General features: G+C 64.1%; 54 protein-coding genes, 1 tRNA gene, 1 other RNA gene and 1 pseudogene. 29 read left to right on the forward strand and 28 right to left on the reverse strand.

Annotated elements, in window-relative coordinates; translation table 11 throughout:
- Positions 1–219: 219 nt before the first annotated feature.
- A complete protein-coding gene (locus FGW20_RS11470) occupies positions 220–405 on the reverse strand; it encodes a hypothetical protein (RefSeq protein WP_301678228.1) in 186 nt (61 codons plus the stop codon).
- A 109-nt stretch (positions 406–514) separates the two neighbouring features.
- Between FGW20_RS11470 and FGW20_RS11475 the strand changes: the two genes are divergently transcribed.
- The 8 genes from FGW20_RS11475 (at position 515) to FGW20_RS11510 (ending at position 7,943) form a co-directional block, all read left to right on the forward strand.
- Positions 515–1,681: a Fic family protein gene (locus FGW20_RS11475; RefSeq protein ID WP_301678229.1), complete on the forward strand. Its 1,167-nt coding sequence runs from the start codon at positions 515–517 to the stop codon at positions 1,679–1,681.
- Between the two features lie 360 nt (positions 1,682–2,041).
- Positions 2,042–2,308, forward strand: a complete 267-nt coding sequence (locus FGW20_RS11480) for a DUF8044 family membrane protein (protein ID WP_301678230.1) — start codon at positions 2,042–2,044, stop codon at positions 2,306–2,308.
- Positions 2,305–3,885 carry a hypothetical protein gene (locus tag FGW20_RS11485; protein ID WP_301678231.1) on the forward strand — a complete coding sequence of 527 codons (1,581 nt, stop codon included), beginning with the start codon at positions 2,305–2,307 and terminating at the stop codon, positions 3,883–3,885. The genes FGW20_RS11480 and FGW20_RS11485 overlap by 4 nt, the downstream gene beginning before the upstream one ends.
- A complete protein-coding gene (locus FGW20_RS11490) occupies positions 3,866–4,687 on the forward strand; it encodes a DUF4350 domain-containing protein (RefSeq protein WP_301678232.1) in 822 nt (273 codons plus the stop codon). Before FGW20_RS11485 ends, FGW20_RS11490 begins: the two co-directional genes overlap by 20 nt.
- Entirely contained in the window at positions 4,680–5,651 is a 972-nt protein-coding gene (locus FGW20_RS11495; RefSeq protein ID WP_301678233.1) for an AAA family ATPase, read from the forward strand. The genes FGW20_RS11490 and FGW20_RS11495 overlap by 8 nt, the downstream gene beginning before the upstream one ends.
- Before the next feature lie 2 nt (positions 5,652–5,653).
- A complete protein-coding gene (locus FGW20_RS11500) occupies positions 5,654–6,871 on the forward strand; it encodes a DUF58 domain-containing protein (protein WP_301678234.1) in 1,218 nt (405 codons plus the stop codon).
- On the forward strand, positions 6,871–7,158 hold the full coding sequence (locus FGW20_RS11505; protein WP_301678235.1) for a hypothetical protein: 288 nt from the start codon (positions 6,871–6,873) through the stop codon (positions 7,156–7,158). The genes FGW20_RS11500 and FGW20_RS11505 overlap by 1 nt, the downstream gene beginning before the upstream one ends.
- On the forward strand, positions 7,155–7,943 hold the full coding sequence (locus FGW20_RS11510; RefSeq protein WP_301678236.1) for a DUF7982 domain-containing protein: 789 nt from the start codon (positions 7,155–7,157) through the stop codon (positions 7,941–7,943). Before FGW20_RS11505 ends, FGW20_RS11510 begins: the two co-directional genes overlap by 4 nt.
- Here FGW20_RS11510 and FGW20_RS11515 read toward each other — a convergent pair.
- Positions 7,891–8,865: a DUF1616 domain-containing protein gene (locus FGW20_RS11515; RefSeq protein ID WP_301678237.1), complete on the reverse strand. Its 975-nt coding sequence runs from the start codon at positions 8,863–8,865 to the stop codon at positions 7,891–7,893. The two genes, FGW20_RS11510 and FGW20_RS11515, sit on opposite strands and share 53 nt — an antisense overlap.
- Positions 8,866–8,876: 11 nt before the next feature.
- Positions 8,877–10,046, reverse strand: a complete 1,170-nt coding sequence (locus FGW20_RS11520; RefSeq protein ID WP_301678238.1) for a hypothetical protein — start codon at positions 10,044–10,046, stop codon at positions 8,877–8,879.
- Positions 10,047–10,132: 86 nt separating this feature from the next.
- Here FGW20_RS11520 and FGW20_RS11525 point away from each other — a divergent pair, with 86 nt between their 5' ends.
- Positions 10,133–12,073 (forward strand): hypothetical protein, encoded by a 1,941-nt coding sequence (locus tag FGW20_RS11525; RefSeq protein WP_301678239.1) that lies wholly within the window; start codon positions 10,133–10,135, stop codon positions 12,071–12,073.
- Positions 12,074–12,095: 22 nt separating this feature from the next.
- Here FGW20_RS11525 and FGW20_RS11530 read toward each other — a convergent pair whose 3' ends face one another.
- The 4 genes from FGW20_RS11530 to FGW20_RS11545 form a co-directional block, all read right to left on the reverse strand.
- On the reverse strand, positions 12,096–13,019 hold the full coding sequence (locus FGW20_RS11530; protein WP_301678240.1) for a prenyltransferase: 924 nt from the start codon (positions 13,017–13,019) through the stop codon (positions 12,096–12,098).
- 61 nt (positions 13,020–13,080) lie between these two features.
- Positions 13,081–13,740, reverse strand: coding sequence for a hypothetical protein (locus FGW20_RS11535; RefSeq protein WP_301678241.1), 660 nt, complete (start codon positions 13,738–13,740; stop codon positions 13,081–13,083).
- Between the two features lie 69 nt (positions 13,741–13,809).
- Entirely contained in the window at positions 13,810–14,088 is a 279-nt protein-coding gene (locus FGW20_RS11540) for a DUF1294 domain-containing protein (RefSeq protein ID WP_301678242.1), read from the reverse strand.
- Between the two features lie 116 nt (positions 14,089–14,204).
- A complete protein-coding gene (locus FGW20_RS11545; RefSeq protein ID WP_301678243.1) occupies positions 14,205–14,384 on the reverse strand; it encodes a rubredoxin in 180 nt (59 codons plus the stop codon).
- A gap of 90 nt (positions 14,385–14,474) precedes the next feature.
- On the opposite strand from FGW20_RS11545, the gene FGW20_RS11550 reads away from it, so the two are divergent.
- Complete coding sequence (locus tag FGW20_RS11550) at positions 14,475–15,416, forward strand: UbiA family prenyltransferase (protein WP_301678244.1); 942 nt, start codon at positions 14,475–14,477, stop codon at positions 15,414–15,416.
- Between the two features lie 37 nt (positions 15,417–15,453).
- On the opposite strand, the gene FGW20_RS11555 is transcribed toward FGW20_RS11550, so the two are convergent.
- The 4 genes from FGW20_RS11555 to FGW20_RS11570 form a co-directional block, all read right to left on the reverse strand.
- Positions 15,454–15,771 carry a cupredoxin domain-containing protein gene (locus FGW20_RS11555; protein ID WP_301678245.1) on the reverse strand — a complete coding sequence of 106 codons (318 nt, stop codon included), beginning with the start codon at positions 15,769–15,771 and terminating at the stop codon, positions 15,454–15,456.
- A gap of 114 nt (positions 15,772–15,885) precedes the next feature.
- Positions 15,886–17,388: a PQQ-dependent sugar dehydrogenase gene (locus FGW20_RS11560; RefSeq protein WP_301678246.1), complete on the reverse strand. Its 1,503-nt coding sequence runs from the start codon at positions 17,386–17,388 to the stop codon at positions 15,886–15,888.
- Between the two features lie 61 nt (positions 17,389–17,449).
- Complete coding sequence (locus FGW20_RS11565; protein WP_301678247.1) at positions 17,450–19,600, reverse strand: PQQ-dependent sugar dehydrogenase; 2,151 nt, start codon at positions 19,598–19,600, stop codon at positions 17,450–17,452.
- A gap of 33 nt (positions 19,601–19,633) precedes the next feature.
- Entirely contained in the window at positions 19,634–21,640 is a 2,007-nt protein-coding gene (locus tag FGW20_RS11570) for a DUF2298 domain-containing protein (protein WP_301678248.1), read from the reverse strand.
- 90 nt (positions 21,641–21,730) lie between these two features.
- On the opposite strand from FGW20_RS11570, the gene FGW20_RS11575 reads away from it, so the two are divergent.
- Positions 21,731–22,582 (forward strand): ferredoxin-like domain-containing protein, encoded by an 852-nt coding sequence (locus FGW20_RS11575; protein ID WP_301678249.1) that lies wholly within the window; start codon positions 21,731–21,733, stop codon positions 22,580–22,582.
- A 12-nt stretch (positions 22,583–22,594) separates the two neighbouring features.
- On the opposite strand, the gene FGW20_RS11580 is transcribed toward FGW20_RS11575, so the two are convergent.
- Entirely contained in the window at positions 22,595–22,846 is a 252-nt protein-coding gene (locus FGW20_RS11580; protein WP_301678250.1) for a hypothetical protein, read from the reverse strand.
- 591 nt (positions 22,847–23,437) lie between these two features.
- On the opposite strand from FGW20_RS11580, the gene FGW20_RS13385 reads away from it, so the two are divergent.
- Both FGW20_RS13385 and FGW20_RS11585 read left to right on the forward strand, forming a co-directional pair.
- Positions 23,438–23,815, forward strand: coding sequence for a HepT-like ribonuclease domain-containing protein (locus FGW20_RS13385; protein ID WP_367617950.1), 378 nt, complete (start codon positions 23,438–23,440; stop codon positions 23,813–23,815).
- Positions 23,793–23,987, forward strand: a complete 195-nt coding sequence (locus tag FGW20_RS11585; RefSeq protein ID WP_011845255.1) for a CxxC-x17-CxxC domain-containing protein — start codon at positions 23,793–23,795, stop codon at positions 23,985–23,987. The genes FGW20_RS13385 and FGW20_RS11585 overlap by 23 nt, the downstream gene beginning before the upstream one ends.
- 151 nt (positions 23,988–24,138) lie before the next feature.
- On the opposite strand, the gene FGW20_RS11590 is transcribed toward FGW20_RS11585, so the two are convergent.
- The 4 genes from FGW20_RS11590 to FGW20_RS11605 form a co-directional block, all read right to left on the reverse strand.
- Entirely contained in the window at positions 24,139–25,008 is an 870-nt protein-coding gene (locus FGW20_RS11590) for an ATP-binding protein (RefSeq protein ID WP_301678251.1), read from the reverse strand.
- Positions 25,005–25,856, reverse strand: a complete 852-nt coding sequence (locus FGW20_RS11595) for an ATP-binding protein (protein ID WP_301678252.1) — start codon at positions 25,854–25,856, stop codon at positions 25,005–25,007. The genes FGW20_RS11590 and FGW20_RS11595 overlap by 4 nt, the downstream gene beginning before the upstream one ends.
- Positions 25,857–25,869: 13 nt before the next feature.
- Positions 25,870–26,211: a NifB/NifX family molybdenum-iron cluster-binding protein gene (locus FGW20_RS11600; protein ID WP_301678253.1), complete on the reverse strand. Its 342-nt coding sequence runs from the start codon at positions 26,209–26,211 to the stop codon at positions 25,870–25,872.
- A gap of 63 nt (positions 26,212–26,274) precedes the next feature.
- Complete coding sequence (locus FGW20_RS11605; RefSeq protein WP_048112923.1) at positions 26,275–26,634, reverse strand: NifB/NifX family molybdenum-iron cluster-binding protein; 360 nt, start codon at positions 26,632–26,634, stop codon at positions 26,275–26,277.
- A 175-nt stretch (positions 26,635–26,809) separates the two neighbouring features.
- Between FGW20_RS11605 and FGW20_RS11610 the strand changes: the two genes are divergently transcribed.
- The 6 genes and pseudogenes from FGW20_RS11610 to FGW20_RS11635 form a co-directional block, all read left to right on the forward strand.
- A complete protein-coding gene (locus tag FGW20_RS11610; RefSeq protein WP_301678254.1) occupies positions 26,810–29,206 on the forward strand; it encodes a Lon protease family protein in 2,397 nt (798 codons plus the stop codon).
- A gap of 5 nt (positions 29,207–29,211) precedes the next feature.
- Positions 29,212–30,378, forward strand: coding sequence for a cysteine desulfurase NifS (gene nifS, locus FGW20_RS11615; RefSeq protein WP_301678255.1), 1,167 nt, complete (start codon positions 29,212–29,214; stop codon positions 30,376–30,378).
- Positions 30,379–31,713 carry a phosphomannomutase/phosphoglucomutase gene (locus FGW20_RS11620; RefSeq protein ID WP_301678256.1) on the forward strand — a complete coding sequence of 445 codons (1,335 nt, stop codon included), beginning with the start codon at positions 30,379–30,381 and terminating at the stop codon, positions 31,711–31,713.
- A 549-nt stretch (positions 31,714–32,262) separates the two neighbouring features.
- The gene (locus tag FGW20_RS11625) at positions 32,263–32,550 is read left to right on the forward strand and encodes an ATP cone domain-containing protein (protein ID WP_301678257.1); all 288 of its coding nucleotides are present in this window, start codon (positions 32,263–32,265) and stop codon (positions 32,548–32,550) included.
- 238 nt (positions 32,551–32,788) lie between these two features.
- A tRNA-Ile gene (locus tag FGW20_RS11630) sits at positions 32,789–32,863 on the forward strand.
- Between the two features lie 50 nt (positions 32,864–32,913).
- A pseudogene (locus FGW20_RS11635) lies at positions 32,914–33,141 on the forward strand (Holliday junction resolvase-like protein); the annotation flags it as partial.
- 84 nt (positions 33,142–33,225) lie between these two features.
- Here FGW20_RS11635 and FGW20_RS11640 read toward each other — a convergent pair.
- The 6 genes from FGW20_RS11640 to FGW20_RS11665 all read right to left on the reverse strand — a co-directional run bounded on the left by FGW20_RS11640 (position 33,226) and on the right by FGW20_RS11665 (position 41,138).
- The gene (locus tag FGW20_RS11640; protein ID WP_301678258.1) at positions 33,226–33,603 is read right to left on the reverse strand and encodes a DUF134 domain-containing protein; all 378 of its coding nucleotides are present in this window, start codon (positions 33,601–33,603) and stop codon (positions 33,226–33,228) included.
- A gap of 69 nt (positions 33,604–33,672) precedes the next feature.
- Positions 33,673–33,858: a DUF5320 domain-containing protein gene (locus FGW20_RS11645; protein WP_143706417.1), complete on the reverse strand. Its 186-nt coding sequence runs from the start codon at positions 33,856–33,858 to the stop codon at positions 33,673–33,675.
- Between the two features lie 136 nt (positions 33,859–33,994).
- The gene (locus FGW20_RS11650; protein ID WP_301678259.1) at positions 33,995–35,074 is read right to left on the reverse strand and encodes a hypothetical protein; all 1,080 of its coding nucleotides are present in this window, start codon (positions 35,072–35,074) and stop codon (positions 33,995–33,997) included.
- A complete protein-coding gene (locus FGW20_RS11655; RefSeq protein WP_301678260.1) occupies positions 35,074–38,511 on the reverse strand; it encodes an NHL repeat-containing protein in 3,438 nt (1,145 codons plus the stop codon). Before FGW20_RS11655 ends, FGW20_RS11650 begins: the two co-directional genes overlap by 1 nt.
- A 340-nt stretch (positions 38,512–38,851) precedes the next feature.
- Positions 38,852–40,660 carry a peroxide stress protein YaaA gene (locus tag FGW20_RS11660; protein WP_301678261.1) on the reverse strand — a complete coding sequence of 603 codons (1,809 nt, stop codon included), beginning with the start codon at positions 40,658–40,660 and terminating at the stop codon, positions 38,852–38,854.
- A 268-nt stretch (positions 40,661–40,928) separates the two neighbouring features.
- Positions 40,929–41,138, reverse strand: a complete 210-nt coding sequence (locus FGW20_RS11665; protein ID WP_301678262.1) for a hypothetical protein — start codon at positions 41,136–41,138, stop codon at positions 40,929–40,931.
- Positions 41,139–41,630: 492 nt separating this feature from the next.
- On the opposite strand from FGW20_RS11665, the gene FGW20_RS11670 reads away from it, so the two are divergent.
- The 5 genes from FGW20_RS11670 (at position 41,631) to FGW20_RS11690 (ending at position 46,397) form a co-directional block, all read left to right on the forward strand.
- Positions 41,631–43,280: a SulP family inorganic anion transporter gene (locus tag FGW20_RS11670; protein WP_301678263.1), complete on the forward strand. Its 1,650-nt coding sequence runs from the start codon at positions 41,631–41,633 to the stop codon at positions 43,278–43,280.
- Between the two features lie 48 nt (positions 43,281–43,328).
- The gene (locus FGW20_RS11675) at positions 43,329–44,342 is read left to right on the forward strand and encodes an AI-2E family transporter (protein WP_301678264.1); all 1,014 of its coding nucleotides are present in this window, start codon (positions 43,329–43,331) and stop codon (positions 44,340–44,342) included.
- Positions 44,343–44,400: 58 nt separating this feature from the next.
- Positions 44,401–45,015, forward strand: a complete 615-nt coding sequence (locus tag FGW20_RS11680; RefSeq protein WP_301678265.1) for a DUF2238 domain-containing protein — start codon at positions 44,401–44,403, stop codon at positions 45,013–45,015.
- Between the two features lie 42 nt (positions 45,016–45,057).
- Positions 45,058–45,450, forward strand: a complete 393-nt coding sequence (locus FGW20_RS11685; RefSeq protein ID WP_301678266.1) for a SpoIIAA family protein — start codon at positions 45,058–45,060, stop codon at positions 45,448–45,450.
- An 80-nt stretch (positions 45,451–45,530) separates the two neighbouring features.
- Positions 45,531–46,397 (forward strand): PHP domain-containing protein, encoded by an 867-nt coding sequence (locus FGW20_RS11690; RefSeq protein WP_301678267.1) that lies wholly within the window; start codon positions 45,531–45,533, stop codon positions 46,395–46,397.
- A gap of 191 nt (positions 46,398–46,588) precedes the next feature.
- Here FGW20_RS11690 and cls read toward each other — a convergent pair whose 3' ends face one another.
- The gene (gene cls / locus FGW20_RS11695; protein WP_301678268.1) at positions 46,589–48,022 is read right to left on the reverse strand and encodes a cardiolipin synthase; all 1,434 of its coding nucleotides are present in this window, start codon (positions 48,020–48,022) and stop codon (positions 46,589–46,591) included.
- A 128-nt stretch (positions 48,023–48,150) separates the two neighbouring features.
- Here cls and FGW20_RS11700 point away from each other — a divergent pair, with 128 nt between their 5' ends.
- The 4 genes from FGW20_RS11700 to FGW20_RS11715 all read left to right on the forward strand — a co-directional run bounded on the left by FGW20_RS11700 (position 48,151) and on the right by FGW20_RS11715 (position 50,893).
- Entirely contained in the window at positions 48,151–48,546 is a 396-nt protein-coding gene (locus FGW20_RS11700) for a SpoIIAA family protein (protein WP_301678269.1), read from the forward strand.
- 34 nt (positions 48,547–48,580) lie between these two features.
- A complete protein-coding gene (locus FGW20_RS11705) occupies positions 48,581–49,606 on the forward strand; it encodes a hypothetical protein (protein ID WP_301678270.1) in 1,026 nt (341 codons plus the stop codon).
- A 12-nt stretch (positions 49,607–49,618) separates the two neighbouring features.
- Positions 49,619–49,928: signal recognition particle sRNA (ffs, locus tag FGW20_RS11710), an RNA gene on the forward strand.
- Positions 49,929–49,939: 11 nt separating this feature from the next.
- Entirely contained in the window at positions 49,940–50,893 is a 954-nt protein-coding gene (locus FGW20_RS11715) for a malate dehydrogenase (protein WP_301678271.1), read from the forward strand.
- 25 nt (positions 50,894–50,918) lie between these two features.
- Here the strand turns inward: FGW20_RS11715 and FGW20_RS11720 are convergent, their stop codons facing one another.
- The 3 genes from FGW20_RS11720 to FGW20_RS11730 are packed head-to-tail and all read right to left on the reverse strand — an operon-like array spanning position 50,919 to position 51,988.
- Positions 50,919–51,173, reverse strand: a complete 255-nt coding sequence (locus tag FGW20_RS11720; protein ID WP_301678272.1) for an elongation factor 1-beta — start codon at positions 51,171–51,173, stop codon at positions 50,919–50,921.
- A gap of 2 nt (positions 51,174–51,175) precedes the next feature.
- Positions 51,176–51,340, reverse strand: a complete 165-nt coding sequence (locus FGW20_RS11725) for a zinc finger domain-containing protein (RefSeq protein WP_437178578.1) — start codon at positions 51,338–51,340, stop codon at positions 51,176–51,178.
- A 45-nt stretch (positions 51,341–51,385) separates the two neighbouring features.
- Positions 51,386–51,988 (reverse strand): amino acid kinase family protein, encoded by a 603-nt coding sequence (locus FGW20_RS11730; protein WP_301678273.1) that lies wholly within the window; start codon positions 51,986–51,988, stop codon positions 51,386–51,388.
- Between the two features lie 40 nt (positions 51,989–52,028).
- Between FGW20_RS11730 and FGW20_RS11735 the strand changes: the two genes are divergently transcribed.
- Positions 52,029–53,705, forward strand: a complete 1,677-nt coding sequence (locus tag FGW20_RS11735; protein WP_301678274.1) for a phospholipase D-like domain-containing protein — start codon at positions 52,029–52,031, stop codon at positions 53,703–53,705.
- A gap of 4 nt (positions 53,706–53,709) precedes the next feature.
- On the opposite strand, the gene FGW20_RS11740 is transcribed toward FGW20_RS11735, so the two are convergent.
- Together FGW20_RS11740 and FGW20_RS11745 are read right to left on the reverse strand one after the other, a co-directional pair.
- Positions 53,710–54,027: a transcriptional regulator gene (locus FGW20_RS11740; RefSeq protein WP_301678275.1), complete on the reverse strand. Its 318-nt coding sequence runs from the start codon at positions 54,025–54,027 to the stop codon at positions 53,710–53,712.
- Complete coding sequence (locus FGW20_RS11745) at positions 54,024–54,257, reverse strand: winged helix-turn-helix transcriptional regulator (protein ID WP_301678276.1); 234 nt, start codon at positions 54,255–54,257, stop codon at positions 54,024–54,026. The genes FGW20_RS11740 and FGW20_RS11745 overlap by 4 nt, the downstream gene beginning before the upstream one ends.
- Between the last annotated feature and the right edge of the window lie 141 nt (positions 54,258–54,398).

The following is a 54,398-nucleotide window of genomic DNA, read 5'->3' on the forward strand; positions in this document are numbered from 1 at the left end:
CGAAGGTGCGAGTCGCGACGGGCCGAAGGGCCGGAGCGTGAGCACCGAAGGTGCGAGTCGCGACGGGCCGAAGGGCCGGAGCGTGAGCACCGAAGGTGCGAGTCGCGACGGGCCGAAGGGCCGGAGCGTGAGCACCGAAGGTGCGAGTCGCGACGGGCCGAAGGGCCGGAGCATGAGAAGCCGTCAGGCTTCGAGTGACGTAGTTCTTCCGTGAGCCCATCAGGACTCACCAGAAAAGAGCGAAAGAAGCCTTCTCCGGAACGGGAGGGCGCCGCCGGTAAGGCCGTTCTCATCCCGCTCCACGAAGTCATTCCAGTTCGCCTCAAACTCGGCGGCGATCTCCATAAGGCCTTCATGCAGATCCGGGGCAACTGCAAGCAGGCGGTGTGAGTGGAGTCCGGTCACCCTGCGCGCCACAACCCCCGCTAAGTAAAGAAAACTTAACGTAGATGACGATCCACCTCTCTAAGTAAACAAAAGTCAACTTAGAAAACACTCATCTCACAGGTGCACCATGCAAGAGAGTCGATCCGGGAATTTCGTCCACCAAAAAGGCGGCTACAACGCATTTATACCAAAGAGCCTCCCACCCGACCCACCGATCGTGTACGATGAAACACTACAATACCTCCTCTCAGAAGCCGACCGGGCGCTTGCAAGGCTCGACGGCATAGCGGTGACGCTCCCCAACCCCGACCTGTTCATCGCCATGTACATGAAGAAAGAGGCGCTGCTGAGCTCACAGATTGAGGGGACGGAGGCCTCGCTCAAAGGGGTCCTGGAGTTCGAGGCGAACCTGAAGCCGACGGAGAACATCAACGATCTCCGGGAGGTCGTCAACTACCTGCGGGCCATGGACAGCGGGCTGGAACAACTCAAAAATGCTCCGATATCCCTGGACCTCATCAGGGACATCCACTGCATCCTGATCAGGGGGACGCGGGGTTCGGATCGGGAGCCGGGCAACTTCCGGACCGTCCAGAATTACATAGCCCGATCAGGGGCAACCTCGATCCGGGATGCCGTCTTCGTGCCGCCACCCCCAGAACGCATTGAAGCCCTGATGCAGGACCTCGAAGCCTTCATCCTCGAAAAAGGCTCTATACCGCCGCTCATCAAGATCGCTCTCATTCACGCCCAGTTCGAGACCATTCACCCGTTCCTGGACGGAAACGGCCGTATGGGGCGGCTGCTCATAACGTTTTACCTTCGCTGGAAAGGGATCCTTGCAAAACCGCTCCTGTACCTCAGTATCTACCTCAAAAGGCACCGGGAGGAGTACTACCGGACCTTGAACGAGATCCGGACAGACGGAGCATGGGAGGCATGGCTCCGGTTTTTCCTGCAGGGAATCATCGAGGTCTCAAACGAGTCGATCGCGTCGACACGGGAGATCATCCGCCTGAAAGATAGTGTCGTCGATACGCTCCTCCAGCACGACATCGGTGGGGCGAACGCCGTAAAACTGGTGTACGCACTCTTCGATGAACCGATCATCACCACGCGGGAAGCAGCGGAGGTGCTCGGGGTGAGCGGGCCTACGGCATACCAGTTGATCGGGAAACTGGAGGAGATCGGCATCTTAAAGGAGATCACCGGGAAGCAGCGGTACAAAAAGTACATGTTCACGGATTGCGTCTCGATCATCGAGCAGGGGACTCGACCGCGCCCTGGAAGTTGAGATCCCACCAGAGTGCCGGATCTTTCGGGAGGGATACCCTGCCCGATAGCGATGCCAGCCGGATTCCATACTGGTGAGCGCGATGCTGATACAGAGCCGGCAGATAGCCTCCTGCTCCCGGGAATCTTCACGAGTAAACTCCCACCAAGTAAAGAAAACTTAACGTAGACGGGGGAAGCCCACTCTACGTAAACAAAGCTTAACGTAGAGGAACCCCGGAGGGTGGCCCGGGCATCCCGTGGGGACCCTCCAGATCAAGACCACCGCCCCACGAAACCGCCCGATTCCCCCCACCCCTCCGGAAGGGGAATACCACAGTTTCAATAGCATTATCACCCGTAGAGCCGAAAAATAATCAGGATGGCGGGTGCGAAGAAATACTATGCGGCGGCCGTACTCGCGGTCTGGCTTATCATCGTCACGTTCTTCATGGTCCTGAACCGCACGCTCGACCTCGAGGTCTTCTTCGTCCTCTCGCTGATCGGCCTCCTCGTCGTCGCCGTCCTGATCGACGGGGCGTTCTCCCGGCCGCGCTACATGCGCTACATCGGCTACCTCATCGCCGCGGGAGTCGCCCTCTTCGCCTACATCGTCGTAGAAAAAATCCTGGAGATCCTTGCCGCATGAACCGCCTGGCCTCGCACGCCATCCTCGCGGCGGCAGCCGCCCTTGTCCTCGCCCTCCTCGGAGCCCAGGCAGCCTCCCCGCTCCTCTACACAGCGGAAAACACATCGACCGGCGCCCACGCCGACCCCGCGACGATCGAGAAGCGCTCCCCGGGGGACGCCGACGCCCTGGTGCCCCTGATGGACGACCTCCTGGGAGAGACCGGGACACTGGCCCTCACGATCAAACTCAAGGACTACGAGAGCGCCGAGCGCGACCTCGCCCGCTACAACGAACTCTCGCAGCAGTTCGACCGGCTGGTCGTCAAACTGGACGTCAGCGGGACCGACATCGGCGAGTTCCAGCAGAACAACAGGCAGAACCAGGAAGCCCTCGAGACGCTCCTGAATGACAGCCGGCGGCTCGAAAACCTAAAACGGCTCGAGATAGAGGTCCAGGACGGCGAGCAGCGGATGGCCATCGCCTACGAGGGCGAGGCCCTCCGGCAGAAGATGCGGGAGGGGTTCTCCGCCTACGCCGGAAGAGAGCCCGCAACGACCCGGATCGCCGGGCACTACGACCTCAATGCCACCCCCTACCAGCAGAGCGTCGAGGACTTCGCCGAGGTCGCCGACGCCGCGGACGACCGGCAGACCGGCGGCACCACTGTAAAATCCCCGCTCAACGTCACGGTCACCCCACCCGAGGGGCGCTACGGGGACACCCTCCGGATCGCCGGCCGGTACGCCGGCGGTATCCCGGATACCCGGATCGAGGTCTACGTCGACAGCCGGGTCGCAGGTGCCGCCACGCTCGATGCAGACGCCGCCTACAACCACCCCTACCGGATCGGCCGGATCGCCGCCGGACCGCACCTCGCCTACGTCGTCGCGGGCAGGATCTACTCCGAGGTCGCAACGTTTGAGGTCCTCACCCAGAACACCACCCTCACCCTCGCACTCGCGGAGGTGAACCGGACGGCCGTCGCCTGCACCGGGAACCTCACGACCGAAGACGACCGACCGGTCGCGGGCGCCCCGGTCCTCATCAGGCGCGACGACGGCACCCTCGCCGCCGCAGAGACCGACGAGAACGGCACCTACAGGACAGTGCTCGTCCTCCCCGGCGGCGAGCACACCCTCCAGGCGAAGTTCCACGCCGCGGGCTACCCCCTGAACGCCTCCGAAAGCCCGGCAGAGACCGTCCAGGTCCGCGGAGAGGGGCTCTCCCCCCTCCCGTTCGTTGCCGCCATCGCGGCCGCCCTCGGGACCGGATGGTACCTCCGGCGGCGCCGGCCCGAGGAGGAGCCCGTCGCGGCACCAGCCCCGGAACCGGAGAAACCCCGCGAGGCCCCGCCGCAGGTCGAGATCGCCGGCCTCCCGCCCCAGGAAGCCGCGACCGTCCTCTTCCGGGCGCTGCGTGACCGGCTCGGGATCCCCGGGACGAAGACCCCGCGGGACTGCGCTCTCCTCGCCCCGGCCCACGCCGGGTTCTTCGAGCGCTACGAGCGGATCCGCTACGCCGGCGAGACCCCAACAGACGACGAACTCCGGGCGATGGAAGCCGAAGCCCGCGGAGGTGGCGAAGGTGCAGCGTGAGGCCTGGGCGGTCCTCCTCATCCTCCTCCTCGCCGGCGGCGCGGTGTACGCCCACGCCACCACCACCACCGAGGAGTTCAGCCGCTACAACGTCGGGTGGAACGGCACCTCGAACCTCGCCGCGGAGGAGGTCCGCGATCCGGGGAACCTTCCCCCCGGCGCAACCCTCCTCATCCTCGCGCCGGACGCAGCCTTCACCGCCGACGAGACCGGCTACCTCCGGGCGTTCCTCGACGGCGGCGGCCGGGTCCTCATCGCCGACGAAGAGGGCAACGCCAACCGGCTCCTCGCCGACCTCGGGAGCACGATGAGAGTCCGGCCGGGGAATCTCGCGAGCCTGGAACGGGGCCACGCCGACCCCGGGCTGTTCACCGGCTACCCCGTCGGGAACGCCACGATCTTTGCCGGGGTCGAGACCGTGCTCCTCAACCGCCCGGCGGCGGTCACCGGTGGCGAGCCCCTCCTCGAGACCTCGATCCTCACCTGGGACGATGGCGACCGCGACGGACGCGTCAGCGGCGACGAAACCTTTGCGCGACGGACGGTCTGCGCGCGGGAGGGGAACCTCACGGTGCTCGGCGACGCCAGCCTCTTCGTCAACGCCATGCTCGCCGAGAACCCGAAGTTCATCAACAATCTCCAGCCGGTCCTGATCGACGCCGCCCACAGCAGGACCGGCACCACAAACCCGATCATCAACGCCATAGCCCGGGCCCGGGAGACGCCGGCGGCCGCGGCCGCCTTCGCCGCCCTGGTCGTCCTGCCGGTGGCCTGGCACTTTGGGAGGAAGAGAGATGACTGACGATCTGACCACACGCATAGAAGAGATCAAGAACGCCTACGAAGATATCCGGGTGACCACCCACCAGATGGTCGTCTCGAACCAGCCTCTCATCGAGGAGATCTTCATCAGCATGATCGGCGGCGGCCACCTCCTCATCGAAGGGGTCCCCGGAACCGCAAAGACCACCGTCTGCAAGATCATCGCCCGGCTCATCGGCTACGAGTTCCGGCGGGTCCAGGGGGCCGTGGACATCCAGCCCGCCGACATCATCGGCGTCCGGATCTACGACCGGAACAGAAGCGAGTTCGTCCTCCAGAAAGGCCCGATCTTCACGAACTTCCTGATGATCGACGAGATGAACCGCCTGACCCCCAAGACCCAGAGCGCACTCCTGGAGGCAATGAGCGAGCGCCAGGCGACGATCGACGGGACGACCTACCCGCTCCCGGACTCCTACTTCGTCATCGCCACCCAGAACCCCCACGAGATCGAGGGGACCTTCCCGCTCATCGAGGCCCAGCGCGACCGGTTCATGTTCAGCTCGGTCCTCACCCACCTCGACGGCGAAAACGAGCTCGAGATCCTCCGCCGGGAGCGCGACGGAGAGCTGGACTGGAAGATCTACCAGAACCGGATCACCCCCGTCCTCAGCCCCGCGAAGGTCCAGGCCATGGCCCGGACCGTCCAGGAGGTCCGGGTCGACGAGACCGTCCTCGCCTACATGCGCGACCTCGTCTCCGCCACCCGGTCCCACGGCGACATCCGGCTCGGCGCGAGTTCCCGTGCCTCGATCGCCTTCGTCCGGGGCTCGAGGGTCCGGGCGGCCCTGAACGGCCGGAACTACGTCATCCCCGACGACGTCCGGGCCATGGCCCTCCCGGTGCTGCGCCACCGCATCCTCCTCTCCCGCGAGGCCGCGATCACCGGGATCACGGCCGAGGCAGTCATCGCCGGGATCACCGAGAGCGTCGAGGTGTCGTAGGGATGATCCGGCCGACCCGGATGAGCGGGGGCGTCGCCGCCCTCGCCCTCGCCCTCACCGTCACGGCGCTCCTCCTCGCAAACCCCGCCGCGGCCCTCGCCGCCGGCTCCCTCGCCCTCTTCCTCCTCTGGCGGGGCTGGCGGTTCGAGCAGGACCTCGCGGCCGCGGCCGCTTCCCTCACCGTGGCCCGCGAGGTCGACCGGACGATCCTCCGGCAGGGGACGACCGCGACCGTCCGGGTAAGGGCCGATCTCGCCGTCCCGGCCGGGATGGAGATCCGGGTGCGCGACCTCCCGCCGGCGGTCGCGACCGGCGACGCCCCCCGCTCCCCGCCGGGGAAGGCGGCAGCCTACACCCTCCGGTTCATGGCGCCGGGGGAGACCGCGTTCGGTGGAGTCGTCATCACGGCGAGCGACGCCTTCTTCTCCCGTAACCTCGTCTGCCGCCGGTTCGATGCCCCGCAGATCCGGGTCTTCCCCGCCGGAACCGCCGAGAACGGAAAGGGAACGGGCGCCGGCAGCGGCGACGCCGAGGTCGACCGGCGGGCCGCGCTCGCCGGCCAGGGCATCCGCGGGTTCCGGCCCTACCTGCCGGGCGACGACCCCGGCCGGATCGACTGGAAGGTCACCGCCCGGCACGACGCCTACTACGTCCGGGAGCCGGCCGGGCTCGAGGGGGGCTCGCCCCTCATCGCCGTCGACCTCCCGGCCCGGGCCGGGGACCCGGAGACATTCGCACGGTTCTCGATGGCCGTCTCGGGCGCCGTCGAGGGGGCGATCAACGCACGCGACGGCTGCTCGCTCCTGGTCGTCGCCGGGGGCGAGGTCGTCCGGTTCCTCCCCCGGACACAGGATATCCGTGAAGCGTTCTCGGCCCTCGGCGGGCTCGCGCCGCTCGAACCCCGCGCCCCCCTCTACCGGGCGCCGGGACCCGCCGTCCTCGCGGCCAGGGCCCGGGTAGCCGGCCGCGGGGAGCGGCTCGGCACCATCCTCGCCGCGTTTGCGAAAGAGAGCCCCGCGCCTTTCGCCGCGGCGGTGCGGGCGGCGCTCGGCCGGGCCGATGCCGCAGAGGTCCGGGTCTTCTCCCTCCTCCCCGCGGGCGACAAGAGCCACCTCCTCCAGATCGTCCACGAGGCGAAGGTCCGGGGGATGCGGGTCGTCCTGAGGGCGCCCGACGGCGCCGGGGCCCTCCCCGGGATCGACGCCGTGGAGGTGCTCTGATGGAGCTCGACCGAACATTCCTCCTCCTCTGCGGGGGCGAAATTCTGGTCGTCGCCGCAGGCAACCTCGCAGTCGCCCTCGTCCTCCAGGTGACCGTCCTTGCGGCGTTCCTCGGCGACCGCCGGGGCTACCCGGTCTTTGCAGCCGGAGCGGCCGCCTTCGCCGCGGTCCTCTACGCTGCCAGTATGATCGCCCTCCTCGGCCTCGCCGTCGCCCTCGGCTGCGGCTATCTCGCCCTCACCCTCAAGGACTACCGGCTCACGCTCCGGGCAGGAGGGCGGGCATGACCAGGAACAACCCCTACCGGGGAGCCTTCCTCCTCATCCTCGCCGCCGCCGGCCTCCTCACCCTCGCGGCCGTCACCGGGCGGGGGGACATCACCACCGCGACGGTCATCCTCGCCGGCACCGGGTGTTTCATCGCCGGGGTCTTCCTCCTCGCGCTCCACAAGGGCGAGCCCATCGACCCGGAGATCGCCGCCCTCCTCCCGGTACAGGGGACGGTCACCATCGCCACCCTCTGCGCCGACCTCGGCGTCCAGGGCGACGCCTGGTTCGTCCCGGACGAAGGGACGGTCATCGAGATCATCCCGGTCGCAGGGACCCTCCCGGAGAATATCGGGGACGACTACTCCTACATCACCGAGGACGGGCAGTCCGCCGTCAGGATCGCGCCGACCTGCGCCCCCCTCCTCGCACGGTTGAGAGAGAAGCACGCCCTCGAGATCCCCGAAGAAGAGGACGCCCTCCTCGCGTGCATCGTCGAGGTCTGCGACGACCTCCTCGAGATTGCAAACACAAGCGCCGTAAAGGACGGCGAGAACATCGTCGTCACCCTTGCGGACTACCGGCTCCTCCCCGGCTGCCGGGCCGTCCGGGCGGCCTCGCCGAAGTGCTGCACCATGGTCGGCTGCCCGGTCTGCAGCCTCCTCGCCGCGATCGCCGCCCTCGGGACAGGACAGCCGACGAAGATCGAGCACGCCGGCGTCGACGAAAAAAGAAAGACTCTTAGAGTTATCCTCAGGCCGGCCGGACCCGCACCCAGAGGTGCAGGTCCCGGTAACTCGCGTTGATCCGGTCCTCGCCCGTGACCGCAGGGCCCGGGACCGTCTCGTTGAAGAGCAAGAACTCGATCCGGTTGTAGTCGGCCGACGGGACCGAGAACTCCCAGGGCAGTTCGGAGGTCTCGTTGTGGGGGACCGTCAGGGTGAACCGGTCGAGCCGCTCGGCCGCGTGGACGGTCGAGGTGTTCGTCGCGGGATCGAAGGTCTGGTTGAGGGCGAAGGCCTCGACCGTGTAGGGGACCTCCCGGTACTCGTGGTTCCCGACCCCGATGATGAGCGACTGCGTCGAGCCGGCCGCAAAATCGGCCGGGTAATCCGCGGCCTTTCCCCCGGGGCCGAGGATGTAGAACTCGGTGAAGTGCTCGCCTTCTTTTGGCACCGCGATGACGTAGGCGGTCGTCGCGATCGCCACGACGATCGAGAGCACGAGGACGACGGAGAGCGCCCGGTCGAGCCGGGGGGCCCCGGGGTCGTAGAGCTCGGCCCACGCCGCACCGAGCATCGCCCGGGCCGGGACCGTGAAGCGGTCGCCGGCCGGGAGGAGGAGACGCCGGTACCAGGCGATCAGGGTCATCGCGAGGGTGAAGACCGTCAATGACGCAAGGATCGGGTCGAGCCGGATACCCCAGGGGGTGTAGTTCAGCGCAAGCCCGATGAGGGGGACGACGGCGATCGAGAGCCCAAACGAGAGGGCGACCCGCTCGATCCCGTCGAGATCCCCCCGGGAAGGGAAGAGCGCCGCGATCAGGGCGTAGCCGGGGATGAAGAGGACCATCGCCACGCCGAGGAGGATCCGGAGAAAACTCTCGTTCAAGACCGGGACGTAGACGCAGGCGAGGGTCGCGACCGTGAAGGCGGCGACGGCAACGAGGTCGCCGGGGATATCCCCGGCAGCCTCGAGGATCAGGGGCTGGTGATCTTCGGTCGTCATGAGTCGGTCTGTTAGACCTTTCTCTTCCTCCCAAGCATCATCAAGATTGCGAGAGCGGCGAGGGGGAGGAGAGGGGCGACCGGCGCGGCGGTCGGGGTCGTCGTCGCGGAGGTTGCCTGAGTCGCCGTCTGGGTGGGCGAGGCGGCGGTAACGGTCGCCGTCGCGGTCGGCTCCACCGCAGGTGTGGCGACGAGGAGGACGTAAGACCCTGAACGGGAGACCGGGGCCGTGATCCGGTCGCCCTCGACCTTCGACGGTACCGGCGTCCAGGCGCCGTTCTCGTAGCGGGCAAGGGTTGCCGTCGCGTTCACCGAGGGGAGGCGGAAAGAGAGGACCGCAGCGGGGCTGAACTCCCGGCCCTCCGGTGTCACGGCGTAGGCCTTCCCGTCCGGGGACCAGCCGGTGGGAACGGTGCCCTGCGTGGCGACGGCGAGAAGCCCGGCGCCCTCGAGATCGGTCCCGGTGAGGGATGCCTTCCCGTCGGCCGAGGTCACCGTCGCGGAGCCGGGGGTGGGATTAGTCGAGCCGCCGTTACCACCGCTGCTGCCCGGGGAGGAGGTGGCGGTCGCCGTTGCCGTCGGTGTCGGGGAGGAGGACCCGATGGTGACCGCCCGGGAGAGGGCCTCTCTTCCGTCGACATAGACGGTGACCGTCGCGGTGCCGTGCGTGATGCCGTCAATAGCAAAGGAGATCCGGCCGTCGTCGGGCCCCGTCTTGACGCCCTGCATCGTCACCTCGGTGACGACGCGCTCGGTCGCGGGCGCGGCCCTCCCATCGAGGGTGATCGCCGAGTAGGTGCCGCTCGAGATGTTGTAGTTCTGGGTGGTGCGGAACTCGCCGTTCGCGTCGGCGCTGTTGCTCAGGCTCGCCGAAGCCCCGTCCGGCATCTGCACGGACAGCCCGGTCCACTCCGTGCCGCGGCTGTAGGCGCTCACCTCACCCGAACCGAGGGAGAAGGGAAGGACGAGGTCGCGAGCCGTAAAGGCAAACGTGTCGCCGGGGTTCACGTCGAACTCCCCGCGGATGGCGAACGAGAACGCAGCGCCGTCGGGAAGGCTGTTTATATCCACGTTGACTGTGTCCCCGGGGTCGATCCTCTCGGGGGAGATGCTGATCGTCGCCGCCGATGCGGCCGGGATCAGGAGAAGCAGCAGAAGTAAGAGTGCGCCGGGTCTGGACATAAGAGATCTCCTTTTTTTATTAAGCAAAGTATAGGTGGCCGTTTGAAATAAAAAGACTTATCCCGCGACAATAGAGAGTGAATCGTATGACCCATAAGAGGAGCGTTCTACTCCCGGGTATCATCATCGCCCTCCTCCTCCTCATCCCTGCGGCGGCCGCTGCCGGAGGCGGGGAGATCTACATTACGGGAACGATGGATGACGCCAGGGAGTACAAACAACTGTGCATCCGCACTGTCGATGCCCTTGACCCGCTGGACGTGGACTGCACTCTGGTGACTCTCGGGAGCACCGAGACGGGCGACCTTGGCGAATTCGAGTACCCGCTCTTCGGGAACATCGTCCGTGAGTTCGATCCGGCGAGCGGCACCTACCACGGGGTGCACGTGACCGTGATACAGGAGAAGACCGTCGACGGGCGCACCATCCCGTGCGAGTACCGGTTTTACATCAAACGGACGATCCCGAGCTTCACCGTGGACGTCCCCGGAGAGACCGGCAACGTCCTCCTGATCAAGGCCCCGGAGAACCTTCCCGAAGGCGCCAATTTCACCGAACTCTTCAAGGCCGCGACGAAAGAGGGCTACCTCTTCAAGAACGACGCCATCATCTACATGAACGAGACGGGGTTCACGGCCTACGGCTCCATCTCCAGTTCGGACTACTATGAGAACGATCTCGCCTACACGCTGAACCACAACGAAGTCGGCCTCACCGGCTTCACCACGGACAGCAGCCTTGCGCGGAACATGATGGACGCGAGGGCCTACACGCGGCCCGAGGCCGGGGAGTACCTCATCGCGGCGGTGCAGTACGACGGCGCCGCGGAGACGATGCACGTCCTTGCCGCCACGCCGGTCCTCATCCTCGACGGGAACCAGGCCGTCGCCTGGGACGGCGGCGACCCCTACTACCAGGACCAGAACAAGGACGTGAACGTCTCGTTCAGCGGAGGCGTGGACAAGGTCGCCTACGCCCTGGTCAAGAAGGATACGCGGTACGGCCTCGATATGGAGGTCGATACCATAGAACTCGCCAAACAGCCTATTCCGACCTCGGCGGCCGATCTGGTCTCGATCTTAAAGACGATCAGCGGCGAGGCGGGCCCGGTCACCTACGCCCTGACCGTGGATGGTGTCCCGACTGAAATCAGCAGTGGCTCCGGATTCGCCATCGCCGAGGGCTACGGCTGCTCCGGGGATGCGGATGCGTCGAAGGTAACGATCCCGGCCGCGACCCTCAAGAACCTCGAGCCCGGCACCTACGACCTTTACGCCATGGGTATGCAGGGTGAGAAGGTCGTTGCGCTCGACCAGACGGACGTCTGCATCGCCGCTGTGGCCCCGACCCCGACACCCACACGCCGCCCCGGCGGCGGCGGCGGTGGCACCCCCACGGATACCTACACCGGGAGCGGCACCCTGAAGATCAACAGCGCGGGCACGGTCCTCAAGTCCGTCAAGATTAACGCCGAGGACGGCATCGGAAGCCTGCTCATCCCGATCGGCACGGAGGCCCTCGACGCAGGCGGCAACCCGCTCACCGAGATCTCCCTCATCCCCGTCAGCAACGACACGGCACCCGCATTCCCGAGCGGAGCAGCGTTCCAGTTCGCCGGCTACGTCTACGAGGGAAGCCCCGGCGGCGCCACGTTCGCCCCGGCGATCACCCTGACGCTGGAGATCCCCGAAGAAGACTGGAATGCGCTCGACCCCACCACCCAGAGTCTCACAGTGAAGTGGTACAACACGGAGACCGGCGAGTGGGAGGATGTCCCGACGACCGTCAACCCGAGCACCCGGACCGTGAGAGCGACCATAAGCCACTTCAGCACCTTCGCGCTCTTCACCGAGCCGGTGACGACGGCCACGCCGACGGATACAGCAACCCCGGCAACCCCGGCAACCCCGACGACGCCTGGCGACGAGACACCCGATGAAGGACTGCCCTTTACGACGATCCTCGTCATCGTCATCGCCGTCGTCATCATCGCAGCGGCTGGCTACTACTTCATGACGAAGAAGTAAAGCGCCCCACTCTTTTTTTTCGTCAGGCCGAAACGGCCGCGTAGATGAAATAGATTACAACAAGCGCCTGGAAGGCGAAGTAACCCTTGATATTCGCGACAGCGTAGGGAAGAGCACACGCCCGTTCCGCACACCGGTGCGAGAACCCCCAAAGAGCAATCCCGAGCGGGATGAGAGATATGAGCGCCACCGGCCAGAAATCCACGGGTGCGAAGAAACCGGTGAGGGCGAAGACGGTGAGCGCCGCGGTCGCGAGGGATGCCGCAAGAGCAATGAGCGAAAAACCGAAGACGCGGCCCCTCCGGACGACGAGCGTCCGCTTCCCCCCGGCGATATCGCCTTCCCGGTCCGGGATCTCGACGCTCGTGATGAAGACGAGCCCGTAGAGGCAGAGCGGGACGGCGAAGACGAAGAAGGCAGCATCCAGCGTTCCTGCCGCGACGAAGTAGCCCGCCCCCGGCATCAGGAGGCCGAACGTGATCATGTTCGTGACCTCGCCGAGGTTACGGTAGGCAAGCGCAATCGGCGGCGCCGTATAGAACCAGCCGAGCAGGTTGCCCGCGATGCCGAAGCCGAGGAAGACGATAGGGTAGGCGTAGACGGTCACGAAGAAGTAGCCGATCAGAACCGAGACCGCCATCAGGGCGACGGCCACCCGGAGCGCGGCAGGTTTCAGGCCCGGGTTGGCGGCGAGGACACCGCTCCCCCCGGATATCGGCGTCGTCTCCACGAACCGGTCGGCGTCGGCGTCGAAGTAGTCGTTGCTATAGTTGACGGAGAGGTGCGCCGCCGCCATGGCCGCGTAGCCGACGAGAAACTGGGCCGGGGTGAACCGCGCCCCGAGGAGAAACGCAAGGAGCGCCCCGGCGGTGAACGGGATAAAGCCCGAGAGGAGGAAAGGGTACCGGCCGAGCCGGATGAAGTCGCGGAGGGCACGGGTATCCATGGACGAGTCTCCCGCCGCGGGATAGGGGGAACGGCTATGTATACTTTCCGGGACCGGTCTTCTACCTCTCCTGGTTGCACGCGAGGAGCGGCGCTGCACGCCCGAGCGCTTCGGTGCCCCCCTCGATGTAGATGAGGCCGAGGACCGCCCGGGCAAGGGTCTCCTTCTCCCGGGCGGAGGTCCCCGCGGCCCGGCGGGGATTGCCGCGAAGGGTTATCCGGCTCTCGTGGAGTCTCCACCGGTCACAGAGGGCCGCGACATCTTCTCGCGGAACGTGCAGGCCGGAGAGAACCTTCAACCGCAGGGTGACGTCGGCGATGAGGCCGAGTGCTCGGGCGTCGTCGGAGAGATTCCCGAGCAGAGCCAGATCCACCGCCGGGACAGGGAGCGCTTCCTCCGGGAACCCGGCAAGCACACCCGAAAAGAGCCGTTTTGTGGAGGGATCCATCAGGATCCGGGCGACCCCGTCCGGGCCGCGGAAGGTGTGCCCGGTCTCCTGCTCAATGCGGGGGATGGTCTGCCGCGCCACCCGGTCGATCTGCACGACCAGATGATCGGTCTCCCGGATCCATCCCCGAATCCGCCGGAGCCGCCGCGATCGGCGGGCCGAACGCCGGTGGGTGAGGAGGAACTCCAGGCGGTACTCCTGCGTGAGCCCTTCCTGCAGCGCCGCCAGGGTCTCCTTGAGCGGGCGGGAGAGCGGCCCGTACTCATACGCCATACGATATGGTGAGACAACTGAGAGATTATACCTTTGTCTTCATGTAAACCCTTAGTCGTTGATTAGGGGTCATACAAGACCCGTAACAAGCGCGGCGGCGAGCACGAGGTGCAGGCAGAGGAAGACGGGAACGAGCCAGAAGAGCGGCTTCTGGGTCTTGTGCCGGAAGGCACGCATCGCGGCAAAGGCGCCGAACGGCCCGAAGAGCGCGATACTAAGAAGCGTCTTCTCCGGCGTCCTCCGTGCATTCTTCTTTGCAAACGTTTTGTCGCGGTAATACGCGATGAACGAAACCGCGTTCACCAGAGCATAGATTGCCAGAGCAGCGCCCGGCAGTATGGTATCCATCGTTGAGAACTCCCGCTGATTGCCCCGGTTCCCGGGGCTATAGCAGGGTACTCTACGCTCCCGGCCTTTTTATGCGGTTTTTTCCGGTTGTGCTTCTGCCCCGGGCCCGGGACGGTTCAGAGCCCGAGCCGCGCGAGAGGGGAGGCGAAGACGGAAAACCTGCTCTTCTCCGCAAGGCAGACCGGGCAGCGCCAGTCTTTCGGGAGGGCTTCAAACGCGGTTCCCGGCGGGGCGTCCACATCACCGGTCTTCTCGTCGTAGATATGCCCGCATATCGAGCAGCGGTAGGTCGTCATGGTTGTGGGATGAACCGGCTGCAGGCTTAACCCTGTCGCCGGGCCTGCAATGCTTCTTGAACCAGGACAGAGAACTCATGAAGTACCACCATGAGAGAGACGCTCGCGGCGCTCGCCGACCTGACCCGGGCTCATTTCTTCTTCGTCTGGCCCCTGCTCTTCTGCTCGGGACTGATGCTGGCGTTTCAGAACTACGGCGGGTTCTCGTGGGAACTCCTCGGCCGGGCGGCGCTGATCGGCCTCCTGGGGTTTGAAGCCGGGTTCGTCCTGAACGATTACGTCGACCGGGAGTATGACAGAAGAGACGTCAACGACTCGCTCACCCGCTACTGGCGGCCGTTCGGCGAACGGCCGATCCCGGCAGGGAAACTCTCCCCCCGGACGGCATTCGCCCTCTTCCTCCTCCTCGCCGGCCTCGCGGCCGCGCTCGCCGCAACCCTGCCTTCGCCGCACAACCTCTACGTCCTCGGGATCATGGGCTACTCCTACCTGGTCGAGTACTTCTACCAGACAAAGAAGCGGGATCAGAAGATCCCCATCGCCCAGATCGTCGGGCGGACGGACTTCGCGCTCTTCCCCGTCGCCGGCTACCTGGTCTACGGGAACCCGGACGCAACCGCTCTCCTCTTCTTCCTCTTCTTCTACCCCTGGACGCTCGCGCACCTCGGGGCCAACGACATCGCCGATATCGAAAACGACCGCGCCCGGGGGATGGCGACGATCCCGAATCTGACCTTCGGTCTGACCGGGTCGGCTCCGGAGGACCCGACGCCGGTCCTCTACGGGATGAAAGGCGCGGCCGCCTGGGTTCTCGGCTTCTCGGCCATTCACGCCGTCACGGCGCTCGCCTTCGGCCTCACGATCGGGCCGGTAACCCTGGCCGGGTTCGCGGCGGGGATCATGCTCCTCGGGGCCGCAAACTACCTCATCCTCCGGGGGAAGAGCGCGGACGCGGCGATGCGGGCGCTCCCGCTCATGCACGCATCGCTGCTCGTCTACGCCGCGGCGATCATCGCGGGTGCCGTGCTTTAGACCCGCTCCGCTTCCTGACGCTCACCGGCGGTCCCTCCTACGCCACGATGAACGCCCCGTGCATCGCAGGATGGACGTCGCACCGGAAGAAGTAGTTTCCCGGGGTCTCGGGCGCCGTGAGGACGTAGGTGGCGCGGGTGGGGCCCGTGACGATCTCGCCGACGAAGACCGCTTCGGACACGGAAGAGTCCGTGTAGATCGCGACGTTGTGCGGAACCCCATCGTCCCGGTTGTCGAACTCGATCGTCACCTCCGCGCCTGCGGGAACCGTTATCGTCTCCGTGCTGAAACCGAAGTTCTCGGCCGCGATTGCGACGGTCACCCTCGCGACGGCGCGGGCCGCTTCCGGGGTCACGCCCGCACCCCCGCGACCGATACCATGCCTGCGGTCATCTGTACCATGGGCCCCACCGGGCGGCCGGGAGGCATAAAGGTTGTCCCGGCCGGCACCGGGGGGCACAAAGCCCCGCTACGCCCGAAAAGGCGCGGCTGCATTCCCCGGGACGACCTTCCAGACCCTCCCGGTCGCGGTGGACGGATCCGGCCCGGCAACGCCGGTCGTGAGGACGTAGAGTTCCGACTCTTCATCCTCACCGAACCCCAGGAGGAAGGCCTCTCCCGTGGGCGTCACGTTGAGCCTCTGCACGCTCCACATCGCAACGTCCCCGGCCGTGAGGTTCGCCGCAGAGTCCGGGAACGCCGATGCGTTCCACCCGGGCGGGGGCGTCGCGGCGAGCAGGATGACGTCACCGGGGATGAAACCGTCGCTCCAGTAGCCGAAGACGTAGCGTCCAGAAAGCTCCGGGAGCGCCGTGCCGTTGTAGACCCGGCCGCCGACGATGACGTCACCCAGGTCACGCCCGCCCTCGATGATCGGGCCGACCAGAGGCTCTCCGAGATGGCCGACGGCCTCGCAGGCCATCGGGGGCGTCTGGAAGTCAAAGAGGTCGAAGCAGTGGGTTCCCTCCCGGAGGCGCCACCCGTAGTTGCCGCCGCTCACCACAAGCGAGACCTCCTCAAAGAGGTTCTGGCCGGCGTCCGCCACAAAGAGGTTACCGGCGTCGTCAAACGAGATGAAGGCCGGGTTTCGGAAGCCGTAGGCGTAGACCTCAGGCGGGACGCTCGTGTTCTCGACGAACGGGTTGTCCGACGGGATACCGTAGAGGGTGCCCGCCGCCGTCCGGGTAGCGTTCTCCACGTCAATCCGGAGCACGCTGCCGTAGATGTTTGTGAGATCCTGGGCGTTCCCGATCTCCGGGGTGTGGCCGGTGCCGCTGTCGCCCGCTCCGCCGCCGTCCCCGAGCGGCACGTAGAGGTAACCGTCACGGGGGTTGAAACCGATGCTCCCGCCGTTATGGGTGGGCTGCGGTTTGTCGATCTCGATCAGAATCTCCTCGGAGGTCATGTTGACCCGGTCGGGGTTCGTGGGGTCGACCCGGAACGCAGAGAGGCAGTTCGTGCTGTCCCAGCCATCAGGCGCCTCCTCGCGGAGGGGCGCGGTGTAGAACACAAAGACCCGCCCGTTCTCCCCAAACTCGGGGTGGAAGGCGATCGAGAGGAGACCGCGCTCGTCGAACGTCGGGTTGAGGTCGGCCATGCGGTCGCGGACGTCCAGGAACGGTTCCTCGACGAGGGTGCCGTTCGGAGCGATGATCGAGACCGTCCCGACCTGGTCGACGACAAAGAGCCTGCCCGAATCGTCGCCGGCATCCGTCAGCATCAACGGCGCGACGAGACCTTCGACCACGGGCTCGAGGCTCACGTTGAACGTCTCCCCGGCAAGCGGGGTGGTCGAAGTGCCGTTTTGGTACTCCGCCGCGTAGGGTGACCCGGCGTTCGTCAGGTCAGCGGCCGGGACGGTCGCGTTCTCTGTGAGATCGGTTCCACCGCCCGGGTGCACCCCGGCCCCGGCAACGCCTGCCAGGGCGAGGAGCACGAGAGCGGATACCAGGATTGCGGTTATTCGTGCCATAACGGTTACTCCGCCTGCGCCAGAGCAATCCCCCGGTGCGCTCTAAAAAGGGAGGGGATCTCTACTCAACAACGAAGTCGCCGTCCATCGAGGGGTGGACGTCGCACCGGAAGTAGTAGGTGCCGGGCTCCTCCGGCGCCGTGAAGGTGTAGGTCACCTCCGCCGGGCCGTCGATGATCTCGCCGACGAAGATCTCCTCGGCAGCGGTTGAGTCGGTGTAGACCGCAACGTTGTGCGGGATACCGGTATCCTGGTTATCAAAGACCATCGTCACGTCCGCCCCCGCCGGGACGGTGATGGTGGATGTGTTGAAGGCGATGGCTTCGGCCGCGATCCCCATCGTCACGTTCTGGGTTCCGGGGGCGGGGGTGGTCGTCACGTTCGCTGTTGCGGCCGGGGTTGTGGTCACATTCTCGGTCGCGGCCGGGGTGGTCGTCACGTTCGCTGTTGCGGCCGGGGTTGTGGTCACGTTCGCTGTCGCGGCCGGGGTGGTCGTCACGTTCGCTGTCGCGGCCGGGGTGGTCGTCACGTTCGCTGTTGCGGCCGGGGTGGTCGTCACGTTCGCTGTTGCGGCCGGGGTGGTCGTCACGTTCGCTGTTGCGGCCGGGGTTGTGGTCACACCCGCACCCGGAACCACCGTCACGTTCTCGGCCGGCGTCTCCGTCACGTTCGCCGGGACAATCTTCCAGACCGCCCCGGTCGCGTTCCCGGTGTCCGGGCCCGCGTCTTCGGACGTGAGCGCGTAGAGTTCCGCGTCCGCGTCCTCACCGAATCCCAGGAGGTAGGCGTCCAGGGTTCCCGTGGGCGTCACGTTGAGCCTCTGCAGGCTCCACATCGCAACGTCTTCGGGAGTGAGGTTCTCCGCGGAGTCCGGGAACGCCGACGCATTCCACTCCGCCGGGGGTGTCGCGACGAGCAGGGTGGCGTTCGCGACGTCAAAGCCAGTGCTCCAGTAGCCAAAAACATAACGTCCAGAAAGGTCCGGGAGCGCCGTGCCGTTGTAGACCCGGCCGCCGACGAAGACGACGCCCAGGTCGCGGCCGCCCTCGATGACGGGGCCGATCAGGGGATCGCCGGAAGAGCCGTTTGCCGGGCAGGTCGCCGGGGGCGTTTCGGGATTCTCCGGGTCGAAGCAGTGGGTTCCCTCCATAAGCCGCCACCCGTAGTTGCCGCCCTTCGTGACGATCGAGACCTCCTCAAAGAGATCCTGGCCGGCATCCGCCGCAAAGAGGTTGCCCTCCGCGTCGAACGAGATATAGGCCGGGTTCCGGAGACCGTAGGCGTAGATCTCAGGCGGGACGCTCGCGTTCCCGGCGAAGGGGTTATCCGCCGGGATCCCGTAGAGCGATCCCGCCGCCGTCGTCCAGGTGGCGTTCTCCGGCGGCTCCGTCACGTTCTCCGCGGTGACGTTGTCCACGTCGATCCGGAGCACGCTGCCGTAGATGTTTGTCAGATCCTGGGCGTTCCCGATCTCCGGGGTGTGGCCGGTACCGTTGTCGTTCGCCGCGCCGCCGTCGCCGAGCGGCACGTAGAGGTAGCCGTCACGGGGACCAAACGCGATGCTCCCGCCGTTGTGGTTGGACTGCGGGTTGTCGATCTCCATTAAGATCTCCTCCGTGGTCGCGTCGACCCGGTCGGGGTTCGTGGAGTCGACCCGGAACGCAGAGAGGCGGTTCGTGCTGTCCCAGCCATCAGGCGCCCCCTCGCGGAGGGGCACGGTGTAGAACGCAAAGACCCGCCCGTTCTCCCCGAAGTCGGGATGGAAGGCGATCGAGAGGAGCCCGCGCTCATCATACGACGGGTTGAGATCGACCATGCGGTCGCGGACGTCCAGGAACGGCTCCTCGACGAGGGTGCCGTTCTCGTCGATGATCGAGACCGTGCCGACCTGGTCGACGACAAAGAGCCTGCCCGAATCGTCGCCGGCGTCCGTCAGCATCAGCGGCGCGACGAGGTCTTCGACCACGGGCTCGAGGCTCACGTTGAGCGTCTCCCCGGTAAGCGGGGTGGTCGAGGTGTTGTCCTGGAACTCCGCCGCGTACGGCGACCCGGCGTTCGTCAGGTTCGCGGCGGTGGCCGTTACATTCGCCGCATCTGGAGCGGGCGTCTGCGTGAGATCGGTTCCGCCGTTCGGGTACACCCCGGCCCCGGCAACACCTGCCAGGGCGAGGAGCACGAGGACGGATATCATGACTACGGCTGTTCGCGTCATGGGCCCCTCCTGTCGGGGACGAGCATATAAACGTTACCCTACCCGTTCGTAGATCCTGACACCCCCCTCGTCGTAGATGAGACGGAGCCCCTGGTCCGGCAACCGGACGTCGTAGCGTTCGTGCTCGGGCTCGCCGACGTAGAGGAGGGTTGCGTTGTACTTCTCCATGAGCGCAAGAGATCTCCCGGGATCCTCGTAGATCGCCCGGATCTCCGCCGGGCGCTCCGTGTACCAGGCCCCGTTCCCGCGCCACGTCAGTTCGTGGCCGATCTGCCCGAGGATCGTCGGGATGCCGGTAAACGACGAGACCCTCGAGTAGTAACCGTAATCCCCGTTCTCCGCCTCGACGATCCGGTGGTCGCCCGGAAGCGTCCGGAGGAAACTGATCGCCGCGGCCTCCCCGGGCCGCGTGGCCTCGAGGTAGGCAAGCCCGTCCAGGGTGTGGTAGCCCGCCGGAGGATACTCGATCCCGAGAAGCCCCCGGCCGATATCGATCTCGAGAGCGACCGGGGCGGCGACGAGAGCGATGGCTGCGGCGAGCGCCAACCACCGGGTCGCTGGTACCGATCGGCGGCCCGCAAGCCAGCCGGCGGCGAGGAGGAGGGCGCCGGTGCCGAGCAGGATCCAGGCGTCGAAGTAGAACTTGAAGATGGTGTTGAACCGGCTGTAGTCGCCCCCGAGCATCTCCTCAAAGTAGAAGACCTCGCAGAAGGCGAGCACCGCAAGACCGGCAACGCAGAGGAGGGTCGGGAACGAGCGCTCCCGGCGGAGAAGAAGGAAGGTGAGCGGCACCAGGAGGATGGCGAGTGTGGCGTAGCCGGCGGCGAGGGGTGGGAGGGCGACGGCGAGCGCCACCGGGACCCGCCGGATATCGGGGGCGACGGCGGCGTAGATGATCGCGAGGAACCCGCCCCAGACCGCGAGGAAGGCAAGCGGGTCGGTGGGAGGGAGGCCCCACCCGATCCCGCCGATACCCGCGGGCTCGAGGTGCAGGTAGTAGGGGAGGTAGACGAGGAACGCGATCGCGGGGACCGCAACGGCGGCGGCAAGGGTGGAGCGGTCCCGCTCGGAGAGGATGAGCACGAGGAGGAAGGCGGCGACGATGGGGCCGTAGACAAGCGCGTCCCAGGAGGAGAGGAGCGGCATCGAGCCGATGGAGAGGGCCAGGAGGAGGGCGAGGGCCCCACGCGCCCGGAGCTCGAGCCCGCCCCACCGGCACCATGCAACCCCGAGGAGGAAGATGAGGAAGACCTGGTTGAAGACGGCCATCTCAAAGGCATGGACGTTGCCGAGGAAGAGGGAGAAGACCGGGAACTCGACCCGGCCGCCGGGGATGATCCAGTTGGTGTCCTGGAAGGCCGAATAGATGTCGCTGCCCGCGGCGAGGAACCAGGGGATTGACGGCGGGACGAGGAGGAGGGCCGTGAGGGGGAGCCACCGCCACCGCGAGAGAAAGAGGTGGCCGAGGGCGTAGAGCATGACAAACGCCGTCCCGTAGACCGTGGCCGGGATCAGGTTGAAGGCCACCTCCGACGGGATGGCGGTGACGATGGCGAGCGAACCCATCAGCCAGTGGCCGAGGTAGTAGTAGACCGTGAGGCGCCCGCCCGCAAACCAGGGATCGAGCGGCGGCACCACGGGCTCGCGGATGATGCTCGCGATGAAGGCGTGGTTCATGTACTGCTCGCTGAAGTAGCCGATGGGCGGGTTTGTGAACCGGACGGCAAGCGCAAATAAAAAGCCGACGAGAAAGACCACGTCCCAGAAAAGGAGGCTCTTGATCTCCTTCAGCCGGTAGTCGCCCCGCCGGATGCCGTATACGGCAAGGCCGGCGAAAATGAGGAGGGCGAGGGCGACCGGGACGCGGAGAAGGCCGCAGTACCAGGTCGCGAGGGCGAAGAGGAGGAGCGAGGCCGGGTAGGCCGCCGGGTAGGCAAAGTCCCCGAGTGCCGGGCGGAGCCGGGGCCAGAGAGCCATCTGCAGTCCTTTGAGGAGCCCGGCCCAGAAGAGGACGTCGGACGCCTGCAGGATGAGGTCCACGGCCTGTTATCGGGGGCCCGGGTATATGCGGTTTGTGTCTCCCACAGGGATGATTTAACCAGGGGTCCCGCCATACCACTCAGCCAGGATATGACCGAGAGAACGAAGGCCAGGAAGCAGGGGATCATCCGCCTCCGGGAGAAGGGAAACGTCGCCGTCCGGGGAAAGGTTCGCGCCGGCGTGATGACTGCACCGCAGATGGCCGCGGTATCCCGGATCGCAGAGGAGTTCGGAGACGGTACGGTCGGGCTGACGGCCCGGCTCAACGTGGAACTCCCCGGCATCGACCGGCGGGACGCGGGAGTGGTTGCAGAGCGGCTCCGGGAGGCAGGGATAGAACCGGGGAGCACCGGGGCGACCCTCCGGTCGGTCGTCGCCTGCAAGGGCACCGTCTGCCGGCACGGGTGTTACAACACCCAGGGGCTCGCCCGCGCGATCGAAGAGCGATACGGGGGATGCGACCTCCCCCGGAAACTGAAGATCTCCGTTGCGGGGTGCCCGAACAACTGCGCAAGGGTTCAGCTCAACGATATCGGGATCATGGGGAGGCGGTTTCCCCTCTTTGCCGATGAATGCGAAGGGTGCGGGGCGTGCGAGAAGGTCTGCCGGGAGGGAGCCGTCCAGGTCGTGGACGGCAAGGTCCTCTTCTCGGAGGAAGCCTGCATCGGCTGCGGCGACTGTATCACAATCTGTCCGGCAGATGCGATCGGTGTCGCTTCGGAGGGACTGCGCTTCTTCCTCGGCGGGAGATCGGGCAGGGTGCTCCGGGTCGGCACCGAGGCCGACGGCCTCATCACCGAAGAAGAGGCGGTCGCGATCGTCGGAAGGCTGCTCGGCTGTTTCCGGGAGAACGCACTGCCGGGCGAGCGGTTCGGGGAGATGATGGAGCGCGTGGGAAGAGAGACCGTCTTTGCAGCCGCCGGGATGAGGCCGCGGGAGTGAGCGGGATTCCGCTCACTGCGGTGCCTTTGTGCTCCGCACACCGTAAGACTCTCTCCCATCCCCGCCCCAGTCCCCGCACTCGGTGACGACCATCCATGTCTCCCGGATCCCCTCCTCCAGCCGCATGATCCGGGCGGTTCCCCCGAGGCTCTCCTCGACCTCGAAGAACTCCCGCGCCTTCTGCTCGTTGAACGGGCCGTAGCGTTCGATGCCGCCGCGGTCGCCAAGAACCTCGACCCGGTACTTCAGTCGGGAACCATTCATCGTCATTCACCAGATGGGAGAATCGCCTGCAACTGCATAAACCTTGGGGGCACCGGCCGGAGAAACGGTGAACAGTCCCTTCACCTATACCTCTCAAGGAGGGGCGGATAAATGCCGCAGAGACCGGAGGATACCCCCCTATCCTCATGCAGTGGACCGTGGTGACCTGCGCACCTGACGATTTTCTTTGGTTGCATCTGGCACGGATTTCATGGGGACTGCGCACCTTCGGTGCTCGTGCTCCTGCCCCCGCACCGAACGGTGCTCCAGCTCCGTTCCAGAGGAACGTCGCACCTTCGGCCAGTCGCATATCGCCATGGGGGCGGGGCTGACGGGGAGGGGGTCTCCCCCTCCCCTGTCTCCACCATACAGGGATCAGCCTACAACCCCACCCCACCCGGCCTCCGGCCTTCCTCCCCCGCCCCGGGGGGGCGGGGGCAGTCATGGCGGTTGCGATGCCCCTACGGGACATCGCTGGAGAAGACCGAAGATCCTGGACGTGCGATGGACACAACATCCGGAGCACGAGCATCGCCAGATGCGCAACCCGGTGGAAAGCCGTGCCTCTGAGTTCCCCCTGACTGCAGCCATCTGGAGCACGCGGGTTTCAACAAGGCCGTTATCCACCATTATTTCGGCGTCGACCTTGAGACCATCTGGTTCACCATTAAGCGGCAAATTCTCAAACTCCAGGCTCTCCTTGCGGCAACGGCCGGCGAGATATCCTCTGGAGACCACCCACGCATGCCCGTTCCAACACCCACACAGCGCGGGACTTCCCGTATGAAGGAGAAGCAACCCGGCAACCTTGCTCTCCGGGCCCGGATTGCATCTCATGCGGGCAGGCCGGCAGATCGCCGGGGTAAGATCTCGATCACCCCCCAGAGGCCGATGAGCTACAATATATACTATCCAGTCATATCTCTACAAGCAGTGTTCTATCTGCATGAGCAATCCAATGGATTATAACAGAGGAAACAGAAATTTCGGTGGACCGAGGAACTTCGGCGGCCCCCGTGAAATGACGAAGACCGTTTGTTCAGACTGTGGGAAAGAGTGCGAAGTCCCCTTCAAGCCGACCGAAGGCAGACCCGTGTATTGCCAGGACTGCCTCCCGAAGCACAGAAAACCCCGGTTCTAAACCAATACATTCTTCTTTTTCGAGAATCGTTAGAGTGAGTCTCCGATTGAGATCGGAGAGCCACGAGACAGTCTTGCCGGATCACCGGCAACACCCAATTCCTCCGGAGCGGAGCGTCCCGGGGTACCGTGACAACCCCGGGAGAACGGGCTCACCGGAGCCCGAGTTCAGAGAAGAGATTGTCCCGGAGCGCCCGGAGAGCATCCGTCGCCGCCGAGTCGCTCCGGGTCACGGGGCGGCCGTTCCGGACGGCGTCGACCACCGACGAATCGAACGGGATCTTCCCCGCCACCACGATGCCTTCCTTCTCGCAGTAATCCTCGATCCTCTTGCAGATATCCTCCGCCAGATCGAACCGGTTGATCGCGACAAAGATCTGGACGTCGAACCGGCGGCAGACCGTCACCAGCCGCTCAAGATCGTGGAGCGCCGAGACCCCCGGCTCCGTGACGATGAGGACTGCGTCCACACCGCTGATCGTCGCGATCAGCGGGCAACCTATCCCCGGCGGGCCGTCGGCGAGCAACAGATCGGCGCCGTCCGCAAGGCCCGTCGCCCGTTTCCTCACCTCGGAGACGAGCAGTCCCGAGTTCCCCGAGCCCGGGAAGAGCCGGGCATGGGCGAGGTTGCCCCGGTCGGTCACCGAGGTGTAGATCTCGCCGCAGACACGCTGTTCCATCCGGGCCGACCCCGTGGGGCAGACATAGGTGCAGACGCCGCAGCCCTCGCAGTGCAGGGGATCCACTTCCCAGGCATCGTTTCGGCGCACGATCGCCCCGAACCGGCAGTGGTCCGCGCATATGCCGCAGTCGCGGCACTGTTCCAGGTCGATCCGGGCCACCTCGAGCCCCCGGAACTCTTCCGTCGTGAGCCGCCGGGTATCGAAGAGGAGTTCCAGGTTCGCGGCGTCCACGTCGCAGTCGGCGAGAACCTGCGGCACAGTACTGATATCCGCAAGCGCCGCCGCCACCATCGTCTTCCCGGTGCCGCCCTTGCCGCTCACGATCGCAAGCCGGATCATGGGCTCACCCCCACAACCTTCACGACCGCTTCAAAGAGATCGGCGAACCGCTCCTCCCACCCGGGAAGATCGCGGCAGATAAGCCCTCCCCGGTTCTGGACGGCGGCAATCTCCCGCGAGAACGGGATAGTCATAAGAATGGGAAGCCCACGCTCCCGGCAGAACTCAAGGGTCTCCTCGTCCCGGCCGTCGCTACGGTTGATCACAACACCAGCCGGGATGCCGGTACTCTCCACAACCTCGGCCGCGAGGCGGAGATCGTGCAGCCCGAACGGCGTCGACTCCGTCACCAGGATGCAGGCATCGACCCCCTCCAGCGTCTCGATCACCGGGCAGGCGATCCCCGGGGAGGCGTCGTAGAGGATGAGCGGGTGCCCCTCCGCGAGCAGTTTTGCCACCCGTATGACCGTCGGGGCCATCACCTCCCCCTCGTTCAAGACGCCGCTCACCAGGGTGAGGGACGGGAGAGGGCAGGAGCACGCCACCCGGCCGATGGTGCGCGGGACTTCCTTGATCGCCCCCTGCGGGCAGACCAGGGAGCAGCCCCCGCAGGAGTGGCAGAGCTCAGGGAAGAGGATAACGCGGTCTTTGAGGACCGAAAGCGCCCCGAATCGGCAGAACTTCCCGCACTCACCGCAGAAATTACAGCGGGCGGGATCGATCTCCGGGACCGGGGTCGTCACCGGCACATCCTCGGCAGAGCCCGGGAAGAAGAGGTGGAGGTTCGGTTCCTCGACATCGCAGTCGACGAGCACCACCTCGCGGGACCGGGAGAGCGTGCAGGCGAGGTTCGCCGCCACCGTGCTCTTCCCGGTGCCGCCCTTCCCGCTTGCAATCGCGATTTTCATGCTGAATCCCGGTTCAGGCGAGAGGGAGCAGCTGCAGGTTCCCGGCGGTATACTCCGCGAGGGCATCGGCCACGCTGCCGCTTCCACGGTAGGCGTAGGCCTTGATTCCACCCATCTCAAGGGCCCGGGCGGCATTCCCGCCGACCTGACCGGTGATGACCACCGTCGCGCCGTGCTCCGAAAACATCTGGACCGCCCGGGGTCCGACCCCACCGGCAGCGTCGACGAGAGGGTTTTCGATCGATTCCGCTTTCCCCGTCTCCGTGTCGACGAAGACGAAGTAAGGTGCCCGGCCGAACCGCTGCTCGACCGGGGCATCCGTGCCTGCTGCACGTGCCGTTATACCGACTATCATCCTGATACACTCCTCTGGTGACTTTTGCTCATATGAGCATAATACTATGGGTGGTACACCTTCTCAGTGGTGCCCGTCGCACTCGCCGCCGTCTTCGTGGTGGCAGGAACTCTTCCCCGGAGAAAGGCGACCGGCAATATAATCCTGTGCAACGTAATCAACGTTTCCACTGACGCCGAGGAGAACCTGAATACCGTTTTCGTTGAAAAGTTCGACGGCTCGCGGCCCCATTCCGCCCGCGATGATCAGGTTGACCCCGTGCTCCGCGAGAAAGACCGGGAGCCGCCCGGGTTCGTGGCCGGGGCTCGGAAGATCGTCTCTTCTGTAGATGATCGAATCCTCGACATCGAATATTGCGTAACCCTGGCAGTGCCCGAAGTGTTCGGACACCTGGTTTTCGTCCTGTGCAATTGCTATTCTCATAATATCTCCTGTTCCTTGCGACTTCGTGCATACCGCCGGCCGCATACAAACGTACTACACATATGCGCGAAAGAAAGTAAAACCACCTATTGGCACCATCCGGTGCCGGGCCGGGGAACCTTTTTTAAGGCGAGCGACATCCTCCCGTGCAGTTGCAGCAGTTATGGTGAGACTGATGATTCAGCCCTTGGATATCGGAGAGTACCGGAACGTCTACGAACCGGGAAAGGTGGAGTGCGCCAGCACTGAGGAGATGCGGCCGCTCGAGGAGATCATCGGCCAGGAACGGGCGCTTCGGGCGCTGCAGTTCGGCCTTGAGATCCGGGAGGCCGGGTTCAACGTCTACGCCGCGGGCGCCCAGGGAACCGGCAGGATGAGAGCCGTTCGGAGTTTCCTCGACGAACTCGCAAAGGCCAAGCCCCGGGCGCGTGACTGGGTCTACGTGCATAACTTCGAGAACCAGTACGAACCCAACGCCGTCGCCCTCCCCGCCGGGAAAGGGACGGAGTTCCGGGAGGAGATGAAACGGTTCATCGAGGAAGCGCGGCAGGCGCTTCCCCGGGCGTTCCAGAGCGAGGAGTACGCCAAACGGCGAGACGAAACGCTTCAGGCGCTCCAGGGAAACAGGACGGATCTCATCGCCCGGATCAACCAGAAAGCCCAGGAGGCAGGGTTCGTCATCCAGATGAGCCCCATCGGCCTCCTGACCATCCCGGTCATCAACGGAAAACCGGTCCCCGAGGAGGAGTTCATCACCCTTCCCGACGACGTGCGGGCGGAGGTCCAGCGGCGGCGTGACGCCCTGAACACCGACCTCCGGAGCACGCTCCGGGAGGTGCAGGATATCGAGCGGCAGGGGGCCGAGGCGGTCAAGGACTTAAACCACGATATCGCCCTCTACGCGATAGGGGACCTCGTCGCCGAGCTCAAGGAGAAGTATGCCGACATCCCGGAAGTCCCCGAGTATATCGACGCCGTTCAGAACGACATCCTCGAGAACACTCAGTTATTCCTCGGTGTCCCCGAACAGCAGGGCGTTCCGCCCCAGTTCCAGGCCTTCATGCGCGAGATTCCGTTCCGGAAGTACGAGGTGAACGTTGTCGTCGACAACGCCGGTACAGAGGGCGCACCGGTGGTCTTCGAGCAGAACCCCACCTACCAGAACCTCCTTGGAAAGATCGAGAAGGAGGTGCAGTTCGGCATCTTCACGACCGACTTCACGATGATCCGGCCGGGTTCGCTGCATAAGGCCAACGGCGGCTACCTCGTCCTCGACGTCGAAGACCTCCTGCGTGCCCCGCTCTCCTGGGACGGGCTCAAGACAGCACTGAAGACCGGGGAGGCCGTCATCGAGGAGCCGGGAGAACGGATGGGGTTCATCACGGCAAAGACGATCAAGCCCGAACCCATCCCCCTCGACATCAAGGTGGCCCTCATCGGGACGCCGATGATCTACCAGCTCCTCTACCGGATGGACACCGACTTCAAGGAGCTCTTCAAGGTCAAGGCCGACTTCGACATTGTGATGGATCGAGACGACGAGAACGCCGGGAAGTACGCCGACTTCATCTGCAACCTCGTCCGGGAGGAGGAACTCCGGCACCTCGAACGGGAGGCGATCGCCCGGGTGATCGAATACGGGTCGAGACTCGCTGCAGATAAGGAGAAACTCTCGACCCGGTTCGCGGTGGTCGCCGACCTCATCCGGGAGGCGAACTTCTACGCCGCAGAGGACGGGGCCGAGCAGATCGAGAGAAGACACGTCACGAAGGCGATCGAGGAGAAGATCTACCGCTCGAACCTGATCCAGAAAAAGATCGAAGAGGCAATCCGGCGGGGGACCTTCCTCATCGATACCGAGGGCGAGAAGGTCGGCCAGGTGAACGGCCTCTCGGTCATCGGGCTCGGGGACTTCGCGTTCGGCCGGCCGTCGAAGGTGACCGCGAGCATCGGGGTCGGCCGCGAGGGGATCATGGACATCGAGCGCGAGGCTGCACTCGGCGGGCCGATCCACACCAAAGGCGTCCTGATCATCAACGGTTACCTCAACAACAACTATGCACACGACAAGCCCCTCTCCCTCTCCGCCCGGCTGGTCTTCGAGCAGAGTTACGAAGGGATCGAGGGCGACTCCGCGTCGAGCACCGAGCTCTACGCCCTCCTCTCGGCGCTCTCGGGGCTTCCGCTGAAGCAGTACCTCGCCATCACAGGCTCGGTGAACCAGAGGGGTGAGGTTCAGGCGATCGGCGGCGTGAACGAGAAACTGGAGGGATTCTTCGAGGTCTGCAAGGCCAAAGGGCTCGACGGGAGCCAGGGGGCGCTTATCCCGGCGAGCAACGTCCAGAACCTGATGCTGAAAGAGGAGATCGTCGAGGCCGCGAAGGCCGGGAAGTTCCGGATCTACCCGGTACGGACGATCGACGAAGGCATCGAGGTCCTCACGGGTGTTCCGGCGGGCGTGCGCCAAAAAGACGGCACCTACGAGGAGGGAACCGTAAACTACCTGGTGGACCGGCGCCTGAGGGAGATGGCCGAGACGATGCGCGGGTTCCAGCCGACGATGGCGAAGTGACCGGTATGGAGCGGAAACGGTCGGTCTACATGGACCATGCGGCGACGACGCCGGTGCGGCCGGAAGCCCTCGAGGCGATGCTCCCCTACTTCTCGGAGCGGTTCGGGAACCCCTCTTCGCTCTACTCCCTCGCCCGCGAGGCGAAGGAGGCGGTCGAGGAAGCGCGGGGGCGGGTGGCGGCGGCGATCGGCGCGACCCCCGAGGAGGTCTTCTTCACGTCGGGCGGGACGGAGGCCGACAACTGGGCGATCAAGGGGACGGCCCTCCGGGGAAAGGGCGACCATATCGTCACCTCCGCGATCGAGCACCACGCCGTCCTCCACACCTGCCGGAGCCTGGAGAAGCAGGGCTACCGGGTCACCTACCTCCCGGTCGACGAGTTTGGGCGGGTGGAGCCGGCGGCGGTCGAGGAGGCGATCACCGATGCGACGATCCTCGTCTCGGTGATGGCCGCGAACAACGAGATCGGGACGATTCAGCCAATCAGAGCGATCGCGGAAGTCGCGCACGACCACAAAATCCCGTTCCATACCGACGCCGTCCAGGCGATCGGGGCCTTCCCGGTGGACGTGGACGAGATGGGTGCCGACCTCCTCGCCCTCTCCGCCCACAAGTTCGGCGGCCCGAAGGGGACGGGAGCGCTCTATGTCAGGAAAAGAACACGGATCGGGACGTTCATAGACGGCGGGGCGCAGGAGTGGGGGAAGCGAGCCGGAACCGAGAACGTTCCCGGGATCGTGGGGCTCGGGCGGGCGATCGAACTCGCGGTCGCCGGGATGCCCCAGAATGCTCCCCGGCTTGCCGCGATGCGGGATCGGCTGATCCGGGGGATCCTGGACACAATCCCGGACACCCGGTTGAACGGCCACCCGACCGAGCGGCTGGCAAACAACGTGAACGTCGCGTTCCGCTACGTCGAGGGAGAGTCGATCCTTCTCATGCTCGATGCCCTCGGGATAGCCGCCTCGACGGGGAGCGCCTGCACCTCCGCGTCGCTCGAACCCTCGCACGTTCTGACCTCGTGCGGTCTACCGCCGGAGCATGCCCACGGCTCGCTCCGGCTCACCCTCGGGTACGCGAACACCGAGGAAGACGTCGACTATGTCCTTGAAGTGCTCCCCGGGATCATCGAGCGGCTGCGGGAGATCTCGCCGCTCCGGGGGGAGGCGTGAATGGCCGGGATCTTCCGGGCCTACGACATCCGGGGGCGCTACCCGGACGAACTCGATGAGGCGACGGCGAAGAAGATCGGGAACGCATTTGTAGCCCTTCTTGCGGCGGAGCGGATCGTCGTCGGCCGGGACATGCGTCTCTCGTCGGAACCGCTCTCCCGGGCGTTCATCAGGGGTGCGGTCGAGGCCGGGGCGGAGGTCGCCGATATCGGTATGGCGAGCACGCCCCTCCTCAACTACGCGATCATCGCCGGGGGGTTCGACGGCGGGGCGATGGTGACGGCCTCCCACCTTCCCGGGGAGATGAACGGGTTCAAACTCGCCCGCGAAAACGCCGTCCCCCTCTCCGGCGACCGCGACCTGCCGCTCCTGGAGACCCGGGTCGGGGAGGAGGAGGTCGCCCGCGCCGGGGGGTCGTCCCGCGAGACCGGGATGCTGGATGCCTACGTCGGGGCGGCGGCCGGGTTCGTCCGGACGCCCAAACCCCTCACGGTCGTCGTGGATGCCGGGAACGGGATGGCCGGGCCGGAGATCCCCCGGCTCTTTGAGCGGGTTCCAGCATGGCGGCTCGTGCCGCTGTATCTTGAGCCCGACGGCCGGTTCCCCCACCACCACGCAAACCCGCTCGACCCGGAGACCACCCGGGAACTGCAGGAACGGGTCGTGGCCGAGGGCGCGGATATGGGGGTGGCGTTCGACGGCGACGGCGACCGGTGCGGGCTCGTCGACGAGCGGGGCGAGCGCGTCCGGGAAGACCTGGTGACCGGGCTGATTGCGGAGTTCCTGCTCGAGGAGAACCCGGGGGCAACGATCCTCTACGACCTCCGGTCGAGCCGGGCGGTCCGCGAGGCGATTGAGAAGGCCGGGGGAAGGGGCGTCCGCTCGAGGGTCGGCCACGCCTTCATCAAGGCCGCGATGCGGGAGGAGGACGCCCTCTTTGCCGGGGAACTCTCCGGGCACTACTACTACCGGGACATGGGGTTTACCGACAACGGGCTCCTCACGCTGGTCATGGTTGCAAACATCCTCGCCGCGAGCGGCCGGACGCTCTCCGAGCTCATCAGACCCCTCGACCGCTACCCCTCGACCGGGGAGATCAACCTGGCGGTGAGCGAGCCCGCGGTGGTGCTCGCGGTGCTTGCGGCGCGTTACCGGGACGCGGAGCTCGACCGGCTCGACGGGCTGACGGCGGCCTATCCCGACTGGTGGTTCAACATCCGCCGCTCCCACACCGAGCCGGTGGTGCGGCTGAACATCGAGGCGGATACGGCGGAACTCCTCGACAAGAGGAGAGAGGAGGTGCTCTCGGCCATCCGGGACGCCGAGGGTGCGTAAGGGTCGGCCCGGCACGGAACGAGGGGCGGCGCGAACTGCCTACTCACGCGAAGGCGCGAAGGCGCGAACCCCGGGGTTTCTTGAGCCGGGGCGCCGCGCTTCGCGTTCTTCGCGGTTTCGCGTGTGGTCGAAGAAATGTAAAGCAGGAAGCCCCCCTTCATGGTGGGGTGGTTCACCAGCGCTGTCATTCCCAGATTCTGTGGATCGGGACGTTTGTTCCCGGGCGGTCGCGGATCGGGATCGCAGCGCCGCCACCCACCACCGGACGCCCCCTCCTCTGCACCGGCGCCGCCGGCATGCCCCACGAAAAAGGGCCGTTCGATTCTTCATCGCCAAAGAAGGCGCCGTTAATCCATTGCTTCGACGGGAAGAAGACGATTGCCGGCGGCCGCAACTTATAAGTATCCGATGTCCCACTGTTGCCCGGCAGGCTGCAGCTTGCAACCGAATCGGGGCCGGGTGAAGCCCCCGGAAACCGTAATCCGGGGTGCAACAGGCACCCGGGCCTCAAGCGGAAAGAAAGAACAGATAATTGATGTGGTGATGAGAATGGCAGGACAGCAGATGGAGTCCCGGCCCTGGCAGCAGACCATGGTCCGGAAGACCAACAACCAGGAGGAGCAGTTCAACCCTGACAAGATCAGGAGGTCGGTGCAGAACGCCGGAGCAAACCAGCAACTGGCGGACGAGATAACCCAGCAGATCCAGGGGAGCACGCACAGCGGGATGACGACCACCGAGATCGACAACAGTGTCCAGGAGGTACTCAAGCAGAAGGATATGGACGCCTACAACAACTGGATGCGGTGGAAAGAGCAGCACCAGAGCTCACGGTAAGAACGTCCCAGGACTTCCCGCAGGCGGTCTTTTATACCAGGCGCCGGACGTCCGTCGGCAGTTCTGCACGGCGGATCTCCGGGCGCTGCGCCTGCCGGGTATGCGGGGGCCTGCAGGACGCGCACAATGTTTTTATGATCAAAGAACAATATTTATATGCAGTGAGATTCCGGGAAAACCCGGAGATCTGAACTGAATGCGCTGTTTCCGAATTCAGGTCGGCTGCATCACAATTCTCGGGCCCGTAGCTTAGTCCGGTCAGAGCGCCCGGCTCATAACCGGGCGGTCGTGGGTTCGAATCCCTCCGGGCCCATGCGTTTTACAAGTACTCCGTGAGGGAACCCGGTAGGTGGAGAGGATGCACGGTTTTTGGGGACGCCGGTCGATCTCATCGTCTTCGACGGGTTGTCCGACGCCGATGAGGTGCAGAAGGTGGTCTTCGTCGAGATCAAAACGGGCAAAGCCGCCAACCTGAGCAAACGGGAGCGTGCCGTCAGGGAATGCATCAAAGCCGGGCGGGTGCAGTATTCCACCATCCACCAGTCGTTTGACGAAGAGACCAACCGGTTGCGTGATATGGGGATGAACTAGCCGTACACGGCCGGATCGGGTTTTGAACCGTCTCCGGGTCAACGCTCTTCGCAAAAAAGTTCGGAACGGATGCCCTCAGATCAATCACCGGGGCGACGGCTCAAAGGAGGCATCCTCATCCTCCGGGCACCCTTCCTCCCGCTCGCGGCCGCACCCGACGATCCGGATCGTCTTCCCGTGCACCAGGGCGTCGGCGACCTTCGTCCGCGCCCCGTGGAGGTCGCGCCAGAGGGTCTTTCGGGAGACGCCGAGGGCGGCGGCGGCCTCCTCCTGCTCGAGCCCCTGGAGGTCGACGAGCCGCAGGGCCTCCACCTCCTCGGGGAGGACGACGACGAACTCGTCGGGTCCCCCGCAGAGCGGGCCGAAACACCGGAACGCCCCCTGGTCCCCGATCATCCGCCGAACCCGGGGCCTGCCCCGCTGGCGGCGGCCGCGCCCCTCGCCGGGTTCTCTCTCGTTCATGTTACCGATCTCCTGGGTAGAGATCGGTCTCCGGTACAGATAGTGCCTTCGCTCCGGCACCGGCCGCTATCACCGGCCGCCGCGACGAAAACCGCGGCCGCACCCCCACGGGATGCCGCCCCGGCCGATACCGCGAAGCACCGGCGTGGAAGATTCGCCTTCCGCCACAGACGTCCCGGGCAGGACGCACCGCCCCCGCCGACCACCCGTCATCGGGCCACGGCCGGCCGGGCCGGTTCCATCAAATCCTGGCATGGTGTATCACCTCGATTATTACACATATGTGTAAAAATATATTAAAGTATCTTATTGAGCAGGACAGGATGGAGCCAGGGTCAGGGGGTTGTTTTCGCATGCAGGGAGGGGGATGGGTCCCCCGTGGAGAAGAGGGTCAGCCACGCTTCCGTATACCGACGAGCAGGGTTGCTCCGGCCAGGGCCGCAAGACCGGTAAGCCACGAGAACGGCAGCCCGGCCCGCTGCACGGCGGTCGCCGACGCCACGGGGTCGGGCGTCAGGGAGGGCTCGGTGAGGGGGGCAGTCGTCGCCGCGGTCTCCTCCACCGACGCGGTCTCGATAAAGACGGCAACCAGGGTGAAGTGCGGGATCGCGCCGACGACCGTGCGGGTCGAGGGACGAACCGTCGTTGCGAGGGGTTCCCATGCGCTGGTTTCGCTGTTGTACCAGCAGACGACGAAGCGCTCCCCAGCCCCCGACTGCTCCCACTCCTCCGGGGTGAGGGTGAACGAGACCTCGATCGGCGGGTCGAAGGTTGCACCGTCAGGACCGCACCGGAGTGCCCGGCCGATTGGTTCTCCTCCCTCACCTAGCGTGGGGAGGTCGGCGGGAGGGACACTCCTGACGCTCACCGTACTGAGCGGCCTCCCGAAACGGCCCTCTGCCCGGACACCCGGAGCGATGGAGAGGGTGGCATCCCCCTCCGTGGTGGTGACGACGGTCGCAAACTGAACCGCACCTTCAGCATCGGTCTGCAGAGAACCGCTCCCGGTGTACTCCATCACCGGTGCTGCAGGCATGAATGAGCCAAATGAACCACCACCGCCGCCGCCACCAGACGACCCGGAAGAGCCGCCGGAAGAACCACCGGATCCGCTACCCTTCGTCACCGCGAGAGCAAGGCTTGAGGAGGTGCCAGGGGTGTAGACCGCGGTCTTGGAGGCTTTAACCCCGTCGACAAGGAAAGTGATGGTCTTCCCGGCATCACCCTCCTCTCCGCTGACGACCAAGCGCTCGTCAAAAAGGGCATCCCCGCCGTAGACACCAGCAGTGGTGAGGGTGAGCGAGCCACAGTCGCGATCTCCAATCCGGGCGGTGATGACGGTCCCGGCCGGCGCGGAGTTCCCGTCGATCGTGACAGAGCCCGAGAACTCTGCCGGGAGGGCGGGAAACGCGGATGCAGGCGCCGCGAGGGCGAGGAGGATGAGGAGCCAGAGCATTCGTCTCATCCGCATCACGCTCCTATGGCGCCGAGGGTGCCCGGCTCGGTCATGTGGAGCCAGTAGCCCCGGCCCTGGTATACCAGTCTATCATCGGCGTATTCCCCGCTCCCGCCGTTGACGATCCCTGCCTCGAAGGTCTGTGTCGTGGCATCATGCCCGATCAGGTTCGACCACTGCCCCTTGACCGAGTGGAAGGCGTCCCGTGCCGTGGCCGGAGTGCTGCCGGTGATTCCGACGGCGTTCCAGCCGGCCGCGAGGGCGCGCTCCGCCGGCGAAATGAGGGGATCGGTCGAGAAGTTGAGCGGGACTGTCGCGGGCCCGGCCGAGTAGATCCAGTATCCTTCGAGGGGGGCGAGGCGGTCGGTCAGCTTGAGGTTTATCCAGCTCCTGTTGGCGGTGTCGTAGCGGAGGGCCGAGTGGCCGTCAACGTCGACGCCGGCAAAGATCGCCGTGGTGTCGTTGCCAGCCGCGAGGGGCCGGGGGATTGAGACGAAGTTCCAGCCCGGCGAGAGGGTGAGGTTGTCGCCGGGGAGCGGGGCCGGGTCGCCCACGACGGCGATCGCACGGGAGAGGGCCTGGCTCCCGTCGACGAAGACAGTGACCGTCGCGGTGCCCTGGTCGACCCCCTCGATGGCAAAGGAGATCGTGCCGTCATTGGGTCCCTGCTTCGTGCCGAGAACCGTCAGGTCGGCGATGATGCTCGTGGCCGCGGCCTCCCCGCGGAGGGTGACGAGACTGAGGGTCCCACTTGGAATGTTGCGGGGCTGGCTGATCCGGACCTCACCGTTCGGGCCGGCGTTGTAGCGCATAATGACGGAGTCCCCATCCGGGAGCTCTGCCGTAAGCTCGGTCCAGTCCGTGCCTTTCGTGTAGGCGTTCACCTCTCCCGAGGTGAGGGCGAAGGGGAGGGTGAGGTCTCGAATCGTAAAAGCGAATGTCTCTTCCGGATTCGCGGCGAAGTCGCCGCGGATGCCGAGCGAGAAGGCAGCACCGTCGGGAAGGTCGCTAAAGTCAACAGTGATAGTTTCTCCGGGCGTGATCGCGTCAGGGCTGATGTTGAACGTCGCCTCTCCAACAATAAAGGTGAAATTCGCATAGATGTCATCGATGTTCGGAGAGTCGAGGGCGTTGATCAGCGCACTTGCCGCGTCGGCAGCCCCCAGGTTGCCAAGAACCACTGGAATTATACCGTTACCCGAGATTGTAAGCGGATCCAGATGCGAAACCCAGATATCGAAGCCATTACATCCTGGGTTCTGAACGATCACGTAATACCGGCCTTCCGTGAGATCACTGGTGTCAGCGCCTGCAAGAACGTACTCGAAGGTGCCGTCACTCTCCACCGTCGCGGCTCCAGAATGGTAATAATCCGGGCCGAGGATCCAGACCTGGACGGCGTACGGGTAGCCCGTTGCAATCCCGCTAACCCGATAGTCGTCACCCGGGGTAAGGGTGGCCCCGGATGGCTGTATAGTGAGAGAGGGAGCCCTCAGCACGATGGATGTCGTGGCGAGCCTGACGCCGGTGAGGTTTCCCTTGCCTTGAGGTTGTGCAGCGGCGTAAATCGTGTAGCCGCTGGCATTAAGACGCCTGCCGACGTCGGCAGTGTTCCACTTGTAGGACCAGGTGTCGTCGGCCTCGACGTACACGCGGGTGAAGGTCGCCGGGTCGCCGTTCTCCACCGGGGTGGTCACGTCCAGGAGCCTGACGCCGTTGGTCGGGAGGTTCGGACCGGTCAGGAAGAGGTAGGTGGTGTCGCTGTCGCTGTTGGTTCCGGAGAGGGTGATCTCCTCGCCGATGTAGTAGACACCGGTGCCGGAGGCGGTGATGGTGACCGAGCCGGTCTCGACCCTCACACGGACCTCGTCGTACCTGCTTGCGTCACGGGAGTCGGTAACGCGGAGGGTGTAACTTGCCTCTCTCGTGGCCGTGTTGGTGAGCAGTTCGACAGACCGGGTGCCGGCTGCAGTGATTCTGACGGTGACGTTGTTCACATCAGCCGTGGGGGTCACACCGAGCTGGTTCGCGCGGAACGTCGGGGGCTGTGCACCGGGGTTCTCGATAGTCAGGAAGTAGTCCTGCCCGGATTCGCCGGTGATGGTCACGGTGAACGGGTTGCCACGAACAACCGTGTCCTTGTTCGACGTGATGCCTACCGCTCCGGAGGTAACCTGGAAGATCACAGTGTTGGAATCAAGACCCTTACCGTAGAAATCAGAGGTGCTGGGCCACTTCGCTTGGGCGGTGTAGGTCCCGGCCTCGACACCAGTCAGGTTGATAGGGGCCATATGTACAGTCGTGCCGTTCATCGGGATGGCCGTGAGGTCAACACCGCCGAATAGGTTTGTCACGCCGCCGCCAGGCAGGGTGACGTCGATCTTCATGGCGGGTGGGGCAGCGACATCTAGGTTGCTGAACCCATTCAGGTTGTTCGTCAACTTAAATGCCAGGGCAGTGTTCCGGGATATGGATCTGCCGTTCACGGAGTCCAGTCGCGAATTGTTCAGTACAACATCGAGCACTACGTTCGGGGTAGGTGTTGGTACCTGGGATCGTTCAAAAACTCGGACACAATGATCATCTGAGTTTGCCACATAGACAGTGCCGTCGGCATCAACTGCTATCCCGTTACAAACGTAGAACGGATCGGTAGATATTGCAAGCAGATTCCCGGAACTGTCAAACTTCTGGATAGGCCGATTCCATTGCGTTACATAAACATTACCATCGGTATCAGTCGTTAATCCCTCCGGGTACCGGAACTGCCCATCGCCAGAACCCTCTGTGCCCCATTTCAGGAGGAACGTGCCCGTGCCATCAAACTTCTGAATGCGGTTATTGTAGCAGTCCGCGACATAGACGTTGCCGGCACCATCGACCGCGACATCCGTCGGGTTGTTGAACTCCCCATCATAGGTGCCAAGTGCTCCCCATGCGGTAAGGAAGTTCCCATCGCTACCGAACTTCTTAATCCCGCCTCCTGCGATGACATAGGCGTTGCCGTCGGTATCAAAAGCGATGCTCCGGGGAGATTGGAGTTGCTCTTCGCCGCTGCCATAGGATCCCCACTTCTTAATGAACGTCCCGTTACCAGCGAACACCTGTATGCGGGAACCATCTACCACATACACCATTCCATCAGCATCCAAAGCGATATTCCGCGGAGAGTAAAACTCGCCGTCACCAGAACCCCTTGTCCCCCATTTCAGGAGAAACGCACCGGTATTGTCGAATTTCTGGATTCGGTCATTACCAGTATCCGCCACATAGACATTCCCCTCACCATCGACCGCAATCCCGGTCGGATTATTGAACCGCCCGTCATCCGCGCCGAGCGATCCCCACGTGGCGACGAGTTCGTACTCGCCGACCTCAGACGCCAACGCAGGCGGGCAGGCGAGAACCGCCAGCAGAGAAATTACGACAAATAGACCATATTTTCCGATCATACCTCTCCCTCCGGGCTCCCCGTGCCAGCATCCGCCCGGAGAGGCCTGCGGGAACCGTGATCAGAGATCGTATGCGGAACAATGGCATTAAAGGGGGGATAAGCCTTCCGATTGTTTCTCGGGACTGTCTGAAGCCCCTGTTTCATTATGCAAAATGATTTTGAAGCGATAGACAAACCACGATTACCAGGCCGGGTCCCGGGTCCGGGGGGGAAGCGGTTCTGCGGGTGGTCGTGCCCGCCGGCAGGGCTAAAGAACCGCCAACCAATCCGCGCGCTGATGGTGTTCCCCTCCAGACACTCCTCCTTGGGGTTCATCAACCTGGTTTCGCTGGCAGGTATCAGGGAGAATTCGGGTATATAAGGTCAATGATCTCGTTAATTGTTGGCACAATCTTTCTTCGCTCTTCCATCCCTTTTTCGAACGATATTACGTTCGGGTGAACTGCTTTGTTCCGTATCCCAGCTACCAAACCGCATTTCTCTGCCACCCCAATAAACCTGCCCGATGAGCCCTGATCAAGCAGCCAGTGCAATTCAATCACGAAAGAACTCTCAGGAAATTTGATCAGATCATTTGGTAATCGGGCCCATTGACCCAGCGTAATCTGTTTTCCAGAAGGTTGATCCGAATACCAAAAGGACTTCAAAAGTCTACCCTCATCCTTGGACTGATACTGAACGCTCTGAGGGATACTTTTTCCATGTGCTCCTCGTAGTTGGTCACCGATCCTTCGTGTAATCTCCTGATGCAACAATTTCTCCAATCCTTTTCCATACTGCCATATAAGAGACGAACCCGCATCTGGAGGATTGTTTGGGTTCCGATAAGAATGGACTGTTGCCCGATCCGCACTTGCAAGGATCTTCTTTGCATCTGGATCGATGATCTTTTCGAGCGCGATCATAGGTTGATCGGCCGGGAAATCGCTCGCCATACCCGCGCGAGCCCCGTGGATGGCCCGGAAGTACACATTCCCAATTGAATCCTCCGGGTTGATTGAGCACAACTGATCTTCGGTATAGTGAATAAGTTGCTGAGCGATACTCTCTCCAAACGCAGACAGAGCATTATCGCCCGCACCAACCGGGGAAAAGACGTGCAAGACGTCACACTCCACTCCACTCTCTGCAACCATCCCCTTGAAACTCTGCCAGTTTATGAGATCCCGATAGTAGTAGATACCTGTAAAATCGAAAATTCGCCGGATGCCTCGGGATCTGACATAGTCGAAGAGGACCTTCGTCAGGAAATCACTATCCAGCCATATCCATTGAACCGGATCATCGTCGTAGAGCGGTATCGAGTAGAGCTGCACCGGGTCGACAGGTGTTATGACCCCATACAGGCCGGATAGAATCAGGAAGTGGTGCCCGGAGTTCATCACAGCCCTTTTGCCGCGAACCTTAAGGCTCTGGTAAAATCGCCCCTCATATCTCCAGAGCGCAGGGAGATAGAAACCCTCCTCAGAACCACCAAAATCTCGGCCGCTTACCAGGTACTGGTTATAGGGATGATCTTTCTGGTCTGCCTTGTCAAAAAGGATCTTCCCCTGAGACAGAGCCCTAAAAACCTCCTTCCTTCTGGATACGATTTCATCATGGTAATCCGGGAGGTATCTCGCGTAGATCGTGTCACCCTCATTGTAATACGGAAACCCCTCTTCCGCCTTCCGGAACGAACAGATTGTAAGGAATAGCACCCCACTCCGGGGATTGTAGATCCCATCATTCTCGTGAGCCAGAGAAGCGATACTGCCGAGATCACTGAAGAGCGTGATCTTGAGCCCGGCGTCTTTGAGTCTCTCTATGAGGTCTCGATACAACGGGTGGAACTTCGAGTCGTTCGGATCCCCATAGAAGAATATCTCATATTTCTCCAGGCTCTTTTCGGCCCTGGAGACAAGCTGCTCAAACTCCGCAGGAGTGACCGTATCGGGCGGTTTGTCGTACCATTTCTTACACTCTCCCGGAAACCATACTCCATACTCATCTGAAAAGATCGCCCAGAACGCATCGGCCGCCTTGCATGCCTGGATAAATATCTGGATTCGCTCGCTGGTATACAGTCTGTCAGGGGTCACTGCCTCGCTGGTTTTTTTGAATGAGTCATCCTTCTGCCAACTGCAGTACGTGAGGAATATCTTCATGCATGAGGCATCAACCCATTTTGGGATAAATGTATACACCTTGCTTTCCGGGATTACTACACTCAGAGATTGTCCCGAAATGCCTCTGCCGGGAGGGGGACACCCCCTCCCGTTCCCTCCCTCGCGGGGCGATATCCAATGGGAAGCCGTGTCAGTAACTTTGACTCAATATACTGTTCAATTGTCTAAAAACGTGTGTAAGAGCGCTCTGAATCATGTTAATATTTGATTATTACATGCTTTTGGGATGTGCTCTCAATCAACCGGTCTACAGTGAATCCTCCCTCCTCCGGCACCCCAGAACCCCTGCAACGGCCGCACCGAGATCCCTCTCAACCGAGACCCTGCGCTCCCGGGTATAGTCGCCGCTCCCGCGGGAGTAACTCCGGACGAACCGTATCGCACCGGCAGGCCCGAGGCTCTTCACCAGCGCCTCAAACCCCCGGGTCCGGATCTCGTCAAGCGTCTTCGCTCCCATCGGCAATCCACCTCCATGAGCCGCTGCGCAGGATTGTATACCCAGATAGGGATCTATCCGATAATAACCCTGATGAGAACATCATCCGTCGTGAGCAGTACAGCACCGGCACTCTCAGCAGGTGCAAGGTGCAGAACATCTTCTCCCGAACCGGCACCTGCCCCTTATGGTCTAGTGGGACGACTTCGCCTACCCACGGCGACGTCATAACCAGCTAGACCATAAGCTCACGCCAGAAGTCGGCTGCATACAAGGCCCAACAGTCGTTCCACGCAAGTTTGACCGGGCTCTCGACCCACGGCCCACTCCATCTGTCCTCGCCTTGCCAGGGCGACGTCATAACCAGCTAGACCACGAGCCCATTATGCCCCCACCGGGGGAATCCGCCTCATCCCGTTGAACTATCCGGAGATCCCGGATAGTTGCCCGGCACCTCACCCGAAGACCGACCGGGGGGCAACCTATATCCCGCACCCCGCACCCTCACCGAGCATGTCTGCCGGCGGACCGGACTGGAAGAAGAGCCTCCCGGCCGACCTCGTCGCCGGGACGACCACCGCGCTCGTCGGCATCCCGCAGGGGATGGGGTTCGCCCTCGTCGCTGGGGTCAACCCCATCTACGGCCTCTACACCGCCGCGTTCTCGACCGCGATCGGGGCGTACCTCACCGGCTCCACCTACCTCAAGGTGATGCTCTCAAACGTCCTCGCGGTCTCGATCTACTCCGTCCTCGCGCCGGTGCCGCAAACCGACGTCCCGGCCACCCTCTTTGTCCTGACGCTCCTCGTCGGAATCTTCCAGCTTGGGTTCGGGCTCGTCAAAGCAGGCAGCCTGACCCGGTTCGTCTCGAACGCCGTCCTCACCGGGTTCGTCACCGGTGCGGCGCTCCTCATCATCCTCGGCCAGCTCGGCAACCTTACCGGCTACCAGCTCCCGCGGGAAGCCATCCAGATCCTCGCCATCCCCGGCCTCCTCCTCCACGCGGGAGAGATCCAGCCGCAGGCGCTCTTCGTCGGCCTCCTCACCATCGCCCTCGCCCTCGCCTTCCAGCGGGTGCCGCGCCTCAACTCCGTCTCGCTCCTCCTCCCGGTCATCATCGCAGCCCTCCTCGCCTGGATCGCGTTCCCGGAAGTCGCGCTCGTCGGTGATATCGCCGCCATCTCCGCCGGCCTCCCGGCGCCCCTCATCCCCGACATCGCTCTCGTGCCCGGTCTCCTCGTCCCGGCACTCGCCCTCGCCATCATCGGGCTCGTGATGGCCGTCGGGGTCACGGAGACCACCCCCGAGCCGGACGGCAGCATCGCCGACGTGAACCGGGACTTTTCCGGACAGGGAATTACAAACATCCTTACGAGTTTCCTCCAGTGCGCCCCATCAGCCGGCTCCCTCTCCGCGACAGCCTTGAACGTCGCCGCGGGGGCAGAGACCCGGGCGGCAAACCTCATCTCGGGCGTCCTCGTCGGAGCGGTCATCGTCGTCGCCGGACCGCTCGCGGAACTGATCCCGCTCCCGGCCCTCGCCGGGATCCTGATCCTCATCGGCGCTGAACTCATCTACCAGCCCCGCGAGATCACCTGCATCTGGAAGTACTCCCGGCCCGGGCGCTGGGCGATGCTCGCCACCTTCATCTCAACCCAGATCCTCCCGCTCCAGTACAGCATCTACGTCGGCGTCCTCCTCTCGCTTGGCATCTACCTCATCACCTCCACCCGGGAGGCAACCGTGGTCCGCCTCGTCCCGGTCGAGGGAGGGATGTTCCGGGAAGAACCGGCGTCAGAACGGCTCACAGACCACACCCTCACCATCCTCTCCGTCTCCGGGAGCGTCTACTTCGCCACCCTCCGTGCCATCGAGCGGTCGCTCCCGTCCCCGGAAGGGGCTGAGGGTGCCGTCGTCATCCTCGTTCTCCCCCGAAGGATCGAGGCCGGCACCGGGCTCTTTAGGACGCTGGGGCGCTACGCCCGGAAGGTCACGGCCGGGGGGAACCGGTTTATCCTCGCCGAGGTCGATCCCCGGCTCCTTGCGGGACTTGAAGAAGGGGGCGTAGCCGGGGCCATCGGCCCCGGGAACATCTTCCCCGCGACACCGGTCATCGGCGAGTCGCTCCGGGCGGCCATCCGGGCGGTGGAGGCCGGAGCGTGAGAAGCCGGCCGGAAAACTCTTTCTCTGTGGAGCACCCATACCAATCCTGTGAACATCGCCGGAAACCTTCCTCCCCCTGCCCGCATCGCGATCGTCGGGGCGGCGGTCGTCATCGTGCTCGCGGGGATACGAGTGGCCACACCGATCCTCAGCCCGCTCCTCGTCGCCGTCTTCTTCGCCATGATCACCGCCCCCGCCATGAGATGGCTGACCCGCCGGCGAGTGCCCCCGCTCCTCGCCGCCGCAACGGTGGTCGCGGGGCTCATCGGGATCTTCGCCGGGATGATCATCTTCCTCGGTGCGGCCTTTACCGGGTTCATCCGAACTCTCCCGCAGTATCGGGCAAGCCTCGAGGCCCAGGCGGCCGTCCTCACCGACTACGGCATCGATGTCGGCAGCTTCACGGTATGGGACTACATCGACCAGGGCTTCGTCGTCCAGCAGGCGACCGGACTTGTCCGGCAGGTCGGGACCATCGGCATCGACGCCTTCCTCGTCTTCGTCGGGATCGGGTTCCTTCTCCTGGAAGGTCCCCGTCTTGCAGCCGTTCTCTCGCGCAGCCTGGGACCGGAGAGCACCCCCTACCGGCACCTCTCGCAGTCGGGCAAGATCCTCATCGACTACGTGGTGGTCAGGACGAAGGTGAACCTGATCACCGGCGCCGGAACCGGGATCTTCCTCGCCGTCCTCGGGGTCGACTTCGCGGTGCTCTGGGGGTTCATCGCTTTCGTCCTGAGTTACGTCCCCTACATCGGCCTCGTCGTGGCCGCGATCCCGCCCATCTTCCTCGCGTTCATCGAGTTCGGGCCGGCCGGGGCGATTGCCGTCATCGCCGCCATCGCCCTCATCGACGCCGCTGCAGAAAACCTCGTCCTCCCCCGGATGGCCGGGCGGGAACTCGACCTCTCCCCGTTCGTCATCCTCTTCTCCGTCATCTTCTGGGGATTCATCCTCGGTGCGGTCGGGATCTTCCTCGCCATACCGCTGACGATCGCGGTGAAACTCTTCGTCGAGAGTTGGGACGAAACCCGGTGGATCGGGGAGATCATGGGGCAACAATGACCGGCCGGGGTAGGCGGCGGCACAAGATGCTTACGAACCGCCGCCCAACCCGTGATCCATGAAGAGACCGATCGGCCTCTACCTCGCCTACCTCTTCCAGTTCCTCATCGGCGCAAACATCCTCCTCGCGCTCTCGCTCGGCGAATACTCGCAGGTATTTACCGGCGTCATCGCGCTCGGCTTAACCCTGGTCCCCGCCGTCGCCACCCGCCGGTGGAGCATCACGCTCCCCTGGCAGGTCAACCTCCTCATCGTTCTCTCGCTCTACCTCCACATCGCCGGCGAGACCCGGGGATTCTACATGCTCTACTACCCCTACTACGACAAGGTCGCCCACCTCATCTCCGGGATAACCGTCTCGGTGCTCGCCTTCGTCATCGTCCTGCTGCTCGACCGGTTCAGCAGACTGAACCTCTCGAAGTGGATGATCGTCGGCTTTATCATCATCGCCGCGATGGCGATGGAAGGGTTCTGGGAGATCTACGAGTGGCTCTTCGACACCTTCCTCGGCACGAACCTCCAGCACGGGCTCGACGACACCATGCTTGATATGATCTTCGTCCTCATCGGGTCGGTCATCGTCGCGCTTGTCGGGAACCGCTACCTCTCACGGTTCTCAAAGGAGGAGATTACCGATAAATTGGTGGTCCCGGAAGAACCCCCGGCCGAATGACGGCCGGAACCTTTTTTTAATCCGCCCCGGAGAGGGGGCGCCATGCTCGAAGGGATGGCAACAGGTGCGGGGAACGTCGTCGGGTTCCGGTTCGACGGCGAGATGACGGCAGGAGATTACGACGGGACGCTGATCCCGGCGCTCGAGGACGCAAAGAGAAGCCAGCCGGTGCTCCGGATACTTTTTCACATCGTGAACTTTCACGGCTGGAAGTCGCACGGCCACTGGGAGAGGCTCAAGGACTGGCCGGGAATGGAGAAGGTCGATCGGATCGCGATCGTCGGCGGGGAGAAGTGGGAAGAGTGGATGAACCACCTGCCGGGGCTCTTCGTGGGTTTTAGAGGTATCGATGTGCGCTATTTCACCGAAGGTCACCTGGACGCCGCCATCGACTGGCTCCGGGAGCCGATACCGGTCGAACCGGAGGCGGGATAGGTGCCGGTTCCGCCCGTTCCCGGAGAACAGGCAACCCTTTTTCACCCCACGACACCCATTGGTTATCAGACAGAAACCCCATGCAATATTATAAAGACATCGTATTCCAGAAACCCCTGCCCGAAGAGATCCGGCGTCTCGGGCTGCTCCCGGCGGACCTTCACTTCCATACCCGGCACTCCGACTCCCCCACCCGCGTGCGCGATGCATTGAAACTCGCGGCACAGCGAGGGATCGGACTTGCGATCACCGACCACAACCAGGTCGGCGGCGTGGCCGAGGCACAGCGGCAGGGGATCCGGGTCCCCCTCGTCCCCGGGATCGAGGTCAGCGCCAACGACGGCCCGCATATCCTGCTCTACTTCTACTCGGCGTCCGACCTGCGGGACTTCTACCGGCGCCACGTCGAGAGAAACCGGAGGGACGGCCCGTTCACCGCGATACGCCTCGACACCTCCGAGATCCTCGACCGCCGGGAAGGCTACGCCTGCATCGCCGCCGAGGCGCACCCCTGCGGCTACGTTTTCCTGAACCGGGGGGTTGAGCGGTGCGTCGCCGGTGAGTGCATCGGCGAAGAGGTCTTCTCGCGCCTCGACGCCCTCGAGGTAATCTGCGGCGGGATGGCCCGGAGCCACAACCTGAAGGCGGCCGGGCTCGCCGTCGCCCACGATCTCGGGCGGACCGGCGGAACCGACGGCCACCTCCTTCACGAACTCGGGGGGGTCGTCACCTGCGCCGAGGCCGATACCGTGGAAGAGTTCCTGGACGCCATCCAGGCAGAGAAGACCGTCGTCATCGGGCGCGAGCGGCCGCTCTACGAAAAGGCCGTGATGGGGACCGCGGTCCTCCCGCACCACCTCCCCTACACCGTCCCCATCCTCCAGGCCCGGTGGGAGCAGGGCCTCCCCCGGATCAGGAAGTTCGTCGAGGGCCGGCTGAACCGCTGAGAAGGCCGGCACTTCGCGGGGTTTTTTGAGGCGCCGGAGCGCGAGAGGCTTTAGGCTTCGTGTGAGTTAATGGGGTGTGGTGGAAAAGGCCTCACGCGAAGGCGCGAAGGAGACTGTCACCAACAGTCGACCGGACTTCGCGTTCTTCGCGGCTTCGCGTGAGAATATCAGGAAGTGGTAGTGATACGGTCTCACCCGAGCGGCGAGAAGAGGCGCGAGACCGACTCCTTCACCCGAACATCAAGCGGCCGCGCCAGGTAGTCCTCCGGCGTGATCTCGGTGCAGAAAACGAGATCCTCCTCGAACGCCCGCACAAGATCGGCCCCGACGGCCGCGTCGTAGAAGAAGGCGTTCGCCTCGAAATTCAGCCGGAAACTCCGGACGTCCCAGTTCGCGCTCCCGACCGAACCCGCTTTCTTGTCGACGACGATCGTCTTCGCGTGGAGGAACCCGTCATCGTAGGTGTAGGCACGCACCCCGGCATCCAGCAGGTCGCCGATGAACGAAAGGGTCGCCCAGTAGACGAACGGGTGATCGGGCTTGCAGGGGATCATGATCCGGACGTCGACCCCGGAGAGTGCCGCGAGCCGCAGGGCGTCGGCGACGCTCTCGTCCGGTATGAAGTAAGGCGTCTGGATGCAGATCGACTCCCGGGCGGAGTTGATCAGTTTGAGATACCCCTCCTTTATCGGGTTCCACCGGGTATCCGGGCCGCCGGAGACGATCTGGACTGGCGTCGTGCCGGGAGCGCCCTCCTCGGGGGAGCAGCAGTCCTCGAGGCCCGGATACTCGCCGGTCACGTAGTGCCAGTCAAGGAAGAACCGGAGCTGGAGCATCCGGGCGGCTTCTCCCGTGATCCGGACGGCGGTATCGCGCCAGCGGCCGAGCGGCCCCTTCCCGAGATATTCGTCTCCGATGTTGAACCCGCCGATGAACCCTACCGTCCCGTCGATGACGGCGATCTTGCGGTGATTGCGGTAGTTTATCCGGTACACCGAAGGGAAGAAGACGCCAAGCTTCCCGCCCGCGTCCTCCAGTTCAAAGAACGCCTTCCGCGACCCGCCCCCGGCACGGGATCCCATTGCATCGAAGAGGAGACGGACCTCGACACCCTCCCTTGCCTTCTCTGCAAGGGCGCGGACGACCGCCTGCCCGAGATCGTCGTCGTTGATGACGAAGTACTCCAGGTGGATGCTATGGCGTGCTCCCCGTATTGCGGCAAAGAGTGCGTCGAACTTATCCTCGCCCCGGGTGTAGACGTCAACCCGGTTCCCCTCGGTCAGGTAGGCCCGGTTGTTCCGGAGGAGGAGGAAGATTGCGTCGCGGAACTCCTCCGCCGCCGGGGTGCTGAACCGGTGATGGTTGCCGGCGAGCGCCCGGTGCTGTTCCTCAAAGGTCTCCTGGAGAAAACACCGGTCCTCATGCTCCTTGACAACAAACATCCTCTGCCGGGTGTAGTTCTGTCCGAAGAACAGGTAGAGGGCGAACCCGACCGGGGGCAGCAGGAAGAGAACGATCAGCCAGGCCGTCGTCGCTGTCGGGTTCCTCCGCTCGAAGAAGACTATCGTAATGGCGAATATGACGTTGAGCACCAGGATAAACCCTATCGAGAGCAGCAGTTCCACTCAAGAGACCCCCCCGCCGGAACAGGGCGTTCCCGTCTATCTCCCCACAGGGGTATATACATACCCGCGGGGGAGATCACTGCAGGTCAGCCATACCTTTTTTTCTTCAGAGGGCTATAGGGGCACCCATGCTTGACCGGATGAAGGAAAGTTCGGAAAGTGTTCTCGGGTTCCGGTTCGACGGAAAGTTGAGCGAGAGCGATTACGCTACCATTCTTATCCCGGAGCTGGAACGAGCAATGGGAGAAAACCGGAACGTCAGGCTTTTGTTAAAGATCGAAGGATTCCGCAGCTGGAGGCCGGGGGAGGGGTGGGAAGCCTTCAGGCAGTGGCCCGGGCTGGAGCGGGTCGATCGGATTGCCGTCGTCGGCGGAGAGCGGTGGCGGGAATGGATGAACCACCTGCCGGGGCTCTTTGTCGGCTTTAACGGGGTCGACGTGCGCTACTTCCCGGAAACCCGCCTCCGGGACGCCTGGGGATGGCTTCGCGAAGGGCTTGTGGTCGCGACGCCGCGGCCGGCGTGAAACGCCTATATACCGCGGGCTCCAACGCATCGACATGCACTGCCCGGTCTGCGGGCACGACTGCGTCACGGACGCCCGCACACTCTTCGCGGAACTCCCCGGCCGTTTCGCCCCGTGCCCCGACTGCATGGGACTCGTCTACGATAAGAGGAGCCCTCCGCCCGATATCGATACGGCAGAACCCTGCCCCTCCTGCGGAAAACGGTTCATCGACGAGGTCTTCGCCCACGTATACCGGGTGATGGCCGCTGAAGGAGACCTTGCCGGGAACGAACCCCTCGCCGCCGCCGGAACACCGCTCGTCCATCCCGGGTTCGCCATGCGCTCCGCCCCCTACCTCCCGCCCGATTCACTCGTCCTCCTCTCCCGGTCGGCAGGGGAGCGTGCCGCCGCCTGCCTGGTCGCCGAGGTCCCGGAGGTCCGGGGCGTCGTCAGGACGGGTGCCGGAGCACCGGGGATCAGCGATACCGATGCCGAACCCGCCGGCCACACCCTCCTTGCCGGGTGCGACGTCCGGGCCGACATCTTCCCGACCCGCGCGGGACCGATCGCCGTCTACAAACAGCAGTCCGCCCTGCACGTCGAGTTCCCCCGGGGCCGCGACGAGAAGATCCTCTCGCTCGAGCGTGAGATTGATCGGTACCGTCCCCGGACGTTCGTCGACGCCTGCTCCGGCGCCGGGACACTCGGCCTCGCCGCCGCGCGGGCGGGAGTGACCCGCGTGATCGCGAACGACGCCTGGTACGCGGCTGCATTCTGGACCGCCTGCAACTTCGAAATGAACCGGGAAATTCTCGGAATCGGGGAGGTGGCGATGCACCAGTCATACGACGACCTCCGCCGCCGGCCGGTCGCGCGGGACCCCGTTCTGGTCGCTACCGCCGCCGGCGCGCGGGAGATCGAGGTCTACCAGGGCGACCTGCGACTGCTTTTGGCCGTCCTGCCGCCGGACATCGATCTTACCGCCCTCGACCTCTTCGAGAAGGCGGACGCCGGGAAGGTCGAAGAGATCACCGGGGCCTGGCGGGCTCAGGTGGGCGGAGCTATTTTTATCCCATAGACTCCAGTATATACGGGGACTAGCCTGGGTGGCTCGGCGTCACCTGTTACCCGAAACCGTCGTCGGCGGGGGGCGAAGTCTGAGGAAGGCCGCAGCGGCTTGCAGGAGCCGTTGCGTCCCGACGGAGAAGCCTCGTCCCATGAGGTCGGCGGAAAGGTATCAAAGTCCCGGAGGGGGCGGCGACCTTTTGCCGCGGGTACCGGTTCAGGCCCGGAAGGGAGCAGACTTACCGTGGACGTTCGGCGCCCATGGGGTTGCGGGGTGGAGGAGGGATGCTGCGGTGAATGCTTGTGCGCACGGTCGACCAAGGACGTGTCCCCAACGGCGATTTCCATGGCAAAAGTAACAATTCTTGGGGCTACAGGGAACGTCGGCGTATTTGCGGCCCACACCGTATCCGAGATCCCGTACGTCAGCGACATGCTGCTCGTCGGGAGGCCCGGACGCGAGGATTTTCTCGCAGGCTGCTGCCGTGACCTATCCGACTCGTTCGCTGCACGAGGTACCGACGTCCGCCTATCCTACAGCACCAGTATTCTCGACGCAAAAGACTCGGATGTCGTCATCTGCACGACAGGGATGCCCCGCCGTCCAGGACAGGACAGGAACGATCTCGCCTTCGAGAACGCAAAGATTATTGCCGAAACCGCCGAAACGATCGGCCGGTCTTCGCCCGACGCCATTCTCTTTCTCGTAACGAACCCCGTCGACGTCATGACCGCCGTCGCCCTGAAATACTCGGGGCTCCAGCCGAGACAGATCTTCGGTCTCGGGACGCATCTCGACTCGATGCGCCTGAAATCCTTGATCGCGCATTACTTCCGGGTCCACGTCAGCGAGGTGCACACCCGTATCATCGGCGAGCACGGCGACAGCATGGTTCCGCTCTGGTCGGCGACGACGATCGGCGGCATCCGGATCACGAACCTGCCCACCTTCTCGGGGCTGCCCGTGCAGGAGATGATCGAGACCGTCAAAACGAGCGGCGAGACGATCATCAGGGATAAGGGTTCCACCGTCCACGGGCCGGGAGAAGCGATTGCAACCCTGGTAAAGGCGATCCTCGGAGACGAGAACCGCATTCTCACCGTCTCAAGTTACATCAAAAGCGAGATCCACGGGATCGGCGATGTCTGCATCGGCGTGCCCGCCCGCATCAACCGCGACGGCGTCTTTCCGGTTCCGCTCAGCCTCGAAGAGAACGAAGTCGCCGGGTTCCGCGAGTCGGTCAGGAAGATCCGCAAGGTCACTGCCGACGTGATGGAACGGCTTGAAGAGGCTCGCTAATAAAAGTGGGTATCGGGATTCCCACTTATACAAGAGTGGATTCGACGATCTCGGCGCTTCCGACGCCTTCTATCTTCTGAAGCGCCGCTTCGACCTCATCGGGAGCCCCGGCGCTGTCGGGAACGACTACGGCGGCTTTCAACGCCACGAGACCGAAGCCGATTGGTTCTTCCTGGATATCCTCGACCGGAACAGCCGCCTTGATCGCCGCTTTGAGCGCTTCACGGTCGACTTCCGGGGATTCCGGCATGATCTTCACAATAATGGCTACGTTTCCCATGGTTATGGCCCCTGGAACCCGCACACCGGGCATGTATACCCTATGCTCTGCTCCCTGCACCGGTAACACCGGTTGATCTCGTGCGCGCACACCGGGCACGGGAACCGGGTGGAACCTTCATCAGCCAGTGTGGCGTTGCAGGAGGTACATCGGTCTCTCGCTATCATCGTTGCTTCCTCGAATGTTAACCTATCATATCGCTGCCGCAGCAATTAAAATCTCGGATCAACGAGCGTCCCGACGACCGGTTCGTCACGGAGCGCACGGCGGACGCGATCGTCGTGCCTGCCGTTCACCACCCGGGCCCGGAGATTGTGATCGAAGACGAACCGGATGAACGTGGGATCGACCTCGTCGGAAGTGAGCGTGGGATCCTCGACGCGTGCAAGGAACTTGCGGTGACGATGGATGCCGTCGGCCGATTTCAAGAGGAGGAGATCGGCCGAGAGTTCGCGAGCGACCCAGGCGGCGATGGTGTCGGAGGTGACGTCCCATGAGTGGGGGAGGGGATCGGCCCTGCGAAGGGCGCAGTACGGAAGCAGAACCGTCACCTCCACAGGAAGCGCAAGGGTGGAGGTTGCCGGGATCCCATGCGAGGCGATATACCACGCAAACTGCTCCATGCCGGCGATCGCCATCCAGTGGGCGGCGTCCTCGGAGACGTCGAGCCGCCGGACGAGATCGGCGAACTTCCCACCCCCGGGCACGATCAGCACCGGGCGCCCGGCCTCCCTGAAGAGGTCGAGCAGGGGGACGACCCGGTCGAAGAGGCTCCCCCCGACCTTGACGACCAGCGGGGATTCTAGCGGTGTCATATCGCTCTGCTATTAAACTCGAAAAGACATAACCCTGCGTATGCGCCGGATCGCCGCCGTCATCCTGTTCCTCTGCCTCCTTGCCGGCACGGCCGGGGGTATTCAGATCGTGGAGTTCTGTCCGGACCCCTACCTGTCCGGCGACCCCGACGAGTACCTGGTGATCGAGGGGACGGGGATCCTCGACGGCTACGTCCTCTCGGACGGTGAGGGCGGCTACCGGTTCCCGCCGGGAACACGGATCGACGGGCGACTGGTGGTAGCGAAAAGCGGGCCGGCGTTCGAGCAGTCGCACGGCTACCTCCCCGACTTCGAGATCCAGGAGCGGACACCGGCTGTGCCGGACGTGATCCCAAACGGAAACCTCCAGATGGCAAACCGGGCGGACGAGCTCTTCCTCTACCACAAAACAACCCTCGTCCAGCAGATCGCCTGGCCCGGCGACGTCTGCGCCCGGGAAGGGCAGATTCACTACTTCAAGGACGGCGTCTGGGACCCGCGCCCGCTCTTTATCGGCCAATCCTGTTTCGCGCCCGAAACATTCGAGGGTGTTGCGGTGACCGCGTTTGCCGCCCCGGACTGTTCATACGAGGTCTTCTCGGCGGCCGTCGCGGAGGCGGAGCGCGAGATCCTGGTGAATGTCTACGAGTTCACCGACGAAAAGATGGCAAAAGACCTCATCTCTGCCCGCGAGCGAGGGATTGCCGTGACCGTCCTCCTCGAGGGCGGGCCGGTGGGCGGCGTCTCGGCGGAAGGGCGTGCGGTCGCGGGCGCCCTCAACCGGAGCGGTATCCCGGTTCTTTCGATGACGACGACAGATGCCGCCCACGCGAAGTACCGCTACGACCACGCCAAGTACCTCATCATCGACGGGAGCACCGTTCTCCTCGGGAGCGAGAACTTCAAGCCCGGCGGCTACCCGGCAGCGGGGCTGCAGGGCAACCGCGGGTGGGGCGTCCTCCTCGAGGACACGGGACTCGCGGCCTACTTCCGGGAAGTCTTCCTCTTCGATGCGGGGGGTGGCGACATCGTCCCGCTCGAAGGGACGGCAGCCGAACTCTACACGCCCTGGGCGCCCGACTACACGGTCGAGTTCACCCCCTGCCGAGCGGAGGGGGCGCGGGTGACCCCGGTCGTATCCCCGGATACGAGCGTCCTCATCCTCGAACTGATCGAGGGGGCGAAGGAGAGCATCGCGATCGAGCAGGCCTACATCACGAACGAGACGGCCTGCGACTTCAACCCCTACCTCGCAGCCGCAATCAACGCCTCCCGGCGCGACGTCTCGGTGCGGGTGCTCCTTGACTCCGTCTGGTTCAACACCGAGGGCGATGCGGACAACGACGAGATGGTTGAAGTCATCAACCGGCTTGCCGCGGCCGAGGGGCTGCCGCTCGAAGCCCGGCTCGCCGACCTCGAAGCGAACAACCTCAACAAGGTCCATAATAAGGGCGTCATCGTCGACGACCGGGCGGTGCTCGTCAGCAGCATCAACTGGAACGCCAACTCACCGGCGTTCAACCGGGAAGCGGGCGTGATCATCGAGCACCCCGATATCGCCGCGTACTACGCCGCCGTCTTTGAAGACGACTGGAACGCTTCGAACAAGAGTGAAGCGAGCGGCGCTCCGGGAACCGACAGGCTCAAAATAGCGGCGGCGGCATGTATACTCGCCGCGCTGACAGGACTCTACCTCTACCGGCGGAAGCGCACCTGAAACGTCACTGTTTGCCGATAAGGTCGGCGGAGCGGCAGACGTCGCAGATGGTTATCGTCCCTTCGCCCGAGGCGACGGCGGAGACCCATCTCTCAATGACCGATTCGAGGGTTTCGGGAAACTCTTCCCGGTTGAACCCGCGCTTCCGGCTCATGTACTGCGATATCGCGGCCCTGCTGATCCCGAGGCGTTTCGAGGCCTCGCTCTGGCTGATCCCGCGCTCGTTCACCAGGCGGTAGACCATCTCGGCACGCATCTGCGGAAGCAGCCTTCGCGCAAGGGTGTCGCACCGCATGATGTCGCAGGAGAACGGCTCGGTCATTGCACAGACACCATCTGGGAGTCTTTGTACTCGTAGAGGATCTGCCGGGCATCTCTGAAGTTGAACTTCTCCACGATCATATCGTTGTCTTTGAGTCGCTTTAAAGCATAGCGGACGGTGCGGGGGGCAAGGCTGCTGAGGCGGACGAGCTCCTTGTGGGTTAGGGCGCCCCCACCCTCGAGCAGGAGGAGGATCTTTCTCGAGGACGGGGGAAGGTTCACATCATCCATGTAGGATAGTTAATGCTGTTAACATATCAAACTGACGGAAGTTATTAGCCCGGACGTCGATAGGGTTTACCATGCTGGAACGGCAGGAGAAAACGGCACTTGCCGTCCTCGTATGCGTCATCGGGATCGTGCTTGCGGTGC

Origin of the sequence: Methanoculleus methanifontis, from assembly GCF_030464365.1 — an archaeon.
Taxonomy (GTDB): Archaea; Halobacteriota; Methanomicrobia; order Methanomicrobiales; family Methanoculleaceae; genus Methanoculleus; species Methanoculleus methanifontis.

What these genes read in the sequence shown, in the direction of transcription:
- FGW20_RS11590 (WP_301678251.1), bottom strand. Translation starts at nt 25,008, where the DNA reads ATGATCCGGCTTGCGATCGTGAGCGGCAAGGGCGGCACCGGGAAGACG.
- FGW20_RS11700 (WP_301678269.1), top strand. Translation starts at nt 48,151, where the DNA reads ATGCTTGACCGGATGAAGGAAAGTTCGGAAAGTGTTCTCGGGTTCCGG.
- FGW20_RS11730 (WP_301678273.1), bottom strand. Translation starts at nt 51,988, where the DNA reads ATGACACCGCTAGAATCCCCGCTGGTCGTCAAGGTCGGGGGGAGCCTC.
- FGW20_RS11515 (WP_301678237.1), bottom strand. Translation starts at nt 8,865, where the DNA reads ATGACGACCGAAGATCACCAGCCCCTGATCCTCGAGGCTGCCGGGGAT.
- FGW20_RS11585 (WP_011845255.1), top strand. Translation starts at nt 23,793, where the DNA reads ATGAGCAATCCAATGGATTATAACAGAGGAAACAGAAATTTCGGTGGA.
- FGW20_RS11640 (WP_301678258.1), bottom strand. Translation starts at nt 33,603, where the DNA reads ATGAACGAGAGAGAACCCGGCGAGGGGCGCGGCCGCCGCCAGCGGGGC.
- FGW20_RS11530 (WP_301678240.1), bottom strand. Translation starts at nt 13,019, where the DNA reads ATGGATACCCGTGCCCTCCGCGACTTCATCCGGCTCGGCCGGTACCCT.
- FGW20_RS11665 (WP_301678262.1), bottom strand. Translation starts at nt 41,138, where the DNA reads ATGGGAGCGAAGACGCTTGACGAGATCCGGACCCGGGGGTTTGAGGCG.
- FGW20_RS11535 (WP_301678241.1), bottom strand. Translation starts at nt 13,740, where the DNA reads ATGGCGTATGAGTACGGGCCGCTCTCCCGCCCGCTCAAGGAGACCCTG.
- FGW20_RS11745 (WP_301678276.1), bottom strand. Translation starts at nt 54,257, where the DNA reads ATGGATGATGTGAACCTTCCCCCGTCCTCGAGAAAGATCCTCCTCCTG.
- FGW20_RS11690 (WP_301678267.1), top strand. Translation starts at nt 45,531, where the DNA reads ATGCAATATTATAAAGACATCGTATTCCAGAAACCCCTGCCCGAAGAG.
- FGW20_RS11560 (WP_301678246.1), bottom strand. Translation starts at nt 17,388, where the DNA reads ATGGCACGAATAACCGCAATCCTGGTATCCGCTCTCGTGCTCCTCGCC.
- FGW20_RS11540 (WP_301678242.1), bottom strand. Translation starts at nt 14,088, where the DNA reads ATGGATACCATACTGCCGGGCGCTGCTCTGGCAATCTATGCTCTGGTG.
- FGW20_RS11495 (WP_301678233.1), top strand. Translation starts at nt 4,680, where the DNA reads ATGACTGACGATCTGACCACACGCATAGAAGAGATCAAGAACGCCTAC.
- FGW20_RS11565 (WP_301678247.1), bottom strand. Translation starts at nt 19,600, where the DNA reads ATGACGCGAACAGCCGTAGTCATGATATCCGTCCTCGTGCTCCTCGCC.
- FGW20_RS11610 (WP_301678254.1), top strand. Translation starts at nt 26,810, where the DNA reads ATGATTCAGCCCTTGGATATCGGAGAGTACCGGAACGTCTACGAACCG.
- nifS (WP_301678255.1), top strand. Translation starts at nt 29,212, where the DNA reads ATGGAGCGGAAACGGTCGGTCTACATGGACCATGCGGCGACGACGCCG.
- FGW20_RS11705 (WP_301678270.1), top strand. Translation starts at nt 48,581, where the DNA reads ATGCACTGCCCGGTCTGCGGGCACGACTGCGTCACGGACGCCCGCACA.
- FGW20_RS11525 (WP_301678239.1), top strand. Translation starts at nt 10,133, where the DNA reads ATGACCCATAAGAGGAGCGTTCTACTCCCGGGTATCATCATCGCCCTC.
- FGW20_RS11550 (WP_301678244.1), top strand. Translation starts at nt 14,475, where the DNA reads ATGAGAGAGACGCTCGCGGCGCTCGCCGACCTGACCCGGGCTCATTTC.
- FGW20_RS11595 (WP_301678252.1), bottom strand. Translation starts at nt 25,856, where the DNA reads ATGAAAATCGCGATTGCAAGCGGGAAGGGCGGCACCGGGAAGAGCACG.
- FGW20_RS11505 (WP_301678235.1), top strand. Translation starts at nt 6,871, where the DNA reads ATGGAGCTCGACCGAACATTCCTCCTCCTCTGCGGGGGCGAAATTCTG.
- FGW20_RS11725 (WP_437178578.1), bottom strand. Translation starts at nt 51,340, where the DNA reads ATGATAGCGAGAGACCGATGTACCTCCTGCAACGCCACACTGGCTGAT.
- FGW20_RS11485 (WP_301678231.1), top strand. Translation starts at nt 2,305, where the DNA reads ATGAACCGCCTGGCCTCGCACGCCATCCTCGCGGCGGCAGCCGCCCTT.
- FGW20_RS11680 (WP_301678265.1), top strand. Translation starts at nt 44,401, where the DNA reads ATGAAGAGACCGATCGGCCTCTACCTCGCCTACCTCTTCCAGTTCCTC.
- FGW20_RS11650 (WP_301678259.1), bottom strand. Translation starts at nt 35,074, where the DNA reads ATGCGGATGAGACGAATGCTCTGGCTCCTCATCCTCCTCGCCCTCGCG.
- FGW20_RS11670 (WP_301678263.1), top strand. Translation starts at nt 41,631, where the DNA reads ATGTCTGCCGGCGGACCGGACTGGAAGAAGAGCCTCCCGGCCGACCTC.
- FGW20_RS11660 (WP_301678261.1), bottom strand. Translation starts at nt 40,660, where the DNA reads ATGAAGATATTCCTCACGTACTGCAGTTGGCAGAAGGATGACTCATTC.
- FGW20_RS11480 (WP_301678230.1), top strand. Translation starts at nt 2,042, where the DNA reads ATGGCGGGTGCGAAGAAATACTATGCGGCGGCCGTACTCGCGGTCTGG.
- FGW20_RS11735 (WP_301678274.1), top strand. Translation starts at nt 52,029, where the DNA reads ATGCGCCGGATCGCCGCCGTCATCCTGTTCCTCTGCCTCCTTGCCGGC.
- FGW20_RS11520 (WP_301678238.1), bottom strand. Translation starts at nt 10,046, where the DNA reads ATGTCCAGACCCGGCGCACTCTTACTTCTGCTGCTTCTCCTGATCCCG.
- FGW20_RS11620 (WP_301678256.1), top strand. Translation starts at nt 30,379, where the DNA reads ATGGCCGGGATCTTCCGGGCCTACGACATCCGGGGGCGCTACCCGGAC.
- FGW20_RS11475 (WP_301678229.1), top strand. Translation starts at nt 515, where the DNA reads ATGCAAGAGAGTCGATCCGGGAATTTCGTCCACCAAAAAGGCGGCTAC.
- FGW20_RS11510 (WP_301678236.1), top strand. Translation starts at nt 7,155, where the DNA reads ATGACCAGGAACAACCCCTACCGGGGAGCCTTCCTCCTCATCCTCGCC.
- FGW20_RS11545 (WP_301678243.1), bottom strand. Translation starts at nt 14,384, where the DNA reads ATGACGACCTACCGCTGCTCGATATGCGGGCATATCTACGACGAGAAG.
- FGW20_RS11740 (WP_301678275.1), bottom strand. Translation starts at nt 54,027, where the DNA reads ATGACCGAGCCGTTCTCCTGCGACATCATGCGGTGCGACACCCTTGCG.
- FGW20_RS11655 (WP_301678260.1), bottom strand. Translation starts at nt 38,511, where the DNA reads ATGATCGGAAAATATGGTCTATTTGTCGTAATTTCTCTGCTGGCGGTT.
- FGW20_RS11580 (WP_301678250.1), bottom strand. Translation starts at nt 22,846, where the DNA reads ATGAATGGTTCCCGACTGAAGTACCGGGTCGAGGTTCTTGGCGACCGC.
- FGW20_RS11720 (WP_301678272.1), bottom strand. Translation starts at nt 51,173, where the DNA reads ATGGGAAACGTAGCCATTATTGTGAAGATCATGCCGGAATCCCCGGAA.
- FGW20_RS11625 (WP_301678257.1), top strand. Translation starts at nt 32,263, where the DNA reads ATGGCAGGACAGCAGATGGAGTCCCGGCCCTGGCAGCAGACCATGGTC.
- FGW20_RS11605 (WP_048112923.1), bottom strand. Translation starts at nt 26,634, where the DNA reads ATGAGAATAGCAATTGCACAGGACGAAAACCAGGTGTCCGAACACTTC.
- FGW20_RS11715 (WP_301678271.1), top strand. Translation starts at nt 49,940, where the DNA reads ATGGCAAAAGTAACAATTCTTGGGGCTACAGGGAACGTCGGCGTATTT.
- FGW20_RS11600 (WP_301678253.1), bottom strand. Translation starts at nt 26,211, where the DNA reads ATGATAGTCGGTATAACGGCACGTGCAGCAGGCACGGATGCCCCGGTC.
- FGW20_RS11685 (WP_301678266.1), top strand. Translation starts at nt 45,058, where the DNA reads ATGCTCGAAGGGATGGCAACAGGTGCGGGGAACGTCGTCGGGTTCCGG.
- FGW20_RS11645 (WP_143706417.1), bottom strand. Translation starts at nt 33,858, where the DNA reads ATGCCAGGATTTGATGGAACCGGCCCGGCCGGCCGTGGCCCGATGACG.
- FGW20_RS11500 (WP_301678234.1), top strand. Translation starts at nt 5,654, where the DNA reads ATGATCCGGCCGACCCGGATGAGCGGGGGCGTCGCCGCCCTCGCCCTC.
- FGW20_RS11575 (WP_301678249.1), top strand. Translation starts at nt 21,731, where the DNA reads ATGACCGAGAGAACGAAGGCCAGGAAGCAGGGGATCATCCGCCTCCGG.